Annotated in this window: 51 protein-coding genes (1 of these 51 only partly in view); 26 read left to right on the top strand and 25 right to left on the bottom strand. The window is 74.7% G+C overall.

Annotated features, from left to right (window positions below; translation table 11 throughout):
• The 4 genes from ACWDCZ_RS10785 to ACWDCZ_RS10770 all read left to right on the top strand — a co-directional run.
• Positions 1–19 carry the 3' portion of a hypothetical protein gene (locus ACWDCZ_RS10785; RefSeq protein WP_449815757.1) on the top strand. It extends 506 nt beyond the left edge of the window, so only the last 19 of its 525 coding nucleotides appear in the window; its start codon lies beyond the left edge, outside the window; it ends in the stop codon at positions 17–19.
• A gap of 175 nt (positions 20–194) precedes the next feature.
• On the top strand, positions 195–971 hold the full coding sequence (locus tag ACWDCZ_RS10780) for a LamB/YcsF family protein (RefSeq protein ID WP_234348727.1): 777 nt from the start codon (positions 195–197) through the stop codon (positions 969–971).
• Positions 968–1,603 carry a 5-oxoprolinase subunit PxpB gene (gene pxpB, locus ACWDCZ_RS10775; RefSeq protein ID WP_449815756.1) on the top strand — a complete coding sequence of 212 codons (636 nt, stop codon included), beginning with the start codon at positions 968–970 and terminating at the stop codon, positions 1,601–1,603. The genes ACWDCZ_RS10780 and pxpB overlap by 4 nt, the downstream gene beginning before the upstream one ends.
• Before the next feature lie 12 nt (positions 1,604–1,615).
• Positions 1,616–2,479: a 5-oxoprolinase subunit C family protein gene (locus ACWDCZ_RS10770; protein ID WP_449815755.1), complete on the top strand. Its 864-nt coding sequence runs from the start codon at positions 1,616–1,618 to the stop codon at positions 2,477–2,479.
• Positions 2,480–2,509: 30 nt separating this feature from the next.
• On the opposite strand, the gene ACWDCZ_RS10765 is transcribed toward ACWDCZ_RS10770, so the two are convergent.
• Positions 2,510–3,280, bottom strand: coding sequence for an alpha/beta fold hydrolase (locus ACWDCZ_RS10765; RefSeq protein ID WP_449815754.1), 771 nt, complete (start codon positions 3,278–3,280; stop codon positions 2,510–2,512).
• A 146-nt stretch (positions 3,281–3,426) separates the two neighbouring features.
• Here ACWDCZ_RS10765 and ACWDCZ_RS10760 point away from each other — a divergent pair, with 146 nt between their 5' ends.
• The 3 genes from ACWDCZ_RS10760 to ACWDCZ_RS10750 all read left to right on the top strand — a co-directional run bounded on the left by ACWDCZ_RS10760 (position 3,427) and on the right by ACWDCZ_RS10750 (position 5,809).
• Positions 3,427–3,960, top strand: coding sequence for a PadR family transcriptional regulator (locus ACWDCZ_RS10760; RefSeq protein ID WP_375876688.1), 534 nt, complete (start codon positions 3,427–3,429; stop codon positions 3,958–3,960).
• Between the two features lie 84 nt (positions 3,961–4,044).
• Positions 4,045–4,740 carry a class I SAM-dependent methyltransferase gene (locus ACWDCZ_RS10755; RefSeq protein WP_375876689.1) on the top strand — a complete coding sequence of 232 codons (696 nt, stop codon included), beginning with the start codon at positions 4,045–4,047 and terminating at the stop codon, positions 4,738–4,740.
• A 226-nt stretch (positions 4,741–4,966) separates the two neighbouring features.
• On the top strand, positions 4,967–5,809 hold the full coding sequence (locus tag ACWDCZ_RS10750; protein ID WP_049659308.1) for an undecaprenyl-diphosphate phosphatase: 843 nt from the start codon (positions 4,967–4,969) through the stop codon (positions 5,807–5,809).
• Between the two features lie 86 nt (positions 5,810–5,895).
• Here the strand turns inward: ACWDCZ_RS10750 and ACWDCZ_RS10745 are convergent, their stop codons facing one another.
• Positions 5,896–7,407, bottom strand: a complete 1,512-nt coding sequence (locus ACWDCZ_RS10745; RefSeq protein ID WP_449815753.1) for a HEAT repeat domain-containing protein — start codon at positions 7,405–7,407, stop codon at positions 5,896–5,898.
• Between the two features lie 290 nt (positions 7,408–7,697).
• Here ACWDCZ_RS10745 and ACWDCZ_RS10740 point away from each other — a divergent pair, with 290 nt between their 5' ends.
• The gene (locus ACWDCZ_RS10740) at positions 7,698–8,288 is read left to right on the top strand and encodes a PAS domain-containing protein (protein ID WP_388051188.1); all 591 of its coding nucleotides are present in this window, start codon (positions 7,698–7,700) and stop codon (positions 8,286–8,288) included.
• Positions 8,289–8,379: 91 nt separating this feature from the next.
• Here the strand turns inward: ACWDCZ_RS10740 and ACWDCZ_RS10735 are convergent, their stop codons facing one another.
• Positions 8,380–9,861, bottom strand: a complete 1,482-nt coding sequence (locus ACWDCZ_RS10735) for a DNA-binding protein NsdB (protein ID WP_049660292.1) — start codon at positions 9,859–9,861, stop codon at positions 8,380–8,382.
• A gap of 524 nt (positions 9,862–10,385) precedes the next feature.
• On the opposite strand from ACWDCZ_RS10735, the gene ACWDCZ_RS10730 reads away from it, so the two are divergent.
• Positions 10,386–11,630: an aminoglycoside phosphotransferase family protein gene (locus tag ACWDCZ_RS10730; protein WP_338016391.1), complete on the top strand. Its 1,245-nt coding sequence runs from the start codon at positions 10,386–10,388 to the stop codon at positions 11,628–11,630.
• A 65-nt stretch (positions 11,631–11,695) separates the two neighbouring features.
• Here the strand turns inward: ACWDCZ_RS10730 and ACWDCZ_RS10725 are convergent, their stop codons facing one another.
• The 4 genes from ACWDCZ_RS10725 to ACWDCZ_RS10710 form a co-directional block, all read right to left on the bottom strand.
• Positions 11,696–13,078 carry an acyl-CoA dehydrogenase family protein gene (locus tag ACWDCZ_RS10725; protein WP_449815752.1) on the bottom strand — a complete coding sequence of 461 codons (1,383 nt, stop codon included), beginning with the start codon at positions 13,076–13,078 and terminating at the stop codon, positions 11,696–11,698.
• 168 nt (positions 13,079–13,246) lie between these two features.
• Positions 13,247–13,330 carry a putative leader peptide gene (locus ACWDCZ_RS10720; RefSeq protein ID WP_350526312.1) on the bottom strand — a complete coding sequence of 28 codons (84 nt, stop codon included), beginning with the start codon at positions 13,328–13,330 and terminating at the stop codon, positions 13,247–13,249.
• A gap of 80 nt (positions 13,331–13,410) precedes the next feature.
• Complete coding sequence (locus tag ACWDCZ_RS10715; RefSeq protein WP_049656052.1) at positions 13,411–13,905, bottom strand: hypothetical protein; 495 nt, start codon at positions 13,903–13,905, stop codon at positions 13,411–13,413.
• Positions 13,906–14,664: 759 nt separating this feature from the next.
• A complete protein-coding gene (locus tag ACWDCZ_RS10710) occupies positions 14,665–14,892 on the bottom strand; it encodes a DUF397 domain-containing protein (protein ID WP_234348556.1) in 228 nt (75 codons plus the stop codon).
• Between the two features lie 355 nt (positions 14,893–15,247).
• On the opposite strand from ACWDCZ_RS10710, the gene ACWDCZ_RS10705 reads away from it, so the two are divergent.
• Positions 15,248–15,787, top strand: a complete 540-nt coding sequence (locus ACWDCZ_RS10705; RefSeq protein ID WP_082345992.1) for a PTS-dependent dihydroxyacetone kinase phosphotransferase subunit DhaM — start codon at positions 15,248–15,250, stop codon at positions 15,785–15,787.
• Positions 15,788–15,848: 61 nt separating this feature from the next.
• Here the strand turns inward: ACWDCZ_RS10705 and ACWDCZ_RS10700 are convergent, their stop codons facing one another.
• The 3 genes from ACWDCZ_RS10700 to ACWDCZ_RS10690 form a co-directional block, all read right to left on the bottom strand.
• Positions 15,849–16,337, bottom strand: coding sequence for an NUDIX hydrolase (locus tag ACWDCZ_RS10700; RefSeq protein WP_049656056.1), 489 nt, complete (start codon positions 16,335–16,337; stop codon positions 15,849–15,851).
• Between the two features lie 10 nt (positions 16,338–16,347).
• The gene (locus tag ACWDCZ_RS10695) at positions 16,348–16,899 is read right to left on the bottom strand and encodes a sugar transferase (protein WP_049656058.1); all 552 of its coding nucleotides are present in this window, start codon (positions 16,897–16,899) and stop codon (positions 16,348–16,350) included.
• Positions 16,900–17,179: 280 nt separating this feature from the next.
• On the bottom strand, positions 17,180–17,452 hold the full coding sequence (locus tag ACWDCZ_RS10690; RefSeq protein ID WP_143204765.1) for a hypothetical protein: 273 nt from the start codon (positions 17,450–17,452) through the stop codon (positions 17,180–17,182).
• A 431-nt stretch (positions 17,453–17,883) separates the two neighbouring features.
• On the opposite strand from ACWDCZ_RS10690, the gene ACWDCZ_RS10685 reads away from it, so the two are divergent.
• Positions 17,884–19,014, top strand: coding sequence for a polysaccharide deacetylase family protein (locus tag ACWDCZ_RS10685; RefSeq protein WP_387975990.1), 1,131 nt, complete (start codon positions 17,884–17,886; stop codon positions 19,012–19,014).
• 982 nt (positions 19,015–19,996) lie between these two features.
• On the opposite strand, the gene ACWDCZ_RS10680 is transcribed toward ACWDCZ_RS10685, so the two are convergent.
• Positions 19,997–20,767, bottom strand: coding sequence for a glutamate racemase (locus ACWDCZ_RS10680; RefSeq protein WP_375876694.1), 771 nt, complete (start codon positions 20,765–20,767; stop codon positions 19,997–19,999).
• Positions 20,768–20,824: 57 nt separating this feature from the next.
• On the opposite strand from ACWDCZ_RS10680, the gene ACWDCZ_RS10675 reads away from it, so the two are divergent.
• Entirely contained in the window at positions 20,825–21,973 is a 1,149-nt protein-coding gene (locus ACWDCZ_RS10675) for a glycosyltransferase (protein ID WP_049658710.1), read from the top strand.
• Positions 21,974–22,016: 43 nt separating this feature from the next.
• The gene (locus ACWDCZ_RS10670) at positions 22,017–22,763 is read left to right on the top strand and encodes an SAM-dependent methyltransferase (RefSeq protein ID WP_449815751.1); all 747 of its coding nucleotides are present in this window, start codon (positions 22,017–22,019) and stop codon (positions 22,761–22,763) included.
• A 72-nt stretch (positions 22,764–22,835) separates the two neighbouring features.
• Here the strand turns inward: ACWDCZ_RS10670 and ACWDCZ_RS10665 are convergent, their stop codons facing one another.
• The 3 genes from ACWDCZ_RS10665 to ACWDCZ_RS10655 all read right to left on the bottom strand — a co-directional run bounded on the left by ACWDCZ_RS10665 (position 22,836) and on the right by ACWDCZ_RS10655 (position 25,939).
• Positions 22,836–23,711 carry an alpha/beta fold hydrolase gene (locus tag ACWDCZ_RS10665; RefSeq protein ID WP_449813946.1) on the bottom strand — a complete coding sequence of 292 codons (876 nt, stop codon included), beginning with the start codon at positions 23,709–23,711 and terminating at the stop codon, positions 22,836–22,838.
• A gap of 117 nt (positions 23,712–23,828) precedes the next feature.
• The gene (locus ACWDCZ_RS10660; RefSeq protein WP_449815750.1) at positions 23,829–24,503 is read right to left on the bottom strand and encodes a thiol:disulfide interchange protein DsbA/DsbL; all 675 of its coding nucleotides are present in this window, start codon (positions 24,501–24,503) and stop codon (positions 23,829–23,831) included.
• A gap of 173 nt (positions 24,504–24,676) precedes the next feature.
• Positions 24,677–25,939 carry a glycosyltransferase family 4 protein gene (locus ACWDCZ_RS10655; protein WP_449815749.1) on the bottom strand — a complete coding sequence of 421 codons (1,263 nt, stop codon included), beginning with the start codon at positions 25,937–25,939 and terminating at the stop codon, positions 24,677–24,679.
• Between the two features lie 479 nt (positions 25,940–26,418).
• On the opposite strand from ACWDCZ_RS10655, the gene mscL reads away from it, so the two are divergent.
• From mscL to ACWDCZ_RS10630, 5 genes are all read left to right on the top strand, one after another.
• Positions 26,419–26,865: a large conductance mechanosensitive channel protein MscL gene (gene mscL / locus ACWDCZ_RS10650; RefSeq protein ID WP_049650971.1), complete on the top strand. Its 447-nt coding sequence runs from the start codon at positions 26,419–26,421 to the stop codon at positions 26,863–26,865.
• 426 nt (positions 26,866–27,291) lie between these two features.
• A complete protein-coding gene (locus ACWDCZ_RS10645) occupies positions 27,292–28,071 on the top strand; it encodes a DUF6643 family protein (RefSeq protein ID WP_449815748.1) in 780 nt (259 codons plus the stop codon).
• 199 nt (positions 28,072–28,270) lie between these two features.
• Complete coding sequence (locus ACWDCZ_RS10640) at positions 28,271–29,146, top strand: MOSC domain-containing protein (RefSeq protein WP_449815747.1); 876 nt, start codon at positions 28,271–28,273, stop codon at positions 29,144–29,146.
• A gap of 383 nt (positions 29,147–29,529) precedes the next feature.
• On the top strand, positions 29,530–32,019 hold the full coding sequence (locus ACWDCZ_RS10635) for a right-handed parallel beta-helix repeat-containing protein (RefSeq protein WP_049650969.1): 2,490 nt from the start codon (positions 29,530–29,532) through the stop codon (positions 32,017–32,019).
• 64 nt (positions 32,020–32,083) lie between these two features.
• The gene (locus ACWDCZ_RS10630) at positions 32,084–32,422 is read left to right on the top strand and encodes a DUF6191 domain-containing protein (RefSeq protein WP_053112031.1); all 339 of its coding nucleotides are present in this window, start codon (positions 32,084–32,086) and stop codon (positions 32,420–32,422) included.
• A gap of 102 nt (positions 32,423–32,524) precedes the next feature.
• On the opposite strand, the gene ACWDCZ_RS10625 is transcribed toward ACWDCZ_RS10630, so the two are convergent.
• Both ACWDCZ_RS10625 and ACWDCZ_RS10620 read right to left on the bottom strand, forming a co-directional pair.
• Complete coding sequence (locus ACWDCZ_RS10625; RefSeq protein ID WP_049650968.1) at positions 32,525–33,643, bottom strand: PLP-dependent cysteine synthase family protein; 1,119 nt, start codon at positions 33,641–33,643, stop codon at positions 32,525–32,527.
• Positions 33,644–33,806: 163 nt separating this feature from the next.
• Positions 33,807–35,087 carry an ROK family protein gene (locus ACWDCZ_RS10620; protein WP_079272930.1) on the bottom strand — a complete coding sequence of 427 codons (1,281 nt, stop codon included), beginning with the start codon at positions 35,085–35,087 and terminating at the stop codon, positions 33,807–33,809.
• Between ACWDCZ_RS10620 and ACWDCZ_RS10615 the strand changes: the two genes are divergently transcribed.
• The gene (locus ACWDCZ_RS10615; protein WP_082345641.1) at positions 35,072–36,394 is read left to right on the top strand and encodes an MFS transporter; all 1,323 of its coding nucleotides are present in this window, start codon (positions 35,072–35,074) and stop codon (positions 36,392–36,394) included. The genes ACWDCZ_RS10620 and ACWDCZ_RS10615 overlap by 16 nt on opposite strands.
• Before the next feature lie 129 nt (positions 36,395–36,523).
• Positions 36,524–37,141, top strand: coding sequence for a HutD/Ves family protein (locus tag ACWDCZ_RS10610; protein ID WP_387830714.1), 618 nt, complete (start codon positions 36,524–36,526; stop codon positions 37,139–37,141).
• Positions 37,142–37,223: 82 nt separating this feature from the next.
• On the opposite strand, the gene ACWDCZ_RS10605 is transcribed toward ACWDCZ_RS10610, so the two are convergent.
• On the bottom strand, positions 37,224–38,126 hold the full coding sequence (locus ACWDCZ_RS10605; RefSeq protein ID WP_449815766.1) for an esterase/lipase family protein: 903 nt from the start codon (positions 38,124–38,126) through the stop codon (positions 37,224–37,226).
• Between the two features lie 218 nt (positions 38,127–38,344).
• Here ACWDCZ_RS10605 and ACWDCZ_RS10600 point away from each other — a divergent pair, with 218 nt between their 5' ends.
• Positions 38,345–39,658, top strand: coding sequence for a PucR family transcriptional regulator (locus ACWDCZ_RS10600; protein ID WP_449815746.1), 1,314 nt, complete (start codon positions 38,345–38,347; stop codon positions 39,656–39,658).
• 44 nt (positions 39,659–39,702) lie between these two features.
• On the opposite strand, the gene ACWDCZ_RS10595 is transcribed toward ACWDCZ_RS10600, so the two are convergent.
• Positions 39,703–40,458, bottom strand: coding sequence for an acyltransferase (locus tag ACWDCZ_RS10595; protein WP_387830718.1), 756 nt, complete (start codon positions 40,456–40,458; stop codon positions 39,703–39,705).
• Between the two features lie 107 nt (positions 40,459–40,565).
• On the opposite strand from ACWDCZ_RS10595, the gene ACWDCZ_RS10590 reads away from it, so the two are divergent.
• Positions 40,566–41,330 carry a maleylpyruvate isomerase family mycothiol-dependent enzyme gene (locus ACWDCZ_RS10590; protein ID WP_387830720.1) on the top strand — a complete coding sequence of 255 codons (765 nt, stop codon included), beginning with the start codon at positions 40,566–40,568 and terminating at the stop codon, positions 41,328–41,330.
• 120 nt (positions 41,331–41,450) lie between these two features.
• Here the strand turns inward: ACWDCZ_RS10590 and ACWDCZ_RS10585 are convergent, their stop codons facing one another.
• Positions 41,451–42,224, bottom strand: coding sequence for an enoyl-CoA hydratase family protein (locus ACWDCZ_RS10585; RefSeq protein ID WP_449815745.1), 774 nt, complete (start codon positions 42,222–42,224; stop codon positions 41,451–41,453).
• A gap of 175 nt (positions 42,225–42,399) precedes the next feature.
• Here ACWDCZ_RS10585 and ACWDCZ_RS10580 point away from each other — a divergent pair, with 175 nt between their 5' ends.
• On the top strand, positions 42,400–42,804 hold the full coding sequence (locus ACWDCZ_RS10580) for a RidA family protein (protein ID WP_049650961.1): 405 nt from the start codon (positions 42,400–42,402) through the stop codon (positions 42,802–42,804).
• A gap of 233 nt (positions 42,805–43,037) precedes the next feature.
• Positions 43,038–45,341, top strand: a complete 2,304-nt coding sequence (locus tag ACWDCZ_RS10575; protein WP_449815744.1) for a glycosyl hydrolase family 18 protein — start codon at positions 43,038–43,040, stop codon at positions 45,339–45,341.
• Positions 45,342–45,442: 101 nt separating this feature from the next.
• On the opposite strand, the gene ACWDCZ_RS10570 is transcribed toward ACWDCZ_RS10575, so the two are convergent.
• On the bottom strand, positions 45,443–46,699 hold the full coding sequence (locus tag ACWDCZ_RS10570) for a geranylgeranyl reductase family protein (protein ID WP_079272936.1): 1,257 nt from the start codon (positions 46,697–46,699) through the stop codon (positions 45,443–45,445).
• Between the two features lie 222 nt (positions 46,700–46,921).
• Between ACWDCZ_RS10570 and ACWDCZ_RS10565 the strand changes: the two genes are divergently transcribed.
• Positions 46,922–48,286 (top strand): M20/M25/M40 family metallo-hydrolase, encoded by a 1,365-nt coding sequence (locus tag ACWDCZ_RS10565; protein WP_449815743.1) that lies wholly within the window; start codon positions 46,922–46,924, stop codon positions 48,284–48,286.
• On the opposite strand, the gene ACWDCZ_RS10560 is transcribed toward ACWDCZ_RS10565, so the two are convergent.
• A complete protein-coding gene (locus tag ACWDCZ_RS10560) occupies positions 48,262–49,134 on the bottom strand; it encodes a DUF4184 family protein (protein ID WP_449815742.1) in 873 nt (290 codons plus the stop codon). The genes ACWDCZ_RS10565 and ACWDCZ_RS10560 overlap by 25 nt on opposite strands.
• 93 nt (positions 49,135–49,227) lie before the next feature.
• Positions 49,228–50,295, bottom strand: coding sequence for an NUDIX hydrolase (locus ACWDCZ_RS10555; RefSeq protein ID WP_049660630.1), 1,068 nt, complete (start codon positions 50,293–50,295; stop codon positions 49,228–49,230).
• Between the two features lie 418 nt (positions 50,296–50,713).
• On the opposite strand from ACWDCZ_RS10555, the gene ACWDCZ_RS10550 reads away from it, so the two are divergent.
• Positions 50,714–51,628 (top strand): PfkB family carbohydrate kinase, encoded by a 915-nt coding sequence (locus ACWDCZ_RS10550; RefSeq protein WP_449815741.1) that lies wholly within the window; start codon positions 50,714–50,716, stop codon positions 51,626–51,628.
• A 117-nt stretch (positions 51,629–51,745) separates the two neighbouring features.
• On the opposite strand, the gene ACWDCZ_RS10545 is transcribed toward ACWDCZ_RS10550, so the two are convergent.
• From ACWDCZ_RS10545 to ACWDCZ_RS10535, 3 genes are all read right to left on the bottom strand, one after another.
• Positions 51,746–52,609: a C40 family peptidase gene (locus tag ACWDCZ_RS10545; RefSeq protein ID WP_387975949.1), complete on the bottom strand. Its 864-nt coding sequence runs from the start codon at positions 52,607–52,609 to the stop codon at positions 51,746–51,748.
• A gap of 311 nt (positions 52,610–52,920) precedes the next feature.
• A complete protein-coding gene (locus ACWDCZ_RS10540) occupies positions 52,921–54,342 on the bottom strand; it encodes an acyl-CoA synthetase (protein WP_449815740.1) in 1,422 nt (473 codons plus the stop codon).
• Between the two features lie 228 nt (positions 54,343–54,570).
• Positions 54,571–55,467, bottom strand: an 897-nt coding sequence (locus tag ACWDCZ_RS10535; protein WP_449815739.1) for an electron transfer flavoprotein subunit alpha/FixB family protein, incomplete at its 5' end; no start/stop codon positions are given.

Genomic DNA, 55,467 nt, shown 5'->3' with positions numbered 1-55,467 from the left:
GTCGGCGACCGTCGGTTGAGCCCGGGCGGCCCGCGCGCCCGGCTCGCACCCCGGCGCGACCCCGCGCGGCGCCGCCCCGGGGCGTGCGGCCCCGGGCACACGCCGCGGCGCCCGCGGGGCTCCGGGTCACGGGCAACGGCCTTCATCCGCAGGCCCTACCATCTGGCTCAACAGCTGCTGGGAGGCGGACGGGCGTGGCCGATGCGGTGATCGATCTCAATGCGGACCTCGGAGAGGGGTTCGGACGCTGGACCCTGACCGACGACGAGGCCCTGCTGTCGGTGGTGACCAGCGCCAACGTCGCCTGCGGGTTCCACGCCGGGGATCCGTCGACGATGCGCCGGGTCTGCGCGCTGGCGGCCGAGCGCGGCGTCCGGATCGGCGCCCAGGTCTCCTACCGCGACCTGGCCGGCTTCGGCCGCCGCGCGATGGACGTGCCCCCGGAGGAGCTCGCCGACGAGATCGCGTACCAGATCGGCGCCCTCCAGGTGTTCGCCCGCGCGGCCGGCTCCAAGGTCTCCTACGTCAAGCCGCACGGCGCCCTCTACAACCGGGTGGTCGGCGACTCCGAGCAGGCCGAGGCCGTGGTGGCCGGCGTGCTGCGGGCGGGCGCGGTCTGCGACGGGCCGCTGCCCGTGCTCGGCCTGCCGGGCTCGCTGCTGCTGGAGGTGGCCGAGGGCGTCGGGCTCCCGGTGGTCGCCGAGGCCTTCGCCGACCGCGCGTACACCCGTACCGGCACCCTCGTGCCGCGCCGCGAGCCGGACGCCGTGGTGCACGACCCCGAGTCGGTGATCACCCGCGCCGTCGCCATCGCCCGGGACGGCACGGTGGAGGCCGCCGGCGGCGAGCGGATCGCCGTCGAGGCCCGCTCGCTCTGCGTCCACGGCGACACCCCCGGCGCCGCCCAGCTAGCCTGGCGGATCCGCGGCGCCCTGGCCTCCGCCGGGGTCCGGGTGGAGGCCTTCACGTGACACCGGGGACGGTGCGCCGGGTCGGCGAGCGGGCGCTGCTGGTCGAACTGCCCGGGACGGCCGAGGTGGCCGCGCTGTACGGCTGGCTGAACGAGCGCCGGGAGTCGGGGGCGCTCGGTGCGGTGGAGGAACTGGTCCCGGCCGCGCGCACCCTGCTGCTGGACGGCGTCGCGGACGTCGACGCGGTCGCGGCCCTGCTGCGCACCGCCCGTCCGACGGCGGCGGCGGCGGTCGACGTGGCGCGCGGACCGCTGCTGGAGGTCCCGACCGTGTACGACGGCGCCGACCTGGCCGAGGTCGCCGCGCTGTGGGGGGTCTCCGTGGAGGCCGCCGTCCGGATCCACACCGGGCCCGAGTACGTCGTCGCGTTCTGCGGCTTCGCCCCCGGCTTCGGCTACCTCACCGGCCTCCCGGCGCCGTACGAGGTGCCGCGCCGGGCCACCCCGCGCAGTTCCGTCCCGGCCGGCTCGGTCGCCCTGGCCGGCCCGTACACCGGCGTCTACCCGCACCCCTCCCCCGGCGGCTGGCAGCTGATCGGCCGGACGGCGCTCGCCCTCTGGGACGCCGACCGCGAGCCCCCGGCCCTGCTGGCCCCGGGCACCCGGGTCCGCTTCACCGCGGAACGGGCCTGAGGGGGAGACGAGTTGAACGAGCTGGTGGTGGAGCGGCCGGGGCCGCTGACCACGGTCCAGGACCTCGGGCGGCGCGGGGTCGCCCACCTCGGGGTGCCGAGGGCCGGGGCGCTGGACGAGCCGGCCCTGCGGGCGGCCAACCGGCTGGTGGGCAACGAACCCGGGGCCGCCGGGCTGGAGACCACGCTCGGCGGGGTCGCGCTGCGGGCCGTCGCGGCGGTCCTGGTCGCCGTCACCGGTGCGCCCTCGCCCGTCCGGGTGGACGGCCGGCCGGCCGCCTGGGGCGCGCCGGTCCTGGTGCCGGCCGGAGCGCTGCTGGAGGTGGGGGCGGCGACGGCCGGGGTGCGCGGCTACCTGGCGGTGGCGGGCGGGATCGACGTCCCGCCGGTGCTCGGCAGCCGCTCGACGGACCTGCTCGCCGGGCTCGGGCCGGCCCCGCTGGCCGCCGGGGACCGCCTGCCGGTCGGCACCCCGCCGCCGTACCGGGCCCGGCCCGAGCTGGTGCCGCTGCCCGCTCCCCCGGCCGAACTGGTGCTGCGGCTGCGGCTCGGACCACGCGCGGACTGGTTCACCCCGGAGGCGGTGGCCCGCCTCGGCCACGACCGGTACCTGGTCTCCCCGACCGGCAACCGGGTCGGGCTGCGCACCGAGGGCCCGCCGGTCGCGCGTGCCCGGGACGGCGAACTGCCCAGCGAGGGAATGGCGTTGGGCGCGGTGCAGATTCCGCCGGACGGCCGGCCGGTGGTGTTCCTGGCCGACCACCCGACCACCGGCGGCTACCCGGTGATCGGCGTCGTGCCGACCGCCGACCTCGCGGCCGCCGCCCAGGCCCGGCCGGGGACGCCGGTGCGCTTCGTCCCCCTGCGGGAGCGCTGAGCGGGAGCACCGGGCGACCCACGAACCCGCTCACCCCCGTTCGAGCGCCTCCGCCGCGGCGGCCGCGAAGCCGTCCGGGTTGTCGACCATGATGTTGTGCCCGCAGTCCGGCACCGCGACCACCCGCACTCCGGCCGCACGGAGGGCGTCGGCACCGACGGGCTCGCCGTCCGCCGCCGGATGGAGGAAGGTGCACGGGAGGTCGAGGCCGAGCAGCAGCTCGCGCATGGTCGGTTCGGTCGCCCGGGCGAGGTGGCGGGCGCTGCGGTGGAGCGCCTCCGGGCCGGCCAGCCGCATGGTGGACCACCAGAACGGGCCGACCCGCTCGGCGACTTCGCCCAGGCCACCGGCCAGGAACTCCTCCTCGTCGTAGGCCGCGATGCCGCTGCTGCCGGGGCGGCGCCGGTCGGGGTCGATCCGGTCCAGGTTGGCGTCCACCAGGAGCAGCCGCTCGACCAGGTGCGGGTGCCGCCGGGCGAGGACGATCGCGACCGCCCCGCCCATGCTGTGGCCGACCACCTCGACCCGGTCCGGCCCGGCGGCCGCGACCGCCGCCGCGACCGCGCCCGCGTGCTCCTCCAGCGTGTAGCCGAAGTCCGTCGGCCGGTCGCTGAGGCCGAAGCCGAGCAGGTCCAGCAGCAGCGAGCGCCGCCCGGCCAGCAGCGGGTGGGCGGCGGCGGCCGCGAAGTAGGCCGGCGAGCTGGAGCCGAGCCCGTGCAGGTAGAGCCGGACCGGCTCGGCGCCGGGCAGCTCGACCCAGCGGATCCGGTCGCCGTTCGGGGTGACGGGGGCCTCGCGCATGCTCACTCGCTCCTCATTCCTGGGGGGCCGGCTCGGGGTGCCGGCCCGGGGGTTTCCGGCGGACGAGCAGGACCATACCTCGAACACGAGGTATCGCAATAGCGAGATACCCACGCCCCGAGGGACGGATCTGAGAGAGTGGCCCCATGCTGAAGCTCGCCATCCTCGGATTCCTGTACGACCGCCCCCTGCACGGCTACGAGCTGCGCCGCCACCTCGCCGCGCTCACCGGGCACGTCCGACCGATCAGCGACGGCACGCTCTACCCCGCGATCAAGCGTCTGGAGGCCGACGGCCTGCTGGTCCGCGAGACCGAGCCGGGCAGCGCCGCCGCGCCCCGGCACACCCTGCACCTCACCGGGGCCGGCCGCGCCGCGCTGCTCGACCGGCTGCGCGAGCCCGAACCGCTCGACGTCAGCGACGAGAACCGCTGGTTCACCCTGCTCGCCTTCCTGCGGCACCTCGCCGACCCCGCCGCCCAGGCCGCCGTGCTCCGCCGCCGACTGGCCTTCCTCGCCGAGCCGGCCAGCTTCTTCTACGAGGGCGACCGCCCGCTCGGCGCCGAGGAGTTCGACGACCCCTTCCGGCGCGGCCTGCTGCTCGTCGCCCGCGCCACCACCGAGGCCGAACTCGCCTGGCTGCACGCGACCCTGGCCGATCTGGAGGACGGCCCCCGGTAGACCGGGCCCCGAACGCGCCGCGGCCCGCGCGGACCTGCCGACGCCCTCTTCCCCCGCCCACCCGTCCGTGTTCCGATGAACGGCATGGCAGACGAACGACGCGATGGCTACGACGGGACGGGCGAGGGTGCGATCACCCCGGACGGCTGCGCCGTCGAAGTGTGGACCCGCCTCCCCGCGGGCGACGCCCCGGACGTGATCGAGGCGGCGGTGCCGCCCGGCGCGCACATCCTCGAACTCGGCTGCGGCGTGGGCCGGATGACGCACCCGCTGACCGACCGGGGCTTCACCGTGACGGCCGTGGACGAGTCCGCCGACATGCTGGCCCGGGTCCGCCCGGACGTCCGCACGGTGCGCAGCCCGATCGAGGGACTGGACCTCGGCGAGCGCTTCGACGTCGTCATGCTCGCCTCCTTCCTGGTGCACGCCGGTGACGTGACGGTCCGCCGGGGCCTGCTGGAGACCTGCCGCCGGCACGTCGCCGAGGACGGCTGCGTGCTGGTGCAGCGCGAGGGCGAGGACTGGCACCGGAACGTGCCGCGGGAGAGCCCGATCGGCCCGGACGGGCGGGCCCGGCTGGTCTCGGCCACGCCGGTCGGCGACGGCGTCAACTCCGTGCGGTTCGAGTACGTCTTCCCGGACGGCACCTGGACCCAGACCTTCCTGTCCCGACCGCTCAGCACCGAGGCGTTCGAGCGGGCGCTCGCGGAGGCCGGTCTGGTGGTCGAGCGCTACCTGACGGCGGACCGCACCTGGGTCCGGGCGCGGCCGGTGCTGTAGCTCCCGGCCGCCGCCGGAGCGGCAGGGGCCCTGTGCGCAAAGCCGGAACAAAGGGTGAACAAAGAACTGTCACTTTCACCCCGTACCATCAGCCGCGCGCCGGGCTCGCGCGCGGCCCGCGGGCCGGGCGGGTCACGGTGGTCCCGCACGCCCATCCGACCCGCAAGGACCCGCCCATGCCGCCCCTGCCCCTCGCCCGACGGATACCCCCGGCGGGTGCCCGGTGATCGATTGGTTCCACGGGGCCGTCCTCGGCCTGATCCAGGGGCTCACCGAGTTCCTGCCGGTCTCCTCCAGCGCCCACCTGCGGGTCTTCTCGGCCCTGCTCGGCTGGGACGACCCGGGTGCGGCCTTCACGGCCGTCACCCAGCTCGGCACCGAGACGGCGGTGCTGATCTACTTCCGCCGGGACATCGCCTCGATCATCAAGACCTGGGCACTGTCCCTGTTCCGGCCGGCGCTGCGCTCGGACCCGGACGCGCGGATGGGCTGGTTCGTGATCATCGGCACCCTGCCGATCGGCATCCTGGGCAAGCTGTTCCAGGACACCATCGAGACCCACCTGCGCGACCTGCGGATCATCGGCACCACGCTGATCGTCTTCGGCCTGATCCTGGCCTTCGCCGACCGCACCCGGGCCGTCCGCCACGCCCGTCCGATCACCGACCTCACGCTGCCGCACGCGGGTGTCTACGGCTTCGCCCAGGCACTGGCGCTGATCCCGGGCGTCTCCCGTTCCGGCGGCACGATCAGCGCGGGTCTGCTGCTCGGCTACAGCCGGGAGGCGGCGGCCCGCTACTCCTTCCTGCTCGCCATCCCGGCGGTGCTCGCCTCCGGGGCGCTGGAGCTGTTCAAGATCGGCGAGGGCCCGGCCCCGGCCTGGGGGCCGACCATCCTGGCCACGGTGATCGCCTTCCTGGTCGGCTACGCGGCGATCGCCTGGTTCCTGAAGTACATCTCGACGCACAGCTTCCTGCCGTTCGTCGTCTACCGGGTGCTGCTCGGCGTTCTGATCATCGGACTGGTCGTCGGCGGCGTCCTGACTCCGGACGCGGGCGCGGTGAAGTAGAACCGGGTTCCACAACACCAGGACCCGCGGAAGCGAGTGGGCCGGGACACCGACACGGTGTCCCGGCCCACCGAACGTTGTGGACCCTAACGCCCGAACTCCCGGGCGGCGGTCAGCCGGCCGCGTACGGCGGCATGGACCTCGGCCTCCTCGGCCGGGTCGGCGGCGAGCCTGCGCAACCGCTCCAGCACACGCGCGTCGCCCGTGGTGGCGACATGGCGCGCGGCGAGCTCACGCGTGGACTCCTCGCAGTCCCAGAGGCACTCGACGGCGGGCCCCTCGGGAAAGTGCACGTCGGTCGCGGCCAGCGCCTGGGCGGCGCGTCCGCGCAGCTCGGAGGAGGCGGCCTCCCCGTAGACGTGGCGCAGGACCGGGACGGCGTCGGCGGCGGCCAGCCGCCCCGCACCGTCGACCAGCGACCCGAGCCCGGTACCGCTGACCCCGCGCACGGAGATCCAGCGGCGCAGCCCGGCCACCACCAGCGGCGCGTCGGCCGGCTCCCCGGCGTCGGCGAGCAGCTGGACGGCGGCCTCGCCGAGCGCGCTGTCGGCGCCGCCGCTGGCCGGGTCGGCCCAGCGGCGCGCCTGCGTCAGCACCTCGGGGCCGCGCATCCGGCCGAGCAGCTCCAGGGCGGCCCGGACGATCCGGTCGTCCACGTCCGCGGCGGCGGCCTCGATCAGTTCGACGGCGGCCGGGTCGCGCTGTTCCACCAGGTGGCGCAGGGCGGCCCGGCGGGCGCCGGGCAGGCCGTCGCGGGCCGCTTCCAGCAGCAGCGGACGGTCCTCCGGCCGGACGACGGCGGTGAGGCAGCGGGCGGCCGCGGCGGCGCGGCGGTCCACCGCGTCGGGGCCGGACGGCGAGTCGGGGCCGCGCGCGGGCTCCGGGCGGGCGTCGGGCCAGCCGAGGAAGGCGCCGGCGCCGAGGCCGCCGAGCTCGCCCTGGTCGGCCCAGGCCAGCACGTCGGCGGTGGACCAGCCGGGGGTGACCCCGCTGCGGTTGATCTGGCGCTGCCACAGGTCGAAGGGTGACTGCTCGCTGGCCGCCGCCACTCTGGGGTGGTAGGCCGCCCAGAGCCGCCAGGGCCGGGGCTCGTACGCGTTGCGGATGAACTCGCGCAGCTCGGCGTCGCCCTCGGGGCCCGGCTCGAAGTGGTCCAGTACGGCGGTGCCGAGCAGCAGCAGGCCGCGGTCGTCGTCGCGCAGGGCCAGCTCGTCGAGGGCCCACGCCCAGTTGGCGCCGGTGGCGGCGTACTCGCGCAGCATCAGCAGCGCGTCGCGCCGGCCGTACGCGGCGAGGTGGCCCAGGACGGAAAGGGCGAGGCCGGTGCGGCTCTCGTCGTCGGTGACCAGGTCCTCGGCGGAGTGGAGGTGGTCCTCGATGCCCTCGAGGGGGGCTTCCAGGTCCATGTAGATGCGCGCGTAGTAGAGGGAGCGGCTCTCGACCTGCCAGTCGGCTCGCGGGTCCCTGGTGACGCACTCCTCCAGCGCGGCGATGGCCTCGGCACGGTCGGCGGCCAGCGCGTGGAGCTGCCCGTCACCACGGCCTCGCTGAAGGAGGCCTAGGAGGCTGGCACTGGGTGCTATCACTGGCTCGAACATGAGGTCAGCATCCGTTGCGGCGGTCGGAGTGGCAACGGGATTTCCGTCGCCGGGGTCTCTGGTCGGTACTGCGGTGGGCGCCCGGGCGCCGGAATCACCGAAGGTTACCGCCTCGGGCCCCCGTCCGCACACAGGGCGACGACGGCTCCGGCCACAGTGGCATATGCCAGCGGAAATTTTGCCCGCGTTCTGTCGAAATCACCCACAGGGGTGACAACGCTGTGCGACAGTCTTCTCACTGTCCGAACGGCCCGCACACCGCGGGCCGTGTACCGAGCGATAGGTCCGCCATGAACATGCCATTAGGCGCCACCCGCCCGCCGGGAGCCGCCCACGTGGACGGCGCCCCGGCGGGCGGGGGCGGTACGGCGAGCGCCGGGAGCGGCACGGCGAACGGCGTCACGGTCGGCGCCGGCGGCCCGGGCGGACACGGCACGGGCGACGGCACGGGCGACGCCGACAGCGGAACGGACGGCAGAGTGGACGGCACGGCCCAGGAGCCGACCGGCCCGTACCTCGGCGCCGGCGGCGACCACGACGCGATCACCGACGACGGCCCGATCGGCTCCGCCGAGTGGGACCTGCTGACCGACGGGATCCAGTGGAGCCCGGAGGCCTACCTCCTCCTCTGTTGCGAGCCGGGCCACGGCCCACTCAGCCTCGACCGGCTGCCCGACCGCCTCCCCGAGGCGGACCGGCCGCTGCTGCGGCGGATGATGACCGACGCCCTGGTGCACGGCCGCTGCGCCGCCGGCACCCTGCGGGTCCGCCGGCCCGACGGGCGCTACGACGGCGTCGAGTGCGCGGGCGAGCCCGTCCTCGGCACCGACGGCACGGTCGTCGCGCTGCGCATGCTGCTCCGCCCGGCCCCGCCGCACTGAGCGCACGGCCCCTCTCACCCCGAGCCCACAACCCCCGCCCCGCCGTACCGCGCCCGACGGCCCGGCCCGGGCCCGTACGTCCGCGGGCCCGTCAGGTCAGCCGGCGCCGGTTCTTGGCGTCCGCCGCCCGCAGCGCCCGGCCCAGCTCCTCCCGCAGCTCGTCCACCACGGGCAGCCCCCGGTACTGCGCGGTCAGCCGGTACATCTCGCGCAGCCGGTCCCAGGTCCGGTGCGAGGAGTTCTGGCCGATCAGGTTCATCACCATCTTGGCCTGGAACCGCGCCGCGTCCGGCTCGCCGGTGAGCAGGTGCACCGAGGCCAGGGTGATCCGGTCGAACAGCGCCGACCGCAGCTGCCCGGTCCCCTCCCGCAGGGTGATCACCCGCTCCGCGTGCCGGCGGGCCTCGGGGGCCGCCCCCGGGTCGTGCTCGGAGAGCGTGCGCAGCACCAGGGCCTGCATGCCGCGCAGTTCGGCCTCGTCGAACACCTGCATCCACGAGGGCGGTGGCTCCGGCGCCTCCTCGGTGAACAGGTCCTCGGCCTCCCCGAGCAGCCGGTAGGTGTCCTGGGAGTGCCCGATCGAGGCGTGCGCCCACGCCTCGACGGTGTTGAGCATGGCGCGCGTTCTGGGCAGCAGCCGGCCGCCGGCCGCCTTGGCCGCCGACATCAGGTCCAGCGCCTCGTCGGCCCGGCCCAGGTGCACCATCTGCCGCGCGGCCCGGGAGATCGCCTCGCCGGCCCGTGGCCGGTCGCCGGCCTCCTTGGCCGCGTCGGCCGCGATCATGAAGTACTTCTGGGCGGTGGGCTCCAGCCCCACGTCGTGCGACATCCAGCCCGCCAGCACCGCCAGGTTGGCCGCGACCAGCCACAGCCGCTGCTCCACCGCCGGTGCGTGCCGGTGCGTCAACAGGCCGCCGACCTCGTTCAGTTGACCGACCACCGCCTTGCGCTGCAACCCGCCGCCGCGGGCCGCGTCCCAGGCCCGGAACACCTGTACCGAGTGCTCCAGCGACTCCACCTCGTCGAGCCCGACCGGGCCCGCGTCGTACACGTCCGCCGCCGGGTGCGCTCCGCCCCCGGCGACCGCCTGTCGCGGCCCTGGGACGGAGGCCGCGTACGCGACCGCGTCCCCGCCCAGCCAGCCCTTCAGCGAGTCGGCGATGACCGCCCCGGCCGTGAGCGCGGCTCCGGCGCCCACCAATCCACGTCGGTTCAGCATGAGGTCCATTCCCGTGAACTCGGTGAGGACCGCGGCTGTTCGATCCGGCGACCATGGCACTGCTGCGGACGCGTCCGCTCCGGACCTGGTGGGCCGGTGTCGTTCCAGACCGAGGTCCTCAGTGGTGACGACACGGCCGAGCCGCTCCGTGAACACGGCCGCCAGCACCCTCGGCACCGGATCGCGCGGGATCTCCCCCTGCTCGATCCAACGCCGTACCCTCGACGTGTCGGTGGACAGCTGCAACTGCCCCATCGCGGCACCCCGACGGTTGACCAGCCGCGCCAGCTCGCCCTTCGACCATCCGGTCAGGACGAACAGGTCGGCCAGTCGGGTGTTGGGTTCCCTGCTCAACGAAGCCCCCAGGTTCCTCGGCTGATCCGAGGCTAGAGGCTCGGGCAAGTGCCGGGCGAGCATTCGCCACCGTTCGCCAGGGCCCGCCAGACTACTAAGCCAGTGCCCGACGGGTGTGTTGTAGGGGTGCGCCACCTCGCCCCCCGGGTCGGGCGGTGTCCCACCAGCGTCGGGGCTGTCCCCCGACGGTGGCACGGGGCGCTCCCGGTCCTCACCCGAGGGGGTGGCGCGGCCGGGTGGCGCGGGAGCGCCGGGCACGGCCACGGCAGTCCGGCCGACCGCATTCCCCAGGGTGCGGACGGCCGGAGCACCGCCGACCAGGGGTTCCTGACCCCGCGTCCGTGCCCGGCGCCCGCGCACCACCGACCGCACCGCTACGGGGTACCGCGCGGAGCAGCGCACCGCACGACGTACCGCACCACCCGCAGGGCCGCCGTCACGCCAGGAAGCACACGGCACCGGCCCTCCCCCGCCCCCGCGGGGCAAGCACCCGCCGACGGACCGGAAGGGACCTCCCTCAGCCCATGTACTCCTCAGCGACGACCCCCACGCCCACCGCGACCCGCCCAGCGCTGCGCCCCCCCACCGCAGCCGCCGGCCGCACCGGCCCCAGGGCCGTGCCCCCGGCGAGCCGTCCCGCGGTCCCGCGCGGCGCCGAGGGCCGGGCCACGGACACCCGGGTCGTCCCGACCGGCCGTACGGCGCTGGGCCCCGCCGGCCGTACCGCGCTGGGCCTGCGGGCCCCCGAGACCGCCCTGCCGGGCGGCGGCCGGATGCCGCTGGCCCGGCAGGCCGACGGCCAGGTGCTGCGGGCCCGGCGGCCCGGCCTGCCCGTCGGCGGCGGCCCGGAGCGGATCGACCCGTCGGCGCTCCAGACCCCGGCGGTCCGGGCGGCGCTCGCGGGCGTCTCGCGGATATGTCCCGCGTTCACCCCGCGCCAGGTCCTGCGCGAGGGCAGCCGCCACATCCTGGTGGCGGGCACCATCGGGCGGGCTCCGGTGGTCGCCAAGTGCCTGGCGCCGCAGGCGGTGCGGAGTGAGTACTTCGAGCAGCTGGTGGCCGACTTCCACCACGAGGTGGCGGTCTACCGGGCGTTCGTCCGGCACCGTCCGCCGGTGCGGCTGCCCCGGCTGGTGGCGGCCGACCACGACCGGTGCGTGCTGGTCATGGAGCGCGTCCCGGGGCGCCCGGCGGCCCGCGAGCGCCACCCGGTCAACGCGCCCACCCCGGGCGAGGTGCGGGCGCTGCTCACCGCGGTCCGCACGCTGAACCTGTGGCGGCCGCCGACCGACGTCTTCCAGCCGCGCCTGGACTACCAGTTGGAGATCTCCCGCTACCACTCGGTGGGCCAGCTCACCGACCGGGACGCCGGCGACCTCCGCGGCCTGCTGCACGGCCTCGGCAGCACCCCGCTCCAGCTCTGCCACGGCGACGCCCTGCTCAGCAACATGCTGCTGGCGCCGTCCGGACCGGTGCTGGTCGACTGGGAGCAGGCCGGCTGGTACCTGCCCGGCTACGACCTGGCGGTGCTCTGGAGCGTCCTGTCCGGGGACACTGCGGCACGCCGCCAGATCAGCCAACTCGCCCAGAGCGGCGGCACGCTGGCCCGGGACGCGTTCCTGGTGAACCTGGTGCTGGTGCTGATGCGGGAGATCCGGCTGTACGACGTGCCGGGCGCCGGCGAGGAGCAGCGGATCATGATCCGTCGGCTCTACGACGACGCGGCGCTCGCCCGCCGGGCCGTCCGCGCCGCGGTCGGGACCCGCTGAGCCACCGCCGGGGCCCGTCGGACCACCGTCAGGACCCGCCGGGCCCGGGAGTTCGACGCCGGGCCCTACGGCCGGGCGCCCCGCTCCAGGGCGGCCCGGCCGGCGGCCTCCAGGACGGTCTCGTCGGGGGCCAGGTGCACCCGGCTGCTGAGCACGTCCCGCAGGTAGCGCTCCAGCGGGTGACGCCGGCTCAGGCCGGGGTTGCCGGTGAGGGCGACGGCCTGCTGGACCACCGCCGTCGCGGCCCGGGTGGCCAGCAGGTGGGCCGGACCGGTCCGGGCGACGGCCTCCTGGTCGCCCCGGTCCACCCGGGAGGCCAGGCCCTCGACCAGTTCCTCGGCCCCGATCAACTGGGCCTCGATCTCGCCGAGGGCGGTCCGGTAGCGGGGCAGGGTGCCGAGCGGCTCGGTCAGATTGGCCGGGGTGCGCTGGTTGAGGAAACGGATCAGCCACGCCTCGGCGGCCCGGGCGACCCCGATCGCCACGGCGGAGAGGGCCAGGTCGTGCCAGGCCGACGAGAGCTCGGCGTCGGCGTCGGCACTCTGACGGGCCGTCCGGCGACCGTTCGTCAGGCCGAGCGCGAGGTCACCCGGCACCCGGACCCCGTCCAGCACCACGTCGTGGCTGGCGCTGGCCCGCAGCCCGAGCTGGTCCCAGGTCGGGTCGATCTCCAGGCCCTCGCTCTCGCCGCGGACCAGGAAGGTGCCGATCCGCGGCTCCTCCTCGTCGGTCCGCGCGGTCACCGCCATCCAGGCGAGCGCCTCGGCTCCGGTGCAGTACGTCTTCCGGCCCGTCAGCAGCCAGCCGTCGCCGTCCCGTCGGGCGACCGTGCCGGGCAGCTCGCCCGCCCCGGCACCGGGCTCCGCCCGCAGCGTGTTGACCAGCGCCGGGCCGCGCCGGGACTCGGTGAGCAGCCGCCGGTAGCCCGCCGTCGGCCAGTCGGCCCGGCGGGCCTGCTCGGCGTGCTGGAGCAGGGTGAAGGCGGTGACCACGGCCACCGAGGCGTCCCCGCGGCCGAGTCGGGACAGTACCCGGACGGTGTCGGCGAGCGTTCCGCCCGGACCGCCGTACCGCTCGGAGACGGTGAGGGTGAGCAGTCCGGCCTCGTGGACGGCCTCGATCCCCTGGTACGGGAAGGTCGCGTCGCGGTCGTGCTCCTCGGCGCGGGCGGCCAGCAGGTCGACCACCCGGGGCAGTCCGGCGAGGGCGGTCTCGACCGCGCTCCGGTCGGGTGCCGCGCCGCCGGGGGCCGAACTTGTGGGTGTGGAACCGGTGGATTCGAGATGGCCGGAACCCGTCGGTTCGGAACCCGCCGACGGAGCGGCGGTCCGCGAACGGCGTCCGGCGGACGCGCTCCTGGGCGAACGGTTGTCGGCGGGGCGGTCGTCGGACGCGTGGTCCTCGGACGAACGCTCGGCGGTCGAACGGTTGGCGGCGCGAGTGGTCATGATGCTGTGCCTCCGGGCGGCAGCGTGGGCTCGGCAGGTGCGGGCGGCACGCCGTACGGGCGCGCGGTGGCGATCGGCGGCCCCGGAGGCCGGCTCACGGCCCGCCCCTGGTCCCGGCGCCGACCGGACACCCGGCCGATCGCCCGCCGCCGGGGGACGAATCCCCCCTCAGCGGCCCGGACACGCCGCGCTGGCGGTGCGCCGCAGGTCCAGATGCCTGCGACGGGTCAGCAGCGGAAGGCGGCACGGCATGTTCGCGACTGTACGAACCGTTGATCGATACCGTCAAGCAGCGTCCGACCCCCGGGCGGAGCCGGCCGGCCCCGGCGGGATCAGCCCTGCTGGAACATGTCCGCGGGGAGCGGCTTCAGCAGCTGATACAGGTCGTCCGAAATCGGTCGGTCCCAGGACGCGACGGTGACCAGGACGCCGTCGCTGCGGCCGAACTGGGCGCAGAACACGCGCTCCTCGCTGACCTTGACCTTCTTCACGATCAGCAGGTCGTCCCCGAGCATCACCGGGAAGTCCTCGGCCGAGACGAACTCGACCGGCTCGTCGTTCTCCAGCGCCGCGAGCAGCTGCCGCACCTCGAAGGGCACCTCGTCGCCGGTCTCCCGGGCGGGCGAACCCTCGGGGAGGTTGCCGATGAACATCGCCGGACCTCTGCCGCCGAACAGGTCGTAGCGCAGGAAAATCCCCTGGCAGGAGCCGTCCGGGCCGGTCATCATGGCCGCACCGAAGTCACCGGGCCAGTCGCCCGGGTCCATCGCGAGCACGTCGAAGTCCGGGCCGGCGGGCTGTCCGGAGCGACGGCGGAGAAAAGACATGGGAACATCGTACGTGTCCGGCACACCGCGTTCGCGAGGTGGGTGGGGCACCGCCGGGGGGTGGCCGGGAGATCGACGCTCAGAGACCAATGTTGACTCTGAGCAACCGTCCGGGCTACGTTCGGTTCAGCACGACAGCCGTTCTGGGTTTCACCCTCCGGGGGGACGGCATGTCGCAACGCGGCCCTACACGCGTTTCCCTCACTGTGCACTTGTCGTGCCGAACCGCCGAGCACCCAGCTTCGTCGTCGCACACAGCACGAACACACAAGCCAACAGTTCCAAGTTTCACAAGCCAGATCCGCGGGGCCCCGGCCCGTCGCTCCCGTGGATCTGCTCGGGACGCCGCCGCGTGGGGGCGTGCGGGTCCCGAGCACCGGTGCCGTCATCCGAGTCGCTCTCGGCTTCGGCGCCAACCTCCCGGCGACTGCCGGCCCCATCTCGGGGCCGGGACCGGCCGACGCACCCCGGTGCGCAGGGGATGACTGGGAGGATGGCCTGGCAGTACTGCCGGGCCGCACAGCAGGCGCCGTGTCTGGCCGCGTGGGGGCGGTGGGCACGGCGTCTGCCCGTGCTCTTACTCTGAGCTGCGTTTGTCTAACAGTCAACAGAAATTCTGACGGGGCACGCTCAATGGATCATCAGTTGTGATGTTTCGGACCCGAAAGATCGTCTACGGAGCGGACCCCCGTCGACCGGGGGTCCGCTCCCGTGCTACCGGGCGCCGGCTCGGCGCCGACGGGCTCCGCGCGCCTCGGCTCAGGTGAGGTCGAACTCGCCGTCCCGGGCGCCGAGCACGAAGGCCCGCCACTCGCCCGGCGTGAAGACCAGGACCGGCCCGTCCTCCTGGCGGCCGTCCCGCATCCCGATGTAGCCGTCCACGAAGGCGATCTGCACGTCGCCGACGCCCTGGCTGCTGCACAGCCACTCCGCCCCGGTGAAGTCCACCCTGGGCTTCCCGTTCGGCGCCAGATCCGGCTGCACCACGCTGACCTCCGTGTCCGTCCCGCTGTTGGATCCCACTGACCGATCTCCTCCCGACGGCGTTCCTGGGCCAGCCTAGCCACACCGCCCGGCCCCGGTCAGCGGGTTGACGAGGACTCCTCCGGGCGGGGAAGGGCGCGGCCGGAGGACCGGTCGAGGCGTGTCCCGACCGGCGGGGGCGGCGGACAGCTGCCAGAGTGCTGCCAGGGCGCCGTACGACCGCTTCCCCGGCCCGGCCCGGGAGGTGCCGGGGCCCGGGCCGCTCCGCCGCACCGCCCTGACCGACCGGGACAACCGGTTCGACCGAGCGCGCCTTGCCAGAACGATCCACCGACCGACCCGTTCGAGGGAGCAGCCGATGAGCCGCCGGGACGGCACCCGCGCCGACGTCATCCCCATCTCCGACGCCCCCTCGGCCCATCCCCCGGCACCCCGGACGCCTCCCTCACCCACCCAGTTGCCCCGGCCGACCCCCGCCCGGACCGCCACGCACGGGCGGGTCGGGATCGTCCTGGTCTCGCACAGCCAGGAACTGGCCACCGCCGTACGCTCCCTCGCGCTCGCGTTGACCGGATCCGACTCCCCCGCGCCGGTCGCGGCGACCGGCGGCGACCCGTCGGACGGACCGGGCATCAGCGCCGTCCTGGTGGCCGCCGCGACCCGGCGGGTGGACCAGGGCCACGGCGTGGTGGTGCTCGCCGACCTCGGCGGGGCGGTCACCACCGTCCGCGCGCTGCTGGCCGACGCGGACGAGCACGGGCTGCCCTTCCCGGTCCGGTTCGCCAACGCCCCGTTCGTCGAGGGCGCGGTGGCCGCGACCGCCACCGCCACGGCGGGCGGGGACCTGGCCGCGGTGCTGGACGCGGCGGAGGAGGCCTACCGGCAGTACAAGGGCTGACCCGGCGCGGGCGGGGGTGGTTGAGGACCTGCGGCGGGCCGTGGTGGGCCCGCCCCCGGGCTCAGGGGCGCTCCTTGCCCTCCCAGGTGAAGACCGCCGGGCCCTCGCACTCCAGCGCGTGGCGCAGCCGCTCGTGCTCGCTCTCGATCATCGGCGGCAGCTCGTCCAGCCCGAACCAGCCGACGTCCAGCGACTCGTCGTCGTTCACCCGCGCCTCGCCGCCGACCGCGCGGCAGCGGAAGGTCAGCACCAGGTACTGCGTCACATCGCCGTTCGGGTACGTGACCTGCGGCGAGACCGTGACCGAGGCGAGCAGCTCGGGCACGACCACCACCCCCGTCTCCTCCTCGCACTCGCGCACCACGCCGTCGGCGGGCTGCTCCCCGGGGTCGAGGATGCCGCCGACCGGCGCCCACCGGCCGTCGTCGGCCCGGCGGGCGAGCAGCACCCGGTCGCGGTCGTCCAGCACGACGGCGACGACGGCGCTCAGCCAGAGCGGGCGGGTTCCCACGATGGCGCGGAGCTCGGCGAGGAAGGGGGGAATGGCCATGGGCCGCAGCCTATCGGGGCGGCTCCGGGCCGACCCGGTGCGCCCGGCCGGTGTCGGGCCGCAGCAGGGCGAGCACGGTGAGGCCGAGGATGCGCAGGTCGAGCCCGAACGAACGGTGCTCGACGTACCAGAGGTCGAGCTCCGCCCACTCGGGGCGGCTGAGCGGGCGGGGCGTCCGGCCGCGGCTCAGGGCCTGCAGCTGGGCCCAGCCGGTGAGGCCGGGCCGGACGGCGAGCCGGCCGCGCTCCCGGCGGGAGTAGTGCGCCGCCTGGTCCGGGCCGACCGGCAGGGGCCCGATCACCCCCATGTCGCCGCGCGCCACGTTCCACAGCCGCGGCAGCTCGTCCAGGCCCGATTGCCGCAGCAGGGCGGTGAGCCGGCCGTCCCCTCCGGTCCGGAAGCGCAGGAGCTGGAACTCGCGGCCGTGCCGGCCGGTCCGGATCTGCCGCTGGAGGACCGGGCCGCCGGTGCCGCAGCGGAGCAGGACGGCGATCAGCAGGGCCAGCGGCAGTGCGACGACCGCGGCCAGGGCGGCGACGGCGAGGTCGCCGGCGCGTCTCATGAGACGGCCGCGGCGCGATCCGGTCTACCGCTCATCGCTCCACCTCCACGGCGCTTCGAGCCGGAAGAACGCCTTCACAGTAGAGGCGGGATGAAGCTGTCGTCCGGGAATGGTGAAAGAAGAGGGCCTGAGATTGTCCGACTGGACGATATTCAGTCGGTCTGACCAATTTCGCTCGATCGGCCGTTTCGGAATTCCGAGAGCGATCGACGTTACGGGTGGGGGCAACGCCCGGACGGAACCCGCCGACCGTACGGCCGGTACGCCGGCCGGGGCGCCGTCAGAGCGCGGCGCGGCGCCGGTCGCGGAACACGCCGAAGGCGATCCGGCCGAGCAGCAGGACGCCCGCGGCCAGACAGCCGGCCACCGCCATCGCCCAGGCCGGCCCGTCACTGTCCGGCACGAACACGGCCACGACGATGCCGAGCGCCAGGCAGGCCAGGCCCACCACCGTCAGCGGGACCTGGTGGGTGACCAGGGCTCCGCCGCTGCACGCGCGAGCCATCCGGGAGGCCCCGTGGAGGTGGAAGGGGTCACGGTCCGCATCTGCCATGAGCCCAAGGTACCCCGGGGCGGCGCGGGTGGCAGCCCGCAGGGAGTGAAGGTCCGGACACGCTGCGCAACCGGGGGATCCGGGCTGGTCAGCGGCACGCCGGGCCCGCCCCGAAGTGTGTCCGAGGCGTCCGGGCGTGCATTCCGGCTCCACAATCAGTCCACGAAAAATCCTCGTCCCCCCGGTACAACCATCCGTCCGGTGCAGCGGTCTCAATGGCATTGAGTGATCCAGGAGCCGTTCGAGGGACGGGTGTGAACCCCCCACCGAGAACAGGAATATCCAGGAGCGGAGCCGCCGCCCCTGGAGTCGGAGGCCGGGCTCCGTCCTCCGGCGGTACCGCCACGCCGCTCGGCGAACGAGGGGGAACCGTGCCGCAGTCCCAGTCCAGTACATCGATCTCCATGGCCCGCGCCCGGCCGGCACCCCGCATGCGCGCGCTGCCCCTGACCGTCGGGTGGTCGGCGGACCGGCACGGCACCGGCCGGCCCACCGACCGTCCGCACGGCGACCACCTGCACGGCGATCACCTTCGCGGCGATCAGCTCGGCGGCGATCTCCTGCACGGCGACCGTCGGCGCGAGGAGCACCGCCACGGCACGCACCTGGACGGCGGGGGCCGTCACCGGGCGGCCGTCGACACGGAACAGCAGGACGCTCGGGGCGAATGGCTGCGGTTCGCCCCCGTCCAACCGCTGTTCCGGGCCCTGGCCGCCCAACGGCTCGCGGTGCTCGCGTACCACGGGGTGACCGACCACCGCTCGTTCGGCGCCCAGCTCGACCGGCTCCAGCGGCTCGCCACGCCGGTCTCGCTCGGCGCGGTCCTCCAGGCCGTGACCGAACGGCGGCCACTGCCGCCCCGGAGCGTCCTGGTCACCTTCGACGACGCCGACCGGAGCGTCCTCACCCACGCCCTGCCCGCGCTCGACGCCCGGGGCATTCCGGCCACCGCGTTCGTCATCTCGGAGCTCATCGGCACCGAACGGCCGTTCTGGTGGCACGAGGCCGACTTCCTCGCCCGGCACGGGGGCCGGGCCCGCTCGCTCGACTGCGGACACCCGTCCCAGTTGCTCCGGCGGCTCAAGGCCATGCCGGACCCGGACCGGCGGCGCAGTCTGCACGAACTGCGGGTCAGCGCCGACCGTCGGCCGCCCCGCCAGGAGCAGCTGACCCCCGCCGACCTGCTCGCCCTGCGGGACGGCGGCGTCGCGATCGGCAACCACACCCAGGGGCACCCGTGCCTCGGGCGCTGCGACGACGACACCGTGCGCGCCGAGATCACCGGCGCCCACGAGGCCCTCACCCGCTGGCTGGGCGAACCGCCGATCGCCTTCGCCTACCCGGACGGCGGCCACGACGTCCGCGCCGAAACCGTCCTGCAGGAGCTCGGCTACCGACTCGGCTTCCTCTCCGACCACCGCCTGGGCCCCCGGCTCCCCTCCCATCCCCTCCAGATCAGCCGCCTCCAGGTCGACTCCACCACCAGCACCCGCCGCTTCGACACCATCCTCTCCGGCCTCGAACCCGCCTACCGCCGCTGGCGCCGCCAGGCCGTCGCCTAGCAACGGGCGCCATCACGCCGCACAGGAAGTCGGCCGGGTCGACTTCCTGTGCGGCGCGCACCCCGGCAGCCCATCCCCAAAGCAACCAATCACTCGAGCCAATCCCGCACCAAAAGTCGGCCCAGCCGACTTCTCGCGCGCCCAGCCAAGTCATTTCGGGCGCCCGGAATGCCACCCCCGCCCCCGCAAAAAGTCGACTCCACGCACTCAACTTCCGGCACAAACCCACCCCAGAAGTCGGCCCGCCCGATTTCTGGCGCGCCCCAAGAGGCTTCAGCGAGTGCATGCTCAACGGGCTGGGCGAGCCCGGCCGCCACACAGGAAGTCGGCCCGCCCGACTTCTGGCGCCCCCCGCCACGTTCACACAGAAGCCGCAACGGCCGGCCGCTCGCCACGCGAAGAAGGAGTGGCCCACTACCAGGCGCGTCCCCTGCGCGAGAAGTCGGCCTGGCCGACTTCCTGTGCGCAGGCGGGCCCCGGGCTGGCAATCAACCGACTCGGGGCGCGGGCCGTATAGCCGCAGTATCCCAGCGCGGCACCGAAGCTTGATCGGACCAACCTCCCGCACGCCGCCGGGAAGCCCGGAACGCTCGCTGCACGAAAAGTCGGGCCGGCCGACTTTCTGCGCGATTCGAAGCAGCGACTCCGCGAAAAGTCGGCCGGGCCGACTTCTCGCGCACCAGCAAGCCCAGGACCGGCAACCAACAGACTCCAGGAGCCGGGCTGCCCAGCCGTTGCATCCGGGCATGGCGCAGGAAGTCGACTGGGCCGACTTCCCATGCAAGCAGGCCGGGCATGGGCCCGCGTCCGGGGAGTCTATGCGCGTAGAGGCCAGGGTGATTGGCCGCTTGAGTCGGGGGTGGTGCCGCTCGAAGCGGTCGTTGCGCGAGAAGTCGGCTGGGTCGACTTCTGGTGCAACCGACCAGAAGGGCTTCAGGGAGCGGGCTGCGTGGGAAGTCGGCTGGGCCGACTTCCCGCGCGGTCAGCCGATGAGGGTGGCGAGGGCGTTGCCCTGGGGGTAGAGGGCGGCGGCCGGGGGGAGGTGGGCGGGGGTGCCGGCGTGGAGGACGGTGAGGGTGCCGGTGCCGGTGCGGGTGGGGTCGGCGACGCGGCGGATGGCCTGGGCGGCGACGGCGTCGGCCGAGCCGTGCAGGGTGAGCCCCGGGGCGGCGGTCGGGGCGACGGCGGCGCGGATGCGGTCGTCGACGAGTTCGTAGTGGGTGCAGCCGAGCACGATGGCGTCGGTGCCGGCCGGCGTCCGGGCGGCGGCGTCGGCGATGGCGGCCGTGACGGCTTCGTCGTCGCCGTGCTCGACCGCGTCCGCGAGGCCCGGGCAGGCGACCTCGGTGATGTCCGCCGAACCGCCGAAGTCGCGGATCAGCCCGCGCTGGTACGCGCTGCCGGTGGTGGCCGGGGTGGCCCAGATGGCGACCCGGCCGCCCCGCACGGCGGCGGGCTTGATCGCCGGGACGGTGCCGACCACCGGCAGCCCGGGCTCCAGCTCGGCCCGCAGGGTGGCGAGCGCGTGGACGGAGGCGGTGTTGCAGGCGATCACCAGCGCGTCGGGTTCGAGCGCGGCGGCGGCCCGGCAGCAGCCTAGGGCCAGCTCGGTGACCTCTTCCGGCGTACGGGGCCCCCACGGCATCGAGGCCGGGTTGGAAGAGAGCACCAGATCCACGTCCGGGCGCTGCTTCCGAAGGGCGGCGGCGGCGGCCAGCAGGCCGATTCCGGAGTCCATCAGTGCGATCTTCACGGCTCAAGACTTTAGTCGATCCGCCCGTCGGGCCCGGTTCTGCGGCAGACTGCCGGGGTGACCGTCCTGCTGTGGATCGCCGCGTTCTCCCTGCTGGTCTGGCTCTGGCTGGCGTGCTGCCACGGCTCGTTCTGGCGCACCGACGTTCGGTTGCCGCCGCGTCGCCCGCCGGTCCGCTGGCCGCAGGTGGCGGTCGTGGTGCCGGCCCGGGACGAGGCCTCGGTGGTCCCGGTGAGCCTGCCGACGCTGCTGGCGCAGAAGTACCCGGGGCGGGCCCGGGTGATCCTGGTGGACGACCACAGTTCGGACGACACCGGCGCGCTGGCGGCGGAGCTGCGGACGATCGACGGGCTGGAGCTCACCGTCACCACCCCTCCCCCGCTGCCGCCGGGCTGGACCGGCAAGCTGTGGGCGCTGCGGCACGGCGTGGAGCTGGCCGGTCCGGACGCCGAGTACCTGCTGCTGACGGACGCCGACATCGCGCACGGCCCGGATTCGCTGGCCGAGCTGGTGGCCGCCGCCGAGAGCAACGGCCTGGACCTGGTGTCCCAGATGGCCCGGCTGCGGGTGGAGACCGGCTGGGAGCGGCTGATCGTGCCGGCCTTCGTGTACTTCTTCGCCCAGCTGTACCCGTTCCGCCGGAGCAACCGTCCGGGTGCCCGGACCGCGGCCGCGGCCGGCGGCTGTTCGCTGGTGCGGCGGGAGGCGCTGGAGCGGGCGGGCGGGGTGGCGGCGATCCGCGGCGCGGTGATCGACGACGTGTCGCTGGCCCGGGCGGTGAAGTCGACCGGCGGCCGGACCTGGCTGGGTCTGGCCGACGACGTGGACAGCGTGCGTCCGTACCCGCGGCTGGAGCAGCTGTGGCGGATGGTGTCGCGCAGCGCGTACGCCCAGCTCAGGCATTCGCCGGCGCTGCTGCTCGGGACGGTGCTGGGGCTGGCGCTGGTGTACCTGGTGCCGCCGGTGGCGACGGTGGCCGGGCTGGTGGCGGGCGCGCCGGCGGTGGCCGCGGCGGGTGGGGCGGCGTGGGCGCTGATGGCGGGCACGTACCTGCCGATGGTCCGGTACTACGGGCAGCCGGCCGCGGCCGTGCTGCTGCTGCCGTTCACCGCGGGGCTGTACCTGCTGATGACGGTGGACTCGGCCGTACAGCACTGGCGCGGCCGGGGCTCGGCGTGGAAGGGACGGACGTACTCCCGGGCCTGAGAAACCCGCTGCGCGCCGCACCGCCCCGATCCATACTGCTCGGATGGACCGTCAGCAGATCTCCCGCCTCGCCCATGCCCACCACCCGATCGCGGCCCCGCTGGCGGACGGCTCGGTGGCCCGGTTGCTGGACCGTGCCATGGCCGGGACGGAGCAGGGCCGGGCCCTGGACCTGGGCTGCGGCGAGGGCGCCTGGCTGCTCCGGGCGCTGGCCGCCGGCCCGGGCTGGCGGGCAGTGGGCGTGGACCTGGACGCGGCGGCGCTGACCCGGGCCCGGGAGTCCGCGGCCGCGCTGGGCGTGGCCCGCCGGATCGGCCTGCACCACCTGGACGCACGGGAGTTCACCGCGGAGGAGCCCTTCGACCTGGTGCTGTGCGTCGGCGCCACCCACGCCTTCGGCGGCCTGCTGCCGACGCTCGCCGCGGCCCGCGAACTCCTGGCCCCGGGCGGCCGGTTGCTGGTCGGCGAGGGGTTCTGGCAGCGCGAGCCGTCCCGGGCGGCACTGGACGGACTGGGCGCGGCACGGGAGGACTTCACGGATCTCGCGACGACCACCGAGCGGGTCCTCGCGGAGGGCTGGACGCCGGTGTTCGGGCTTGTCAGCACCGAACAGGAGTGGGACGAGTACGAGTTCGCCTGGACGGGCTCGCTGGCCGAGTGGGCGCTGGACCACCCGGAGCACCCGGACGCGGCGGCCGCCCGGGAGGCGGCGGACCGGCACCGCACCGGGTGGCTGCACGGCTACCGGGGGACGCTCGGCTTCGTCACCTACCTGCTGCGCCGCGACTGAAGCACGCCGAAGGGCTCTGAACACGCCCGAACCGCCTGAGCCTCCTGCCCCCGAACACCCCGCACCGGTCGGCTACTTCCCGATCCGCGCGAGGAAGTCGTCGATCAGCGGGGCGATTTCGGGCAGATTCTCCTCCAGCGCGAAGTGCCCGGTGTCGAACAGGTGCAGCTCGGCCCCGGGCAGGTCGCGCAGGTAGGCGCGCGCACCGGCCTCGGTGAAGAACGGGTCTCCCACTCCCCAGAGCACCAGCGTGGGCGGCTGGTCGGCGCGCAGCCAGGCCTGCCAGGCGGGGTAGAGCTCGACGTTGGAGAAGTAGTCGAGGGCGAGTTCGACCTGGATGTCCTTGCGGCCGGGCAGGTCGAGGAAGTGCTGGTCGAGCGTCCAGCCGTCGGGGGCGACCAGGCTCGGGTCGCCGGTGCCGCCCTCGTACTGGCCGCGGGTGACGTCCGGGGTGAGGATCGAGCGGGCGGCCTGCTCCGCGCCCGGCACGCCACGCCTGTTCGCGATGAACTCCCTTGCCTGGTCGGAGAGTCCCTCCTCGTAGGCGTTGCCGTTCTGGACCACCAGGCCGGTGATCCACTCCGGGTGCCGGGTGGCCAGGCGCAGGCCGACGGGGGCGCCGAAGTCGAAGACGTACAGCGCGAAGCGGTCCAGGCCGAGGGCGAGGCAGAAGCCCTCGATCACATCGGCGAGGGCGTCGAAGCGGTACGTGAAGGCGTCGGGCGCGGGGCTGTCGCTGTGGCCGAAGCCCGGGTAGTCGGGGGCTATCAGGCGGTAGCGGGTGCCGAGCGCGTCGAGCAGCCGGGCGTACTGGTGGGAGGAGGACGGGAAGCCGTGCAGCAGCAGGAGCACGGGGGCGTCGAGCGGTCCGGTTTCGCGGTAGAAGACGCGCAGGCCGTCGACGTCGACGTGGCGGTGGTGGACGTGAGGGATCATCAGCTCGCTCATGCTAACCATTAAACAGCATGTGAATGGTTAGGCAAGATGCTGTTCGAACAAGACGCCTGCCGGGCAGGGCACATGAGCGAGCTGATCCGCTGTCACCGCGAGGGCCGGAGCACCGGCTCAGTGACCCCGCGCCTGCTCCTGCTGCACCAGGTGGTCGAGCACCTCGGGCATCGCCTCGACCCCGCCGGCCTGGGTCGGCGAGGTGCGGTACTCACCCTGGACGACGACCGTCGGCAGCTCGTTGACGCCGTAGCGGGTGAAGTCGGCGGCGGCCTCCTCGACCGACCGCGTCACCTCGGCGGAGCGGTACGTCTCGCCGAACGCCTTGGCGTCGACGCCCTGCCGCGCGGCCCAGTCGGTGGCGGTGGCCTCGGTGGTGAGGTCGACCCGCTCGGTGTGCACGGCGCGGAAGACGCTGACCTGGAGGCGGTCGACCTGGCCGAGGCGCTCCAGCGTGTAGAAGATCCGGGCGTGGCTCCGTTGCGCGGCCTCGTCCGGACTGCCGGGCCAGACGGCCGGGATGCGGCGCAGCGCGACATCGGCGCGGTGCTTCTCCGCCCAGGCCTGCAGGGGCTGTTCGAGCGCCTGGGAGTGGCTGCAGTCGTACCAGAAGAACTCGACCGCCTCGGTCCGGACGCTCTCACGGACCGGCTGCGGATGGTCGATCTTGACGAACTGGGCGCCCCCGAACGGGATTTGGTGGGTGATCGCGCCGGCCTGGACGGGGGACGCGGCAATCCCGACGGCGACGGCGAGCAGGACGGTGGACCGCAGCAGCGACTTCGATTTCACACCGGGCAGTGTGCTGGCGGCGGTTCGCTACCGGCCGGTTGCTGCGCACGGGCCGCGCCGGATTCGCCCGGACGGCGTAGCCGGGCCGGGCGCGCGGACGGGCCGGCCACCCGACGGGGTCGGCCCGGCCGCCCCGGTCGGCATGGCACCCCTGGCCCGCCTGGCCACCCCGGTCAGCGGGCGGCCTCCGGGCCCGCCGTCCATACCTCGGCGACCAGTTGCTGCCAGGCGTCCACGACGGCGCCCAGCTCGAAGTGCTCCAGCGCGTGCGCCCGGGCCGCCGCGCCGAGGCCCGCCCGGTTGACCGCGAGCACCTTGCCCAGCGCCTCGGCGAGGGCGAGCGGGTCCCCGGGGGCGACCAGCGCGCCGGTGGCGCCGTCCCGGACCACCTCGCGCACCCAGCCGACGTCGGTGGCCACGGCGGGCACCCCGGCCAGCGCCGCCTCGATCAGCGCGCCGGGCACGCCCTCGCTGTCGCTGGTCAGCAGCAGCGCGTCGGCGGCGCGGTAGAGCGGGGCCGGGTCGGGCAGCGGGCCGAGGAAGTGGGCGCGGGCGGCGGCCGGGTGGCGGGCCAGCGACTCGCGCAGCGGTCCGTCCCCGGCGACGGCGAGCCGGACGTCGGGCAGCCGGTCGAGCACGTCGAGGGCCAGGTCGAGCCGCTTCTCCGGGGCTATCGCCCCGATCCAGGCGACCAGCAGCACGTCGGCCGGCAGGCCCAGCGCGTGCCGCGCGGCACGCCGGTCGTCCCGGCCGTCGGCGGGCGGATAGCTCTCAGCGGCACGGGAGTTGGGGATCACGTGCACCTTTCCGTCGGGCAGCCGGAACTGCTCCTCCAGGACGACGCGCGCCTCGTCGGTGAGGGTGGTGACGGCGGCCGCGCGGTGCATCAGCGCGCCGCCGCGCACCCGGCGCAACCGGTTGGCGGTCCAGTAGCGCGGGTGGCCGACCGAGACGTAGACGAAGGGCGTACGGGTCCCGGCCAGGGCGAGGGCGCAGGCGGCCAGGGTGTCCGAGCCGTGGGCGAGCACCACGTCGGCGGCGCGGGAGGCGGAGCGCAGCGCCCGCAGGGTGCTCGGGTGCAGCCGGCCGGGGCCCAGCACGGCGGCGGAGCGCAGCCCGGCGGCGGCGGAGCAGTCGACGGCGGCCCGGCCGGCGGCCTCGGGGTCCGGGCTCGCGGCCCCGGAGCCCTGACCTGCGGAATCGGGGCCCCGGCCTGCGGAACCGGGGCCGGTGGAGTCCCGGCCCGCCCCGGCGGGGCCGGAGGGGACGGCCGGGTGCGGGGCGAGGGCGCACAGCGCGGAGGACTGCCCCCGACGGCCCAGTTCCCGGTGGAGGTCACGGGCGAAGTTCTGCGCGCCGCCCCGGCGTGAGTCGCTGATCAGGTGCAGGACACGCGGACGGTTTCCGGCCGGATCGGCCGACAAATGGTCGGGCATGGACCGACCTTGGCACAGTGCTCCGCCCGGTACATCCCCTTCGCGCAACCTGATGGTGGCCCATCCGCCCGCGCTTGTACACCGGATGTGCGCCACGGGGCCGCCGTCGTGCGCCGTACGCGACCGCCGTGCGCCCCGTCTCGCCCCCTGCCGCGCTCCGGTCCACCCTGTCGCGCCGGGTCGGCGCCGCCCCGGACCGGCGCGTGCCGGTGTCACATGCGGCGCCACACGCGGTGCCACAGGGGCGAGTTGGAGCGGCTGACCAACCGACTGGCTCGGCTGTTCGACCGGGGAAAGGCCGGTACGCGGAGCGTCCCCGCCCCGCAGGGCCCACGGACGCGGGGCACCGCGGCGGTTACCCGATTCGGGTGAACGCGGTTGGACCTCGGCCCGGCCCGCTCGGCAGGATGTCCGGCCTGGGGCGGCACCCGCCGTGCCGCCCCATCTCCCCCTCCCCCGTACGGATTTGGAGTCACCCGGTGTTCAAGGGATTCCGCAGCTTCCTGCTGCGCGGAAACGTGGTGGACCTCGCGGTCGGCATCGTGATCGGCGCTGCCTTCACCGCCGTCGTCACCGGGTTCGTCAGCGCCTTCCTCACCCCGCTGGTCGGCGTCGCGTCCGGCGCCGTCGGCGACTTCACCCAGAAGACCTTCGACGTGGCCGGCACCCGGTTCCCGTACGGCCTCTTCGTCAACGCGGTCATCGGCTTCGTCCTGACCGCCGCCGTCATCTACTTCGCCGTGGTGCTGCCGGTCGGCAAGCTCCAGTCCCGCTTCGAATCGGCCAAGCCCGCGCCGGCCGCGAAGGTGGACTGCCCGGAGTGCCTGAGCAGCATCCCGGCCGCCGCGACCCGGTGCTCCTTCTGCACCTCCGAGATCGGCAAGCCGGCCCTGCCCGCACAGGCCCAGGCCCTGCAGTCGCACTGAGCGCCGACACCCGGACCAGCGACGGGCCGCCGCCTGATCGGCAGCCGGCCATCGGGCCGACGGCCCAGGTCGCGGGCCTGAACCGGGCCCCGGAGAGCTGACGGGAATTTTATTCCCGAAACATTCACGAGCCCCCGTCGCCTGCTCGGCGGGGGCTCGAATGCGCCCGCGCACGCCCTGTCCGGGAAAAGTTTCTCCGCAGGGCCCCCGACCGTCCACCGGCCGGTCACCACAAGGCCTTCCGGGGCCTCCGTCCGGCTGCCGTTCGACCACTGACGGGGTGCCAAGGTTGTCCGGAACCGGTCGCCGGAATGTCCGTCTTTCCTACTTTCGAAACCTTTGTGCGAGCGAAGACTGTGTAAACACTCGAACTGCTCCCCCTCCCGCTCTCCTCAGCAGGCGCGTTGTGGGCTTACCGTATGCCCCATGACCTCGCCCCGCTCCTACGACGGAGTCGGCTACCCCTCTCCGTCCTACTCCTCCGGCACGCCGATCTACGACAGCCTCGTGGCTGAGCGCGGCGTCCCCCAGATCGCGCCCATCAACGTGCCGGCCGCCCTGCCGCCGGCACTGTCGTCCGGTTACGGATCCGGCCTCGGCCCGTCCTACGAGAACCGGTACGCCAACGGGTACGAAAGCGCCGGCAGCAACCTCCCCGCGCTGCCGCCCGCCCGCCTCGCCCTGGGCCCCGGCCCGAGCAGCGGCCCCTCCGCCGGCCCCGCCACGGCGTACATCCCCGCGCAGCCCGCGCCGGCGTACGCCGCCCCCCAGCCTCCGGTCCCCGGCTACGGCGCCCCCCAGCCGTACCAGCGACCGCAGCCCGGCACCCCCGCCTTCAGCCAGACCCCCGGAGGCGGCTACCAGCCGACCGGCGGCCAGAGCTTCGGCGGCCAGAACACCTTCATCGGCGCCCAGGGCGGCCAGCAGATCTTCGGCGCGCAGCCGGCCGGCGGACCGGGCGGTTTCGGCCAGGGCCAGCCCGCCGCCCCGCAGGGCTTCGGCGGCCAGCAGTCCTTCGGCGGTCCGGCCGCCGGCGGCCCCGGCTTCCAGGGCCAGGGCGGCGACCAGTCCTTCGGCGGTGCCCAGCTGCGCCCGGCCATGGCGCCGGTCGCGCCGGTCCGCCCGACGCAGCCGCAGCGCCCGGGCCCGTACGGCGAGTCCGGCCAGTTCCAGGGCGGCTACCAGCAGCAGGGCCAGGGCTACTGAGCCGCTGACACCCCGAGGCCGTCCCCCCACGCGGCCCGCACCCGCACCACCTGAGCAGCACCCGGCGCCCCCGTACGCCGGGCGAACGGAGAAACGGGTCATCCACGGACCGCCCGGAACGCCCCCCACGGCGTCCGGGCGGTCCGTGCGCATTAGAGGGCATTCCCGGCGAACCTCCGCAGGCTGGCAGGATGGAGGAATGCACCTCACCGGACTCCACGTCTACCCCGTCAAGTCGATGTACCGCCTGAGCCCGGACACCTCCGTGGTTCAACCCTGGGGTCTGGCCGGAGACCGTCGCTGGATGCTCGCCGACGCGAACGGACGCTTCGTCAGCCAGCGCGAGGACGCGGCCCTCGCACGGGTGCGGACCGGACTGCTGCCCGACGGCGTCCTCACCCTGACCACCCCCGACGGCTCCCGGATCGAGGTCCCCGCCCCCGCCGTCGCGGCCGGCGACCCGCTCGCCGACGTCGAGGTCTGGGGAACGCGCTTCCGTGCCGCGGAGGCCGACAAGGAGACGCACCGGTGGATCGCCGAACACCTCGGCGACTACCGCCTGGTGCACCTGGACGACCCGCGCGCCCGGCCGGTCGACCCCGAGTACAGCGCGCCCGGCGACAGCGTCTCGATGGCCGACGGCTATCCGCTGCTGCTCACCACCACCGCCTCGCTGGACCGCCTCAACGAGCTGATCGCCGCCGAGAACCCGGACGGCCACGAGACCCTGCCGATGGAGCGCTTCCGTCCGAGCGTGGTGATCGGCGGCACCGAGCCGTGGGCCGAGGACACCTGGCGCCGGATCCGGATCGGCTCGGTCACCTTCAAGGTGGTCAAGCCGTGCGGCCGCTGCATGATCACCACCACCGACCAGGAGACCGGCGAGCGGCGCGGCAAGGAGCCGCTGCGCACCCTGGCCCGGCACCACCGGCTGCTGCGCAAGGCCGCGTTCGGGCAGAACCTGATCCCCGAGCGGCCGGCCGGCGTCGAGGGGGACGAGCTCGGCACGCTGCGGCTGGGCGACGAGCTCGAGGTGCTCGAGGACGGGGCGCACTGGCCCGCCGACGGGCGCTGAGCGCTCGGGCCGGTTCTCCGGGAGAGTGGGCCGCTCCCGCCGACCCTCCGCGCCGGCTGCCGACGGTCGAGTACTGACCACCGACCATCGGATGCCGACCGCCGACCGCCCGTGCCGGGGGGCGGGGCGCATCGGCCCGTGGACCGGCGCCGGGCACGCGCCGCACTCCGAAACCGGCGCGCCCGGACGGAACCACCGCTGTGCGCGCTCGTTGAAACAAGTGGTCGGAACCTGTGGCGGCGCTGAGCGCTACCGGTGTCCGCGCGACCGCGGGCGGCCGGACCACCCACGTGGGCGCGCTACGGTGGGCGGACGGCCCGCGCACCCCCGCGCGTTCGGCCCGTTGATCGCCGGCTCGACGAAGGTGGGGACGACAGACCGTCATGGCTGAGCACAGGGTCCGGGTCACCCAGGACAGCGCATCCCGCTGGCGTCGCCGCGCGGGCGAGTACGACACGCTCGCGGAGGCCCTGGCCGCCGCCGAACCGGGCGACACGGTGACCGTCCGCCCGGGCACCTTCCGGGAGAACGTGCTGCTGGACAAGCCGGTGACGATCGTCCCGGCCCAGGGCCCGGGGACGGTCCGGATCGACCCGCCCTCCGGGGTGGCGCTCACCGTGACCGCCGCCGCCACCGTGCGCGACCTGGTGGTCGAGGGCGGCGACAGCACCACCCCGGCCGTGCTGGTCACCGGGCCGGAGGCGACCCCCTCCTTCAGCGGCTGCCGGGTGGAGACCCGCTCGGCCACCGGCATCGAGGTCACCGGCGGTGCCCGGCCGACCCTGCGCGGCTGCGTGGTCACCAACCCCGGCGGGCTCGGGCTGCGGCTGCGCGGCCCGGACACCGCCGCCGCCTTCGAGGACTGCGAGGTCGCCGCCGCCGGCCAGGCCGGACTGGCCGTCCTCGGCGGCGCCACCGCGGCCCTGGACCGCTGCCGCGTCCACCACGCCTCCGGCGCCGGCGTCCTGCTCTCCGACCCCGGCAGCGCCGCCGAACTGACCGGCTGCGAGATCTACGAGATCCGCGGCAGCGGCGTGCAGGCCGAGGCGCAGGCGGGCGGGCGGCTGGTCGACTGCGAGATCCACCGGGTCACCGGCAACGGTCTCACCCTGGACGGCGAGGCCGAACTGGTGCTCACCGGCTGCCGGGTGCACGACCTGCCCGAGAACGGCGCCGACCTGCGCGGACGCGCCCGGCTGAGCCTCGCCAACAGCACCGTCCGGGACTTCGGGCGCGGGGCGCTGTCGGTCTGGGACCAGGGCACCGAGGCGGTCGCCGAGTCCTGCGAGATCCACGGCTCGACCGGCGAGTACCCGGCGCTCTGGGTCAGCGACGGCGCCCGACTGACCCTCACCGACTGCTCGCTGCACGACCTGCCGGACGCCCTGTTCGTCCTCGACCGGGACTCCGCCGCCACCGCCGAGGGCTGCTCGTTCAGCCGGATCCGCAGCTCGGCGGTCTCGGTCAGCGGCGGGGCCACCGTCTCCCTGGCCTCCTGCCGGGTGCAGGAGGCGGGCACCGGGCTCTGGTTCCGCGACCACGGCAGCGGCGGACTGCTCACCGACTGCGAGATCTCCGACGTGGCCACCGGCGTGATCGTCACCAAGGGCGCCGACCCGGTGCTGCGCGCCTGCACCGTACGGGCCAGCACGGACGCCGGGGTGTACGTCTCGGCCCAGGGGCGGGGCACCTTCGAGGACTGCCGGGTCTCGCAGGGCAAGGGCTTCGGCTTCCACATCATCGACGGCTGCCGGACCCAGCTCACCCGCTGCCGGGCGGAGCACAACCAGCGGGCCGGGTTCGAGTTCTCCGAACCGGGTCCGGTCACCGAGGGGTGCATCTCGGACGACGTCGGGGCGGCTCCGGTGCCGTCCGCTCCCGCCCCGCCCGGCGGCGGGGCGGGGCCGGGATCCGCGGGTGGGCGCGGTCCGGGGCTGGGGTCGTCGTACGGGTCCACCGACGTGCCCGCGCCGCGGACCGCCCAACTGACCACGGTGGCACCGCTGTTGGCGTCGGCCGCGGCCGGTTCGGCCGCGATCTCGCCGATCCCGGACTGCCGGCCGGCCGAGGAGGCGCTCGCCGAACTGGACTCGCTGGTCGGGCTGGCCACGGTGAAGCAGGAGGTGCGCACACTGATCGACCTGATCTCGGTCGGCCGGCGCCGCCGCCAGGCCGGGCTCAAGGCTCCCTCGCTGCGCCGCCACCTGGTCTTCACCGGCGCACCCGGCACCGGCAAGACCACCGTCGCCCGGCTGTACGGCGAGATCCTCGCCTCGCTCGGGGTGCTCCAGCGCGGACACCTGGTCGAGGTGGCACGGGTGGACCTGGTCGGCGAACACATCGGCTCCACCGCGATCCGCACCGCGGCCGCCTTCGACCGGGCGCGCGGCGGGGTGCTCTTCATCGACGAGGCGTACGCGCTGGCGCCCGAGGACGGGGCGCGGGACTTCGGGCGCGAGGCGATCGACACCCTGGTCAAGCTGATGGAGGACCACCGCGACGAGGTGGTCGTCATCGTGGCCGGCTACACCGCCGAGATGGAGCGCTTCCTCTCCGCCAACCCCGGTGTCTCCTCCCGTTTCTCACGCACCATCGGCTTCCCCGACTACACGGCGGACGAGCTGCTGGAGATCGCCCGGTCGCAGTGCGCCGAGCACGAGTACGCGCTCTCCGAGGAGACGGAGGAGGCGCTGCTGGAACACTTCGGCGGGATGGAGCGCGGCCCCAACTTCGGCAACGGGCGCACCGCGCGACAGGTCTTCGAGACCATGGTCGAGCGGCACGCGGTACGGATCGCCCATCTCGCGGACCCGTCCACGGAGGAGCTCCAGCTGCTCGTCCCGGCCGACCTGCCCACGGCGCCGCTGCCGTAGGGCCCACTGCGGTAGGGCCGGCGGCCGGGGAACTCGTCGGCCGCGCCGGGCCGTTGAGGCGGGCATGGGTGTGCTGTTGACGGGCGCGGCGGGCGGGTTGCTGCTGCCGGCCGGACTGGTCGTGGTGTTCTTCCTCGGTGCGGTGGTGCGGCGGCTGCGCGCCCGGCCGGCGGTGGGACCCGACGGCGGGCACGGCGGTGGGCGCGGCGACGGGCGCGGCGCGGGTGCGACCGCGACGGAGGAGCTGCACGCGCTGCTCTACCCGAGCAAGCGGGTGCAGCTGGAGCAGCGACGGGTCGAGCTGGTGCTGCGGGACGACGAGCACGACGGCGCGCCGAAGCGGACGGGGATCGACCTTGCGGGCGGTCGGGCGGTGATCCGGCGGGTGGCGGGCACCGGCTGACGGCTGACGGCTGACGACGAACAGGCGACAGCGAACAGATAACAGACGACAGCTGACAGAGTTTGAAATCTGTCAGCTGTCACCCGTCCGCCGCCCGGCGCGTCAGCCCGTCCAGGCGCCGCCGGCCAGGAAGGACTCCATGGCCGCCCGGTAGGGCGCGATGTCGATCCGCTCGCCCGCCAGCCAGTCGTCCGAGTAGTACTTGTCCAGGTAGCGGTCCCCCGGGTCGCAGATCAGGCCGACCACGCTGCCCGTCCGCCCGGCCGCCCGCATCTCGGCGACGATCCGCAGCGCGCTCCACAGGCCCGTCCCGGTGGAGGCCCCCGCCTTCTTGCCAAGCACCTGCTCCAGCACCCGGACGGCGGCGATCGACGCGGCGTCCGGCACCTTCATCATCCGGTCGATCGCCCCGGGGACGAAGCTCGGCTCCATCCGCGGCCGTCCGATGCCCTCGATCCGCGAGCCACTCTCGCAGACGGCCTCCGGATCGTGGCGCACCCAGCCGTCGAAGAAGCAGGAGTTCTCCGGGTCCGCGACGCAGATCCGGGTGTCGTACTGCATGTAGTGCACGAACCGGGCGATGGTCGCCGAGGTGCCGCCGGTCCCGGCGGTGGCCACGATCCAGGCCGGCTCGGGGTGCGGCTCCAGGCGCAGCTGGGCGAAGACCGACTCGGCGATGTTGTTGTTGCCGCGCCAGTCGGTGGCCCGCTCGGCGTAGGTGAACTGGTCCATGTAGTGCCCGCCGGTCTCCTCGGCGAGCCGGGCGGAGGCCTCGTACACCTCGTCCGAACGCTCGACCAGGTGACACTCGCCGCCGTGGAACTGGATCAGGTCGATCTTGGACTGACTGGTGCTCTTCGCCATCACGGCGATGAACGGCACGCCGACGAGCTGGGCGAAGTACGCCTCGGAGACGGCGGTGGAGCCGCTGGAGGCCTCGATCACCGGCTTGCCGGGCCGGATCCAGCCGTTGCAGAGCCCGTAGAGGAAGAGCGAGCGGGCCAGGCGGTGCTTGAGCGAGCCGGTCGGGTGGGTGGACTCGTCCTTGAGGTAGAGGTCGATCCCCCACTCCGCGGGCAGCGGGAAGCGCAGCAGATGGGTGTCGGCGGAGCGGTTGGCGTCGGCCTGGACCTTGCGCACCGCCTCCTTGAGCCAGGCGCGGTACTCCGGGTCGGAGCGGTCGACGTCGGCGGTCGGCTCGATGCCGGACTGGGTGCTCATGGTCGCTGTCTCCCTCGTGGTGGCCCCCCGATGCTCACTACGAGTGTATGAGAGTCACGATAAGTGACCGTTTTCGAAGAGCCAGCTTCCGCTTATCGCCGCCAGGACAGATCTGGTCACCGTCGGGGGCGGAACCCATCGACCAGGGCAGACCCGATCGCCGTCAGGGCAGCACCGGCACCGACTGCGGGTCCGCCAGGTACGGCCCCCAGCCCAGCTCGGCCGCGCCCGCGAGCGCGCCGTGCGCCAGCTCCGCGCCGACGATCGGCACCCGGCCGCTGCGCCCCCACAGGCTGCGCTCGGCGACCACCGACCGCAGCCGGTCGGGCGCGGCCTCCAGCAGGTGGAGGTGCAGCCCGCTGAGGACCACCCGGTCGGGGTTGAGGATGTTGGCGACGCCCGCCAGGCCGAGTCCGAGCCGGTCGATGACGTGCTCCACCGCCGCCCGCGCCCGGTCGTCCGTCGCGGCGGCCCGGCACAGCTCGCGCGCCTGGTCGAGCAGCGGGCGTCCCGGTTCCGGGGTGAGCCCGGCGGCGGTGAACAGCGCGTCGGGGTCGGTCTCGGAGTTCAGGCAGCCCCGGTTGCCGCACATGCAGGGCCGACCCTGCGGGTCGACGGTGAGGTGGCCGACCTCCAGGGCGAGGCCGGCGCTGCCGGTGTGCAGGTGCCCGTCGATGACCAGCGCGCCACCGACGCCGCGGTGGCCGGAGGTGACGAAGAGCAGGTGGCGGGCGCCGCGGCCGGCGCCGTGCCGGTACTCGGCGAGCGCGGCCAGGTTGGCGTCGTTGGCGATCGCGGTGGGCAGCGGGCGCAGCGCCTTCGGGCCGTGGTCGGCGCGTCCGACCTCGACGTCGTACAGGTCGGCGACCGGGGTGCCGCTCGGCCAGGCGAAGTGCAGCGCGGCGAGGGCGGTGCCGTCCGGCTCGGTGACCGGGTTGGGCAGCGCGAGCGCGGCGCCCAGGCAGCGGCGGTCGGTCGCGCGGGCGAGTTCGGCACCGGCCACGGCGACGGCGCGCAGCATCCGGACCGGGTCGGTGGCGGCGGGCAGCGGCAGGTGGACGGGCGGGTCGAGCAGTCCGCCGAGGCCGGCCAGGGTGACGCTCAGTCCGTCGGCGTGGATCTGCCCGGCGACCACGACCGGGCCGTTCGGGTCGATCGCGAGCCGGTGCGACGGGCGGCCGCGGCCGCCGCCGGCCGGGCGCGAGTCGACGGTGATCAGGCCGAGCGCCTCGAGTTCGGCGGTGACCGCGCCGGCGGTGGCCCGGGTGACGTCCAGTGCGCGGGTGAGCGCCGAGCGGGTCGGCGTCTGGCCGGTGTGGATCAGGGAGAGCGCTGGGCCGAGCAGCGTCCGGCCCCGGTCGGGAGCCGCGCGGCGGTGGTTGTCGCGCTGCGCGTCGGAGTCGTTCCCGGTACCGGGCCTCGGGCTTGATGGTGAGAGCTGCACGCCCCTATTGTGACTTTGTGTCGCTTCGAAACAAAATCGGTTCACGCACCCGGCCCGATCGCCCCTCCTCCCAGTCTCGCAGCACACCCCCGGTGACGGACAGCCCCTGGGGTCCTGCACGCATCGCCCTCACCGCGTTCTTCGCCGTCGACGGCTTCCTCTTCGCCTCCTGGGTCGTCCGCATCCCGGACATCCGCAGTCAGGTCAGCGCCTCGCACAGCGCCCTCGGGCTCGCCCTGCTCTGCCTGTCCATCGGCGCCGTCCTCACCATGCCCGTGATCGGCCGACTCTGCCTGCGGTACGGCTCCCGGCCGGTGACCGTCGGCTCGCTCGCCCTGCTCAGCCTCGCCGTGCTACTGCCCGCGCACGCCCACTCGGTCACCGCGCTCGGCGGGGTGCTGCTGCTGTTCGGCGCGGGGTACGGCGGGGCCAACGTCGCGATGAACAGCGCCGCCGTCGACCTGGTCGCGCAGCTGCGGCGGCCCGTGATGCCCAGCTTCCACGCCGGGTACAGCTTCGGCGGACTGGTCGGCACCGGCGTCAGCGGACTGCTCGCCGGCCCGCTGAGCACCGCATGGGCGCTCGCGCTCAGCGCGGCGCTGGGCATGGCCGTCACCGTCGGCGCGGGCGTCGTCCTGCTGCGCAGCCCGGCGGCGGCAGCAGTCGCACCGGGCCATACGGACCGTACGAGCCACACGGGCCGCACGGCGGAACCGTCCGGGACCGCGCGGCCGGACGCGGGCTCGACCCGCCCCCGTACCCGCCTGCTCGTCCTGCTGCTCGGCCTCACCGCGCTCTGCACCGCGTACGGCGAGGGCGCGATCGCCGACTGGGCCACGCTCCACCTCACCGACGACGTCCGGGCGAGTTCCGTGGTGGCCGCCACCGGCTACGGCGCGTACGCGTTCGCGATGGCCGGCGGGCGGGTCGGCGGCACCTGGCTGTCCATCAGGCTCGGCCAGACCCGGCTGATGCTGTTCGGCGGGCTGACGGCGGCGGTCGGCATGCTGGTCGCCGCCCTGGCGCCGGTGGTGCCGGTGGCGATCTGCGGGTTCGTGCTGGTCGGCCTCGGCCTGGCCAACCTCTTCCCGCTCGCCATCGCCCGGGCCGGTGCGGCGGGCGGGCCGCAGGGCGTCGCGTTCGCCTCCTCGCTCGGCTACGGGGGGATGCTGATCGGCCCGGTGGTGATCGGCTTCCTCGCCGACGCGGCCGGACTGCCGCTGGCCCTCACCACGGTCACCCTCGCGGCCACGGTGGCGGCGCTCCTGCCGCTGTCGGTCGGACGGCGGGTGACGGACGACCGGTGACGGTCGACAGGCAACGGATGACAGGGAACAGCGAACAGATAACAGCCGACAGATAACAGCTGACAGACACTGAAATCTGTTATCTGTCACCTGTCATCTGTCATCCGCCGTGTGACAGGATGCGAGGCCATGACGACCAGCGAACGCTTCCAGGTACTGCGGGCGGGCGAGCGCCCGGCGACGGCGTGGCTCAACGGGGGCGGGGTGACCAGGGAGGTCGCCGGGTTCCCGGTCGGCGCCGGACTGGACGCCTTCGACTGGCGGGTCAGCCTCGCGGACGTCGCCTCGGCGGGGCCGTTCTCCCCGTTCCCCGGGATCGACCGGGTGATCACCCTGGTCGAGGGCGCCGGCATGGCGCTCACCGTCGACGGTACCGAGCAGCTGGTCGACGCGCCGTTCCGGCCGTTCGCCTTCTCCGGCGACGCCACCACCGACTGTCGGCTGCTGGCCGGCCCGGTGGTGGACTTCAACGTGATGACGCGCCGCGGGCGGGTCGAGGCCGCGGTCGACCTGGCCACCGCGGCCACCACGGTCGACGTCCCGGACGGGAGCACCGCCCTCCTGGTCTGCCTCGTCGGCACCGCCACCATCCACGACGCCACCATCCACGGCGCCTCCGTCGACGGCGGCACCATCGACGGCGTCGAACTCGCCCGCTACGACGCCGCGTTGTTCGACACCCCGGGCACGTACGAGCTGCACCCGGACGGCACCACCGCCGTCATCGCCTTCCGCACCGCGCCCTGAGAGCCGGTCAAGGGCCGCACCACCGAACAGCGGCGCTCCCACCTCCCGGGACCACCCCGGGGGCAGGAGCGCCGCCGCCGCTTCACCCGCAGAACACCGGCGTGGCGTGCCCCGGATCCAGCGCGTTGGTGACCAGGTGCAGCGCCGTCGGCGAGAACGCGATCCCGACGTGCTCCACCAGCGAGACCGGGCAGTGTTCCTGCACCACCTGGTTGTCGACGTCCGGGCCGCTCAGGAACTGGGTCCGCCACGGGGTGACGACTTCATCGAGGACCGTCGAGATCACCGTGTAGCGCACGCCCGGTACGGTGTCGGGCCGGGAGGCCATCACCGTGTTGAAGTCGGAGCCCACCGCCTGGTCCCGGCAGGCCTTGCAGACCGTGTAGATCAGGTCCGCGACGCCCGGGAAGTACGGCACCAGGTTGGTGATCCCGTCGAGCGTCGTGCCGTGGTTGGACGGCGCCAGCCCGACCAGCCTGCCGACCTTGGACCCGCCACCGAGGAACTTGAGGTAGTAGTTCGGCAGCATGCCGCCCTGCGAGTGCCCGACGATGTCGACCTTGGCCGCGCCGGTCGCGGTCCGCACCAGGTCCACGAACCGGCCGAGTTGGGCCGCCGACTCCGGCACCGGCCCGAGGCCGCCGATCGGCAGCAGCAGGCCGCTGCCGCTGGAGGTGACGCCGGGGATCATCCCGTAGTCGAGGGCGAAAACGCAGTACCCGAGGCTCTTCAGCAGCGGGGAGAGCGCCAGCCAGTTCTCGTAGCGGTTGGCGAAGGTGCCGTGCACCAGGACGACCGGGTCGGGGTGCGCGGTGGTCGGCCGGCAGGTCCAGTCGTTGGCGCCGGGCGGCGAGGCCACCGTGTCGCCGTCCGGCGGCAGTTCGGCGGACGAGGCGGACGAGCTGGACGAGGCGGACGCTGCGGACGAGCCGGCCGCGACGGCCGAGGCGCTCGCGACGGGCACGGCAGCGCTCGCCGGCGACACCGTCGCACCGGCCAGCACCGCCCCCGCCAGCAGCAGCGCACCCAGCGCGCCTGCGCCCCTGCGGCGCACCGGAGTTGCGGAGAAGCGGAGAAGTGGGGTTCTCAACTGTTGCCTCCACAGCGGAAGTTTGTTACCAACAGGTAACCCGAGGGCACCATCATGCGGTCGCCCCTCCGGCCCGGCCCTTGGGCGTCCCCCAGACCTGGACGGTGTTCTCTGTGACCGGTCACAACGCACCCCACCCCGCACCCCCGAACACCTCCGACCGGACGCCGGACTGGCACGTCCCGGTGATCGGCGGGCTCCCGGCCGACCAGCGACTGCTCGGCGGCGTACGGGAGCTGGCCGAGACCGTGGTCGCCGCCCTGCTGGAGCGGGTGCCGGTCTACCGCCGGCTGCCCCGCGAACAGCTCACCGGCGAGCTGACCCGGGACACCGAGCGCCGCATCCGCGCCCTCGCCCACACCGTACGGACCGGACTCCCCGCCCCCGCCGAGGAGTTCACCGCCGTCCGGGAGGCCGCCGCCCGGCGGGCCGAGGAGGGCCTGCCGCTGGACGCCGTCCTGCTCGCCCACCACCTCGGACTGGAGGTCTGCTGGGAGTTCGCCACCCGGCACGCCCGGGACGACGACGCCGCCGACCTGCTCGCCCTCAACCGGCTGCTGCTCGACCAGCTCCGCCAGGCCGTCACCGCCGCCGGGGCGGGCTATCTGGACGGCCGCCGCCCGGCCACCGGCCGGCGGGACTCGGCCCGGCACTCCCTGCTCGGCGCGCTGCTCGCGGGCACCCCCGCCGACGCGGCCGCCGAGCGCGCCGGGCTCCGTCTGCCCACCGGGTACGCCGTGCTCTGCCTGTCCCTCGCCGACCACCCCGACGAGCACTCCCCCGGTGTCGATCCGGGCATCGCCGCCCTCCGCAAACTCCGCCGGTTCGAGGCCGAACTCGACCACCGCACCCGGCAGTCGGCGCTCACCGCGCTCACCCCCACGGGCGGCCTGGTGCTCGTCCCGTTCGGACCGTCACCCGGTCCGGACGAGGACGGGGCCGGCGAGGCGCCGTGGCCGCTGCTCGCCGCCGCCCTCGCCGCGGCGGCCCGGGCGGCCGGCGTTCCCGTCCTGGCCGGGGCCGCGACCGCCACCCCCGCCGAGGTGCCCGGCGCGGCCGCTCTCGCCTACGAAGTCCTCGACGTGGCAAGGGCGTTCGGCCGACCTCCGGGGCTGCACCGGCTGGACGACGTCCTGCTGGAGTACCAGCTCACCCGCCCCAGCCAGGCCCGCTCCCGGCTCGCCGCCCTGCTCGAACCGCTCGCCGACGCCGGGGAGTTGCTCATCACCCTGCACACCCACCTGGCCGGCGGCCTGAACCGCCGCCACACCGCGAGCGCCCTGCACCTGCACCCGAACACCGTCGACTACCGGCTGCGCCGGATCGCCGCACTGACCGGCCTGGATCCGGCCCGCCCCGCCGACCTCCCGCGGATCGCCGCCGCCATCGCCGCCCGCACCGCCGAACAGGCCTCCCTCGCCGGGTAGTTCGGGACGGCTGCCAGTGCCGGGCCGGTGCCCGGCGACCGACCTCAGCCCTGCTCCCCCGGCAACCGCAGGTCCCAACCGACCAGGGCGCGCAGCTGCTCCGCGGTCACGCCGTCCGGCACCGGCTGCGGAGCATCGTGGCGCAGCGGCGGCTGCCAGCCCTTCTCCTCCGTCCAGCGGCGCACCACTTTGGCCGGCGCCCCGGCGACCACGCTGTGGTCGGGAACGTCGCCGCGCACCACGGCGCCCGCCGCGACCACCACGTTGCGGCCGATCCGCGCCCCCGGCAGGATCACCGCGCCGGTGCCGATCCAGCTGCCCGTGCCGATCTCCACCGGTTCGTTGCGCGGCCACTGCTTGCCGATCGGCAGCTCGGTGTCCCGGTACTCGTGCGACTGGTCGCTGATGTACACGCCGGGGCCGGTCCACACGTCGTCGCCGATGACGATCGACTGGTGGCCGACGATGTGGCTGTCCCGGCCGATCACGCAGCCGCCGCCGATCCGCACGATCGGCTCCGGCCCGAGGTCGAGCCCGGGCAGGAAGCCCGCGCTGATGGTGACCCGCTCGCCGATGATCGAGAACGGCCCGATGGTGATCCACTGCTCGTTGAACACCGCCCCGAGCGGGAAGCTGAGCGTCGTGCCGTCCCCCAGCTCGCCGAACCGGTACGGGCCGGGGTTGCGGCTGGTGACCGCTCCGGTCCGCTGCACCCAGCGCCAGCCCCGGTGGACGAGGCGTCCGGCGGCGCGGCGGCCACCGGTCCGGACGGCTGAGACGAGCGAACGGGTTATCGGCATGCGCTCACGTTACCGGCCCGTAGCATCCGCCCGTCCGCCGGGAGGCAACCGGAGGAATGTCCGAAATCCGCGACCGGCGGACGGGCCGCGATGGAAGACTCCGTCCCATGGAGATCACCGAGCACATCGACGCGCTGCGCCGCGAGGGCACCAGGCTCGCCGAGGCCGCGGCCCGTACCGAGTTGTCCGCCCCCGTACCGACCTGTCCGGACTGGCAGCTGACGAAGCTGCTGCAGCACATCGGCTCCGTCCACCGGTGGGCCGCCGCGATCGTGTCCGGAGGCGCGCCGACGCCGCCGGACGAGGCGGACGCGCAGGCCGCCGTCGGGCCGCTGCCCTCGGACGCCGAGCTGCTCGACTGGTACCGCGAGGGCCACGCCGCCCTGGTGGACACCCTCACCGCGGCGCCCGCCGACCTCGAGTGCTGGACCTTCCTGTCCTCGCCCAGCCCGCTGGCGTTCTGGGCCCGGCGCCAGGCGCACGAGACCGCCGTGCACCGCCGCGACGCCGACGCGGCCGCCGGGGTGCCCGGTCCGGTCGTGGACACCGCGCTCGCCCTCGACGGCATCGACGAACTGGTGAGCGGCTTCACGACCCTCGGCCGGTCCAAGCTGCGCAGCGACCGGCCGCGCACCCTCCTGGTCCGGGCCACCGACGGCCCCGGCTCCTGGCACCTGACGATCACCCGGGAAGCGCCGGTCGTCACCACCGGCGAGGGCCCCGAGCCGGCCGATCTGACCCTCGCCGGCCCGGCCCACGAGCTCTACCCGCTGCTGTGGAACCGGCTGTCCGCCCAGCAGGCCGGGGAGGTCAAGGCGATCGGCGACCAGAGCCTGCTCGCCCTCTGGAGCGAGACGGCGGCGGTCCTCTGACCGTACCGGCCGCGACCCCTGCGCACGGGTCGTCACGCCCGGGGGCGGCGACGCCCCCGGGCGAACGGGCACCCGGGCGGACGGGCACCCGGGCGGACGGGCACCCGGTAAACCCGGCCCTCAGCGCACCCAGCGCGCGGGCCGCTTCTCCAGGAACGAGCGCATCCCCTCCTGCGCCTCCGCCGAGCCGAAGAGCCGCGCCGACAGCTCCACCAGCTCCTCCGCGTCCCGCTCGAAGGAGCGCACCACCTCAGCGTTGGCCAGCCGCTTCGACTCCGCCAGGCCCTGCGGGGAGCCCAGGCGCAGCGCGTCCAGCAGGCCCTTGAGCGCCACGTCGGTGGCCTCGGCGGAGTCGGTGGCGCTGGTGATCAGCCCGATCCGAGCGGCCTCGGCGGCGTCGAAGACCTCGCCGGTGAGGTAGTAGCGGGAGGCGGCGCGCGGGTCCAGCTTCGGGCGCAGCGGCAGCGAAATGACGGCGGGCGCGAGGCCGAGCCGCACCTCGGTGAAGGCGAAGGTCGAGGCCGGTCCGGCGACGGCGAGGTCCGCCGCGCCGACCAGGCCGAGGCCGCCGGCCCGGACGTGGCCGTGGATGACGGCGATCACCGGCTTGGCGCAGTCCACGATCGCCCGCTGGAGCTCGACCAGGCCGCGCGGGCCGACCGTCGGGTCCGCGCCGGTCGCCTCGGAGAGGTCCGCGCCCGCGCAGAACACCTTGCCGGTGTGCCCGAGCACCACGGCGCGGACCTCCGGGTCGGCCGCGGCGGAGGCCAGTCCGGCGTGCAGCTCGGCCATCAGCCGGGTGGAGAGCGCGTTGCGGTTGTGCGGCGAGTCGAGGGTGAGCGTGGTGACGGCGTCAGCGGTGCTGACGTGGACGAGGGGCACTGCGCTGGTCATCGGCGGGGCCTGCCTTCCGGCTGAGGGTGGGTCGGACTGCGGGCGCGGTCCGGGAGGTGCCCGGACGACGCCCGGACGACTCTGGCACGCCCACCCGCCCCTCGGCCAGAGCGAGCCGGAGCGCCCGGGCCGTCGGGCTTGCCTGCCCGAGGGGGCATGGATCAGGATCCGTCCCATGACCACCTCTCACCTCACCCGCATCACGGAGCCGCCCGGAGTCGCGCCCGGCACCGGCTACACCCAGGTCGTCGCCGGAAGCGGCCGACTGGTCCAGGTGTCCGGGCAGGTCCCGTTCGACGAGAACCGGGACCTGGTCGGCCCGGGGGATCCGAAGGCGCAGGCGCGGCAGGTCTTCGAGAACCTCCGCCGCTGCCTGGCCGCCGCCGGGGCCGGGTTCGAGGACGTCGTGAAGTTCACCTACTTCATGACCGACATCGCCCACCTCGCCGTGGTCCGCGAGATCCGCGACGAGTACCTGGGCTCCGTTCCGCCGCCCGCTTCCTCCGCCGTGCAGGTCTCGGCGCTGTTCCGGCCCGACGTGCTGATGGAGATCGAGGCGATGGCGATCGTCCGCGAGTAGCGGGAGCGACGGGAGCACCAGGGAATAGCGGAGCGACGGGGGCGGCGAGACGGCGGGAGCATCGGGGACAACTCCCAAGTGGTACAGACCTGTTGACGCATTGGTCCAGTCCTCCTACAGTTCCCATGCCTTGCCTCCCCACGGCACAGGCATCGATCGCAAACGGATCAACCGCACGGATCAACCAAGGTTCTACGTCACCCTGTTCAACCCCCACAGTCACAGGGAGAACCATGTCCGCTCGATCCCGGGCCGGGCGCCCGCGCGTGCGCAGCAGACTGCTGGCACTGCTCTCCGTCCTGCTCCTGCCCCTCGCCGCGCTCACCGCGCTGGCCGCCCCGGCGCACGCCGCCGGAAAGCTCACCGCCACCTTCACCACGGCCGACAACGGCTCCTGGTGGCAGGGCACCTACATCGTCCACAACGACAACGCGACCGCGGTGAACGGCTGGACCCTGGAGTTCGACCTCCCGGCCGGCGTCACCATCGGCAACAGCTACAACGGCACCGCCACCGTGAGCGGCCGGCACGTCACCGCCACCGCGGCGTTCTACAACTCCACCGTCAACGCCCACGGCACCACCGAGCCGTACAGCTTCTGGTTCGTCGGCAACGGCCCGGTCACCGCCCCGCTCAACTGCCGTGTCAACGGCGACAAGTGCGACGGCAGCGCGGACGTCCCGCCGTCCGCGCCGGGCACCCCGACGGTCACCGAGTCCACCGCGCACACGCTCGCCCTGAGCTGGCCGGCCGCCACCGGCGGGGACTTCCCGGTCGCCTCCTACGACGTGCTGAGCGGTAGCACGGTGCTCGCCTCCAGCCCGTCCACCGGCGTGCTGGTCACCGGCCTCACCCCGGCCACCTCGTACACCCTGACCGTCCGCGCCAAGGACAGCCGCGGGAACACCGGCCCGCTCAGCGCGGGCGTCACCGCGTCCACCTTCGACCCGTCCACCGACACCTCGCCGCCCACCGCACCGGCCAACCTCCGGGCCACCGCGGTCGGTTCGACGGACGTGACGCTCGCCTGGAACGCCGCCACCGACAACGTCCGGGTCGCCGCGTACGACGTCTACCAGGGCGGCACCCTGGTGGCCACGGTCACCGGCAGCACGCTCGGCGCGACCGTCGGCAGCCTCTCCCCGTCCACCGCCTACACGTTCACCGTGAAGGCCCGGGACGCCGCCGACAACGCCTCGCCCGCCTCCGCCCCGCTCACCGTGACCACCTCGGACCTGGTCGGCGCCGGGAAGTACGCCCGGGTCGGCTACTTCGTCCAGTGGGGCATCTACGGCCGCCAGTACTTCGTCAAGAACCTGGACACCTCGGGCGCCGCCGCCAAGCTCGACGTCGTCAACTACGCCTTCGAGAACATCGATCCGGTCAACCTGACCTGCCAGGCCGGCGTCACCAAGGGCACCACCGCCAACCCGGAGGACCCGGACCAGGGCACCGGCGCCGGTGACGCCGACGCGGACTACGGCCGGGCGATGAGCGCCGACCAGTCGGTGGACGGCGTGGCCGACGACGGCTGGGGCAAACTCCGCGGCAACCTCAACCAGTTGAAGAAGCTGAAGGCCAAGTACCCGAACCTGAAGGTGGTCGTCTCGCTCGGCGGCTGGACCTACTCCAAGTACTTCTCCGACGCCGCCGCCACCGACGCGTCCCGCCAGAGGTTCGTCAAGTCCTGCGTCGACACCTGGATCAAGGGCAACCTGCCGGCCTACAACGGCGCCGGCGGCGACGGCGTGGCAGCGGGCATCTTCGACGGCATCGACCTCGACTGGGAGTGGCCCGGCTCCGCCGACGGCCACCCGGGCAACCACTGGAGCGCCAACGACAAGGGCAACCTGACCCTGCTGCTGGCCGAATTCCGCAAGCAACTGGACGCGTTGGGCGGCTCGCACAAGCTGCTCACCGCCTTCACCCCGGCCGACCCGGCGAAGGTCGCGGCCGGCTGGGACCTCTCGAAGATCTTCGGCTCGCTGGACATCGCCAACGTCCAGGGCTACGACTTCCACGGCTCGGGCAGCGACAACTCCTGGGAGCCGAACCGCACCGGCCACGCCTCCAACCTCTACCAGGACCCGAACGACCCCTACGCCACCCACTTCAGCGTGGACACGGCCGTCCAGACGTACCTGAACGCCGGGGTCAACCCGCGCAAGCTGACCATCGGCTTCCCGTTCTACGGGCGCGGCTGGCAGAGCGTCGCGGACGGCGGCGCGAACGGCGCCTGGCAGTCCGCGAACGGCGCCGCACCCGGCCAGTTCAGCGACGAGGCCGGCACCCGCGGGTACAACAACCTGATCACCAGCCTCTCCGGCCTCAAGGTCTACCACGACCCCAAGTCCGTTGCGACGTACGGCTACACGGGAGCCGGCGGGCAGTGGTGGACCTTCGACGACGCCTGGTCGATCTCGCAGAAGACCGCCTACCTCAAGTCGAAGAACCTGCTCGGCGGCATGATCTGGGAGATGTCCGGCGACACCCCGTCCGGCACCCTGATGTCCGCACTGGACACCGGGCTCAAGTAGCGCTCCCCGCAAGGGAAGCGGGGCCGGTGCCCCTCCCGCGCACGGAGGGACACCGGCCCCGCTCCACAGCGTCACGAGCTCACGACGCCACGGCGGCCGCCCTACCGCGAGGCCATCGACGCCAGCCGCCGCGCGGCCCGGTACTGCCGCAGCACCTGGGCGAAGGAGGTGTGCCCCTGGGTGGTCCGGGCGAAGGCCCGCCAGGCCGGCGGCACCAGGCAGACCGCCGCGTGGAACAGGTACGGCCGCCGCTCGAAGGCGCCCAGCAGCTGCTTGCCCGCGCGCATCTCCACGCCCAGCCCGGCCTTGACCGCGAACGCGTAGTTCAGCGCCTCGCGCCGCACCGCCGCCGCGTTGCCCGCCTCGGCGACCTGCACCGCCCACTCGCCGGCCAGCCGGCCCGAGCGCAGCGCGTACGAGATGCCCTCGCGGGTCCACGGCTCCAGCAGTCCGGCCGCGTCCCCGGCGACCAGCACCCGGCCGCGGGAGAGCGGCGAGTCCTCGGTCCGGCAGCGGGTCAGGTGCCCGGACTCGACCTGCGGGGTGAACCCGGACAGGCCCAGCCGGCGGATGTAGTCGGCGAGGTACTGCTTGGTCCGCTCGCCGTCGCCGCGCGCCGAGATGACGCCGACGGTCAGGCTGCTGGTCTCGGTCTTCGGGAACACCCAACCGTAACTGCCGGGCAGCGGGCCCCAGTCGAGGTGGATCCGGCCCGCCCAGTCGGCCGCGACCTGGGCCGGCACCGGGATCTCCGCCTCCAGGCCGAGGTCGATCTGGTCGAAGGTGACGCCGACGTGCCGGCCGATCCGGCTCGCGCTGCCGTCCGCGCCGACCACCGCGCGGGCCTCGAAGGTGCGCCCGTCGGCGGCCGTCACCAGGGCCGTCCGGTGCTCCCCGCCGCGCTGCTCGACGCCGGTGACGGTCACTCCGGTGACCAGCACCGCCCCGGCCTGCTTGGCCGCCTGCACCAGGCGCAGGTCGAACTCGTCCCGGTTGACCAGGCCGAACAGCATCCGCTTGGACCGCCGCGTACGGGTGTACCTCCCGTTGTAGGCGAAGGTGACGGCGTGCACCCGGTCCTGCAGCGGCAACCGGAAGTCCGGCGGCAGGCTGTCCCGGGAGGGGCCGATGATGCCGCCGCCGCAGGTCTTGTACCGGGGGTGTTCGGCCTTGTCGAGCAGCAGCACCCGGCGGCCCTGGGCCGCGGCGGCGTGCGCGGCCGAGGAGCCCGCCGGTCCGGCGCCGACCACCACGACGTCCCAGACGCCGTCCAGCGGCGCGGCCGCGTCGTCGGTCGGACCGCCCTCGGCCGGGCTGTCGAGCGGGCTACGGGAATCGGAGCTTCCGGAGTCAGTCACGTCGAGCAATCCTATGCGTCCGGCCGCGCCGGTCGAGCGCGCCGCCCCCGCACCGGCGCCACCCGGCCGTACGGCCCGCCCGAAGGCGGCCCCTCCCCCTGAGGCCCGGTCCGCGGCCCACCCTCGGAACTCCCTGTTCCGCTCCACCTATGATCGGCACTACCGCAAGCCGCCTCCTCCGCCCGCACCACCCCAAGGGCGGACCGTCCCCCCGGAGCCCCGATGTCACAGCCCCTGGCCGACGCCGTCCGATCCCTGATGGACCGTGCCCGCACCGACCTCGCCGAGCTGGTCGCCTTCCCGTCGGTCGCCGACCCGCGCCAGTTCCCGGTCGAGGAGTGCGAGAAGGCCGCGCGCTGGGTCGCCGACGCCTTCGCCGCCGAGGGCCTGACCGGCATCCGGCTGCTGGACACCCCGGACGGCACCCAGTCCGTCTACGGCGAGCTGCCCGGCCCCGAGGGCGCGCCGACCGTCCTGCTCTACTCCCACTACGACGTCCAGCCCCCGCTGGACGAGAACGCCTGGCACAGCCCCGCCTTCGAGCTGACCGAGCGCGACGGCCGCTGGTACGGGCGCGGCGCCGCCGACTGCAAGGGCAACATCCTGATGCACCTGACGGCGCTGCGGGCGCTGCGTCAGGTCCACGGCGACGCCTACCCGGTCGGTCTGAAGATCATCGTCGAGGGCTCCGAGGAGCAGGGCACCGGCGGTCTGGAGCGCTACGCCGAGGCCCACCCCGAGCTGCTCGCCGCCGACGCCATCATCATCGGCGACACCGGCAACTTCGCCCCCGGCCTGCCCACCGTGACCACCTCGCTGCGCGGCATGACGATCGTCGAGGCCACCGTCACCACGCTGGCCGGCAACCTGCACTCCGGGGCCTTCGGCGGCGCCGCCCCCGACGCGCTCCAGTCCCTGGTCCGGATGCTGGCCTCGCTGCACGACGAGAACGGCGACGTCGCGGTGGCCGGCCTGACCGCCGACCAGACCTGGACCGGCGTCCAGTACCCGGAGGAGCAGTTCCGCTCCGACGCCAAGGTGCTCGACGGCGTCGCCCTGACCGGCACCGGCACCCTCGCGGACCGCCTCTGGGCCCGCCCGGCCGTCACCGTCCTCGGCATCGACGCCCCGCCGGTGATCGGCGCCACCTCCTCCGTCCAGGCCACCGCCAAGGCCCTGATCAGCCTGCGCGTCGCGCCGGGCACGGACGCGGGCGCCGCCCAGGACGCCCTGGTCGCCCACCTGGAGGCGCAGGTCCCGCTCGGCGCCCGGCTCACCGTCGAGCGCCAGGGCAACGGCGCCCCGTTCCGCGCCGACACCAGCGGCCCGGCGTACGAGGCGATGGGCGAGGCGATGGCCGAGGCCTTCGGGACGGCCATGGTCGCCTCCGGCGAGGGCGGCTCGATCCCGCTCTGCAACACGCTGCGCTCGCTCTACCCGCAGGCCGAGATCGTGCTGATCGGCGTCGAGGAGCCGACCACCCAGATCCACGCGGTCAACGAGAGCGTCGACCCGCGGGAGCTGGAGCGGATGGCCCTCACCGAGGCGCTCTTCCTCCGCCGCTACGCCGAACTGCGCTCCGTCTGACGGACCTTCGCAGCGACGTCCCGAGGCTCTTCCCGGAGGACGTCCGGCCGCCCGCCGCGCAACCGGCGGGCGGCCGCCAGCACCGCCGCGTAACCGACCGCGCCCACCGCGAGCCCGGCCCCGGCGCCGAAGCAGACCTCCGGCACCAGGTTCCGCCGCAGCGGAGCGAGCCGGTGCAGCACCCCGGCGGCCGTCGCCGCGCCCAGCGTCGCGACGGCCGCCCGCCGGGCCCGGGGCGCCAGCCGCACGGCCGGCCGCACCGGCTCGACGGCCCGCACCGCCCGCGCCGCCCAACCGCCCAGCGCCGCCAGGGCGAGCGCCGAACTGCCGTACTGCAGCGCCTCGTACAGCGGGACCCCGGCCACCGGGCGGTCCAGGACGGGCAGCAGCCGCACCCCCAGCCGGTCCCCGTGGGTGAAGGCGTCCCAGCCGACGTGGGTGGCCGCCCCGATCGCCGCCGAGGCCGCGAACCACGCCGCGCCGCCGACCGCACCGCCGACCGCACCGGCGTCCGCGGGGCCTGCGGCGTCCCCGGCCCGCCGGACGGTCAACGCCTCGGCGCCGCCCGCCCACCGCTCGGGCAGCAGCGCCACCAGCGGCCCGCGCAGCAGCCCGTGCCAGCCGGCCACCAGCGCGCCGGCGATCGCCACGTCCACCGTCGGCACCGCCCACCAGCGGTGCGTGAGCCCGCCCTGGCCGTACACCCCGGGCAGCAGGGACTCGGCGAAGAACGGCACGTCCGGCGCCATCGACCCGGCGACCAGCGCCGACGCCACCAGGGGCCCCCGCACCCCGGCGGCGCGCAGCAGGGGCAGGACGGCGGCGGGGTGGCTCAACGTGAAGGGCATGCCCCCATCCTGCCGCCCGGGACCGCCGCGCGGCGCGCCGGGAGGCGCACCACGGTCCCCCCACCCGCCCTGCGGCCCCGCACCAACCGGCCGCTACGCCGCGTCCGCCGTGCTCGCCAGCCCCACGGCCACCCGGCTCCCCGCCTCCAGGTACCGCAGCTCGCCGCTCCGCCGCGCGTCCAGCGCCGCCGCCAGCCGCCGGTAGCGTCCCGGGGGCAGCAGCTCCCCGGCCTCGTCCAGGGTGACGAAGCGACAACCGCGCAGCTCCTCCTGCTGGAGCAGCAGGTGCTGCCGGCCCTCCTCGTCCAGCAGCCCGCCGTCGTACATCAGCCGCAGGCCGCCGCGGCGCGGGCCGGTGCGCGGCTCCCAGTCGACGGCGAGCAGGCGCAGCGCGGACGGGTCCAGGCGCAGGCCCAGCTCCTCGGCGGTCTCGCGCAGGGCGGCGTCGGTGGGGGCCTCGCCGCGCTCGACCACGCCGCCGGGGAAGTCCCAGTCGGGCTTGTAGACCGGGTCCACCAGCAGCACGCGGTCCTGCTCGTCGAAGAACAGGACGGCGGAGGCGACGGTGTCGCCGGTCGGGTCCGGGGTCTGGACGATGGGGCAGCGGGCGGCGCCGACCCGGACCAGCTCGGCGATCCGGTGCGCGGTCTCCCGGGGGGAGATCCCGCTGGTGTCGATCATCCGGGCGTCCCCGACCAGCCAGCGGCGGGCGGCGCGGTAGCGGGGCAGGTGCTCGAGGCACCAGGCGCGGACCCGCTCGCTGCCCTCCGGGTCGCCCGGGCACTCGTCGCGGTGGGCTATGCGGTCGCGCAGGATCGTTTCTTCAGGGTCCAGCACGACGTGGTGCACCGTGATCCCGTGCGAGGCCAGGTCCCCGAAGATCTCGTCCCGGTAGTCCTCCCTGAGCAGGGTCATCGGGACCACCAGCGGGCCCCCGACCTCACCGAGCAGCGCCGCCGCCGTCTCGGGGACGAGCCGACGCCAGGCCGCCAGGTCCTGGAAGTCGGACACCGTCGCCAGCCGGTCGGCCGGGAGCATCCGACGCAGGCCGAAGCCCACCAGCTCGGGATCGAAGAGCACGCTCCCGGGCAGCAGTTCCACCAGCTCGCGGCAGGCGCTCGTCTTGCCCGCCCCGAATGTGCCATTGACCCAGACGATCACAACGTCCCCTGCCCTCGACTTCCCCCGATGCCGTTCGCACCGGGCAGCGCCCCCGTTGGTCGAACCAGCGCCACCCGTGGTGGTACCCGCGCCACGCCGCTCCCCATGCCTCCCCGGCGCGCCCGCCCGCACGCTCCGATCTGCCCCGTGACAGCGGCATGTGCCCAGGTCAGACGCCCGTATGCGGAAATATGCAGACCGGTCTACATCAAAATTGCACCCCTTCGCCACTGCTAGGGCACAGGATGCCTGGTGGGTCGACCCGCCCCGCACGCCCCACGCGCACGCTCCGCACGCCCCCCGCTCGTACGCCCCCGTGCGCCGCGCGCGCCCCGGGCTCGGCCCGGACGCGCCCTGCGCTCGACCGCCACCGCCCGCCTCCTTGCGCCGCCCGCGCCCCACCGCGTACAGAGGAACGATGAAGCTGCTTCCCGCCGGTCGGGTCGTCGTCATCGGCTCGGTCAACACCGACCGCATCCTCCGCTGCCCCGTGCTGCCCTCCCCCGGCGAGACCGTCCTCGCCACCGCCGCCACCCGGGGCTTCGGCGGCAAGGGGGCCAACCAGGCGGTGGCGGCGGCCCGGATGGGGGCGGCGACGCACCTGGTCGCCAAGGTCGGACGGGACGCCGAGGGCGAGGCGGCGCGAGCCGACCTGCGGGGCGCGCAGGTCGAGACGGGCGCCGTGCTCACCCACCCGGACGCGCCCACCGGTCAGGCGATCGTCATGGTCGACCCGGCCGGCGAGAACAGCATCGTCGTCCTCCCCGGCGCCAACGCCCACCTGACCCCGGAGGAGGTCACCGCCGCGCTCACCCGCCTCCGGCTGCTCCCCGTCGACGTGGTCCTGACCAGCAACGAGGTCCCCGCGGAGTGCGTCCGCGCGACCGCCGCCGCACTGCCCGCCGCGGGCCTCTCGGGCGGCACCCGCTGGCTGCACAACACCGCCCCGGCCGGCACCCTGCCGGAGGCCGGCCCCACCGGACGCCGCCCGCTGGTCGTCGCGAACGCCGTCGAGGCCCGCCAGCTCACCGGCGCCGCCGACGTCACCGGGGCCGCCCGGGCGCTGGCCGAACACGCCGAGGGCGCCGTGGTCACCCTCGGCGGCGAGGGCGCGCTGGTCGTCGTGGACGGGACGCCGACCCGGCTGCCCGCCCCGACCGTCCGAGTGGTCGACACCACCGGCGCCGGCGACGCCTTCTGCGGCGCCCTCGCCGCCGCACTCGCCCGCGGCGCCGCGCTGCCCGACGCGGCCGCCACCGCCGTCGCCGCCGGGGCCTTCGCCGTCACCGGCCTCGGCGCCCGCGGCGCGCTGCCCCGCCCGACGGACCTCTGACCGGGCGTCGGGCCGAGCGGGCGTCGCGCGCCCCGGGCTCGGCCCGGACCGACGAGGACACCCCCGTCGGGGGCACCGGGCGGACCCGGCACCCCCGACGGGCGGACGGCGACCCCGCTACGGGCGCCCCATGTACGACGGGTAGTAGCCGCTGCTGATCCCCGAGATCCTGATGTTGGTCCCGGGCCGCGCGGCCTCGACGTACCTGTTGTCGCCCAGGTAGATGGCCACGTGCTGGATACCCCGGGCGGTCCCGTCCGGCGACCAGAACAGCAGGTCGCCGCGGCGCAGCTGGCCGGCCCCGATCGGCGTGGTCGCCGCGTACTGGTCGTTGGCCACCCGCGGCAGGCTGATCCCGCCGCGCCGGAAGGACTGCTGCACCAGGCCCGAGCAGTCGTAGCCGTCCGGCCCGTTGCCGGCCCGGCGGAACGGCACGCCCAGCTGGGAGAGCGCGAACTGCACGGCGGTCTCGACGTCCCGGTCCTCGGCGACCGAGTCGTCGAAGTAGCCCGGGGAGTCCGAGGAGGAGCCGCCTCCGGTGCGCTCCAGGTAGATGTCGTAGTGCGAGGTCCAGCGCCACTCGCCCCTGCTGTTGCGGAACCAGTAGCGCGAGCCGTCCCAGCCCTGGGTGATCCCGCCGGAGGACGTGGTCGTGGTCCTGGCGGCGGACGAGGAGCCGCCTCCGGTGCGCTGCACGTAGACGTCATAGTGCGAGGTCCAGCGCCACTGCCCCTGGCTGTTCTTGAACCAGTACCGGGAGCCGTCCCAGCCGGCGTGCGCCGGGGCGGGCTCGGCGGCCGCGGGGCTGACACCGGTGCCGAGGCCGATCAGGCCCGCACTGGTCGCGATCACGGCCACCATGCCTATCCCCCGACGGAGCCGCGCGCTGCGGGACGGACGGGAGGGACGGACGGTGGCAGCGTCCTGCTGCCCGGTCGGTTCGCCGGCGGCCTCCGGCGCGCCGGTGTTGACGGTGGTCATCGTGCTGACTTCCTTCACTGCTGCGGATCGCTGCGGATCGCTGCGGATTTGCAGCGGGTTGCTGTGACCGGCCAGGACTGGCCGTGCTTGTCGGCAGGGCCCCCGCCCGGCACACCGCGGCTTCCGGTCCTGCGACCGGAAGCCGCCGGCGTGCCGCCCGGGGGGTCGGCCCTGCCTGCGTGTCACGTTAGGCACGCGTCCGCTCACTGCGCGCAGTGGAGTGCGCCAATGGAAGGGTCACGGGTGGTGAGCACCGACGGCGCATCAGGGTGAACACCCGTCATCCGAGGGGCCGTCCGACCACCCTCTCCTCAGCGGCCGCCGGCCTCCGCCAGCAGCTGCTTCTTCAGCACCTTTCCCAGGGCGTTCCTGGGCAGTTCGGGCACCAGGACGACCCGGCGCGGCCGCTTGTGCACCGAGAGCCGCTCCGCCACGAAGGCCGTCAGCTGCTCCCCCGTCACGGCGCCGTCCGGGACGACGTACGCGACGATCGCCTGTCCGAGGTCCTCGTCCGGCACGCCGACCACCGCCGCGTCGGCGACCGCCGGGTGGTCGCGCAGCGCGGCCTCCACCTCGCCCGCGCCGATCCGGTAGCCGCCGCTCTTGATCAGGTCCACCGAGGCGCGGCCGACGATCCGGTGGAAGCCGTCCGCCCCGATCACCGCGACGTCGCCGGTGCGGAACCAGCCGTCCGCCGTCCACGCCTCGGCGTCCGCGTCCGGCCGGTTGAGGTAACCGCTGAACAGCGTCGGCCCGGAGACCTGGAGTTCGCCGACGCTCTCCCCGTCGCTGGGCACCGGCGCGCCGTCCTCGCCGACCAGCCGGGTGCGGACCCCCTCCACCGGCAGCCCGACGCTGCCGGGGCGCCGCTCGCCGTCCGCCCGGGTGCTGACGGTGATCAGCGACTCGGTCATCCCGTACCGCTCGATCGGGGCGTGCCCGGTGAGCGCCGCGAGCTTCTCGAACACCGGCACGGGCAGCGGCGCGCTGCCGGAGACCAGCAGTCGGGCCGGGGCGAGCCGGGCCGCGGCCTGCGGGTCCGCCGCCAGCCGGGACCACACGGTGGGCACCCCGAAGTACAGGCTGCCGCCCGCCGCCGCGTACCCCTCCGGGGTGGGCCGCCCGGTGTGCACCAGTCCGCTGCCGGTGCGCAGGGCGCCGAGCACGCCGAGCAGCAGCCCGTGCACGTGGAAGAGCGGCAGGCCGTGGACGAGGGTGTCCTCGGCGGTCCACTGCCAGGCGGCGGCGAGGGCGTCCAGGTCGGCGGCGATCGCCTCGCGCCGGATCACCACTCCCTTGGGGGCGCCGGTGGTGCCCGAGGTGTAGAGCACGAAGCCGGTCGACCCGGCGGCCGGCTCGGCGTAGCTGGTGGTGGAGCGCCGCGCGGGGTCGACCGGCAGCCCGGCCACCGAGGTGTCCTGCGGCAGCACCTCCCCGACGGCGTGCGCGAGCAGCGCCGCGCCCGAGTCGCGCAGGATGTGCTCGCGCTCCTTGGGCCCCGAGTCGGGCGGCAGCGGCACCACCGGGACGCCCGCCAGCAGGCCGCCGACCACGGCGGTGACGGTCTCGACGGTGGGCCGGGCGAGCACCGCGAGCGCCGGGGCGCCGGCCACCCGGTCGGCGACGGCGGTCGCCGCGCCCAGCAGGTCCTCCCGGGAGAGCGTCCGACCGTCGATCCGCAGCGCGTCCGCCGCGTCGCCGAAACCGCCCTGAAGTGCCGTCAGCAGTGCCATGCCACCGTCCTCGCCTCGTCCATCACCACCGCGCCGCGCCCGTGCGCCACGCGCCGGCGCCGACTCTACGGGCCGCCGCCCGGCCCGCCGCGCGCCGGGGACGGCGAGCGGGGCCGGCGACGGCGGAGAACGACCGGGAAGGCCGGGGAAGGACCGGGGGCGGCCGGGTACGACGGAGGGCGCGGCACCGGGCACCCGGCACCACGCCCTCCGAACCTTCCGCGCGGATCAGGCCTTGCGGGCCTTCACCTCGGCGGTGAGCTGCGGCAGCACCTGGAAGAGGTCGCCGACCACGCCGTAGTCGACCAGCTCGAAGATCGGGGCCTCGGGGTCCTTGTTGACGGCCACGATGGTCTTCGAGGTCTGCATGCCGGCCCGGTGCTGGATCGCGCCGGAGATGCCCGCCGCGATGTAGAGCTGCGGGGAGACCTGCTTGCCGGTCTGGCCGACCTGGCTGCTGTGCGGGTACCAGCCGGCGTCCACCGCGGCACGCGAGGCGCCGACGGCCGCGCCCAGCGCGTCCGCGAGCTCCTCGACCACGCCGAAGCCCTCGGCGGCACCGACACCACGGCCACCGGAGACCACGATCGCGGCCTCGGTCAGCTCGGGACGGCCGGAGGACACCCGCGGGGTGCGCGAGACGACCTTGGCGGCGTTGCCGGTGAACGCCACGGCGACGTCCTCCACCGCACCGGCGGCCGGGGCGGCCTCCGGGGCGACGGCGTTCGGCTTCACGGTGATGACCGGCGCGCCGTTGCTCACCCGGGAGTCGACGGTGTACGAGGCGGCGAACACCGACTGGGTGGCGATCGGGCCCTGGTCGCCGGCGCGCAGGTCGACGGCGTCGGTGATGATGCCGGAGCCGATCCGCAGCGCGACGCGCGCGGCCACCTCCTTGCCCTCACCGGAGGACGTCACCAGCACCGCCGCCACGTCGTTCGCCTTGGCGATCTGCGCCAGCGCGTCCACCTTCGGGACGACCAGCTGGTCGGCGAACTCCGCGCCGTCGGCGACGTACACCTTCACCGCACCGTACTCGCCGGCCTTCGCCGCGATGCCGGCCGCGGCCGCACCGGCGCCCAGGACGACGGCGGACGGCTCACCGATACGGCGGGCCAGGGTCAG

It is taken from the genome of Kitasatospora sp. NPDC001225 (assembly GCF_053597855.1).
This window is presented reverse-complemented; position numbering and strand designations above follow the sequence as displayed.

What these genes read in the sequence shown, in the direction of transcription:
- ACWDCZ_RS10765 (WP_449815754.1), bottom strand. Translation starts at nt 3,280, where the DNA reads ATGCGCGAGGCCCCCGTCACCCCGAACGGCGACCGGATCCGCTGGGTC.
- ACWDCZ_RS10760 (WP_375876688.1), top strand. Translation starts at nt 3,427, where the DNA reads ATGCTGAAGCTCGCCATCCTCGGATTCCTGTACGACCGCCCCCTGCAC.
- ACWDCZ_RS10755 (WP_375876689.1), top strand. Translation starts at nt 4,045, where the DNA reads ATGGCAGACGAACGACGCGATGGCTACGACGGGACGGGCGAGGGTGCG.
- ACWDCZ_RS10745 (WP_449815753.1), bottom strand. Translation starts at nt 7,407, where the DNA reads ATGTTCGAGCCAGTGATAGCACCCAGTGCCAGCCTCCTAGGCCTCCTT.
- ACWDCZ_RS10740 (WP_388051188.1), top strand. Translation starts at nt 7,698, where the DNA reads ATGAACATGCCATTAGGCGCCACCCGCCCGCCGGGAGCCGCCCACGTG.
- ACWDCZ_RS10730 (WP_338016391.1), top strand. Translation starts at nt 10,386, where the DNA reads ATGTACTCCTCAGCGACGACCCCCACGCCCACCGCGACCCGCCCAGCG.
- ACWDCZ_RS10725 (WP_449815752.1), bottom strand. Translation starts at nt 13,078, where the DNA reads ATGACCACTCGCGCCGCCAACCGTTCGACCGCCGAGCGTTCGTCCGAG.
- ACWDCZ_RS10720 (WP_350526312.1), bottom strand. Translation starts at nt 13,330, where the DNA reads ATGCCGTGCCGCCTTCCGCTGCTGACCCGTCGCAGGCATCTGGACCTG.
- ACWDCZ_RS10715 (WP_049656052.1), bottom strand. Translation starts at nt 13,905, where the DNA reads ATGTCTTTTCTCCGCCGTCGCTCCGGACAGCCCGCCGGCCCGGACTTC.
- ACWDCZ_RS10705 (WP_082345992.1), top strand. Translation starts at nt 15,248, where the DNA reads ATGAGCCGCCGGGACGGCACCCGCGCCGACGTCATCCCCATCTCCGAC.
- ACWDCZ_RS10700 (WP_049656056.1), bottom strand. Translation starts at nt 16,337, where the DNA reads ATGGCCATTCCCCCCTTCCTCGCCGAGCTCCGCGCCATCGTGGGAACC.
- ACWDCZ_RS10695 (WP_049656058.1), bottom strand. Translation starts at nt 16,899, where the DNA reads ATGAGACGCGCCGGCGACCTCGCCGTCGCCGCCCTGGCCGCGGTCGTC.
- ACWDCZ_RS10690 (WP_143204765.1), bottom strand. Translation starts at nt 17,452, where the DNA reads ATGGCAGATGCGGACCGTGACCCCTTCCACCTCCACGGGGCCTCCCGG.
- ACWDCZ_RS10685 (WP_387975990.1), top strand. Translation starts at nt 17,884, where the DNA reads ATGCGCGCGCTGCCCCTGACCGTCGGGTGGTCGGCGGACCGGCACGGC.
- ACWDCZ_RS10670 (WP_449815751.1), top strand. Translation starts at nt 22,017, where the DNA reads ATGGACCGTCAGCAGATCTCCCGCCTCGCCCATGCCCACCACCCGATC.
- ACWDCZ_RS10665 (WP_449813946.1), bottom strand. Translation starts at nt 23,711, where the DNA reads ATGAGCGAGCTGATGATCCCTCACGTCCACCACCGCCACGTCGACGTC.
- ACWDCZ_RS10655 (WP_449815749.1), bottom strand. Translation starts at nt 25,939, where the DNA reads ATGCCCGACCATTTGTCGGCCGATCCGGCCGGAAACCGTCCGCGTGTC.
- ACWDCZ_RS10645 (WP_449815748.1), top strand. Translation starts at nt 27,292, where the DNA reads ATGACCTCGCCCCGCTCCTACGACGGAGTCGGCTACCCCTCTCCGTCC.
- ACWDCZ_RS10640 (WP_449815747.1), top strand. Translation starts at nt 28,271, where the DNA reads ATGCACCTCACCGGACTCCACGTCTACCCCGTCAAGTCGATGTACCGC.
- ACWDCZ_RS10635 (WP_049650969.1), top strand. Translation starts at nt 29,530, where the DNA reads ATGGCTGAGCACAGGGTCCGGGTCACCCAGGACAGCGCATCCCGCTGG.
- ACWDCZ_RS10630 (WP_053112031.1), top strand. Translation starts at nt 32,084, where the DNA reads ATGGGTGTGCTGTTGACGGGCGCGGCGGGCGGGTTGCTGCTGCCGGCC.
- ACWDCZ_RS10625 (WP_049650968.1), bottom strand. Translation starts at nt 33,643, where the DNA reads ATGAGCACCCAGTCCGGCATCGAGCCGACCGCCGACGTCGACCGCTCC.
- ACWDCZ_RS10615 (WP_082345641.1), top strand. Translation starts at nt 35,072, where the DNA reads ATGGTGAGAGCTGCACGCCCCTATTGTGACTTTGTGTCGCTTCGAAAC.
- ACWDCZ_RS10610 (WP_387830714.1), top strand. Translation starts at nt 36,524, where the DNA reads ATGACGACCAGCGAACGCTTCCAGGTACTGCGGGCGGGCGAGCGCCCG.
- ACWDCZ_RS10595 (WP_387830718.1), bottom strand. Translation starts at nt 40,458, where the DNA reads ATGCCGATAACCCGTTCGCTCGTCTCAGCCGTCCGGACCGGTGGCCGC.
- ACWDCZ_RS10590 (WP_387830720.1), top strand. Translation starts at nt 40,566, where the DNA reads ATGGAGATCACCGAGCACATCGACGCGCTGCGCCGCGAGGGCACCAGG.
- ACWDCZ_RS10585 (WP_449815745.1), bottom strand. Translation starts at nt 42,224, where the DNA reads ATGACCAGCGCAGTGCCCCTCGTCCACGTCAGCACCGCTGACGCCGTC.
- ACWDCZ_RS10580 (WP_049650961.1), top strand. Translation starts at nt 42,400, where the DNA reads ATGACCACCTCTCACCTCACCCGCATCACGGAGCCGCCCGGAGTCGCG.
- ACWDCZ_RS10575 (WP_449815744.1), top strand. Translation starts at nt 43,038, where the DNA reads ATGTCCGCTCGATCCCGGGCCGGGCGCCCGCGCGTGCGCAGCAGACTG.
- ACWDCZ_RS10565 (WP_449815743.1), top strand. Translation starts at nt 46,922, where the DNA reads ATGTCACAGCCCCTGGCCGACGCCGTCCGATCCCTGATGGACCGTGCC.
- ACWDCZ_RS10560 (WP_449815742.1), bottom strand. Translation starts at nt 49,134, where the DNA reads ATGCCCTTCACGTTGAGCCACCCCGCCGCCGTCCTGCCCCTGCTGCGC.
- ACWDCZ_RS10550 (WP_449815741.1), top strand. Translation starts at nt 50,714, where the DNA reads ATGAAGCTGCTTCCCGCCGGTCGGGTCGTCGTCATCGGCTCGGTCAAC.
- ACWDCZ_RS10545 (WP_387975949.1), bottom strand. Translation starts at nt 52,609, where the DNA reads ATGACCACCGTCAACACCGGCGCGCCGGAGGCCGCCGGCGAACCGACC.
- ACWDCZ_RS10540 (WP_449815740.1), bottom strand. Translation starts at nt 54,342, where the DNA reads ATGGCACTGCTGACGGCACTTCAGGGCGGTTTCGGCGACGCGGCGGAC.